Genomic DNA, 57,288 nt, shown 5'->3' on the forward strand with positions numbered 1-57,288 from the left:
CCCGAGGACGCGAAGGTGTACTCCGGGTACGGGGCCACCGAGGCGCTGCCCATGGCCACCATCGAATCGCGGGAGCTGCTGGGCGATCTCGTGGAGCAGGCGCATCAGGGGCAGGGTGTGTGCGTGGGGCGTCCCGCCCTGCATGTGCGGGCGCGCATCATCGCCATCACTGACGATCCGCTGCCCGAATGGTCGGATGCCGAGGCGCGTGATGCGGAGCTGGCGGCCTCGCGCGGGATCGGCGAGCTCGTGGTGTCCGGGCCGAATGTCAGCCCCCGATACTTCTGGCCGCAGGCCGCCAACAAGATCGGCAAGATTCACGACGGCGAGGCGATCTGGCATCGCACCGGGGACCTCGCCTGGATCGACGACGCGGGGCGAATCCGCTTCTGCGGCCGCAAGAGTCAGCGCCTGGAGACCGCGAACGGGCCCATGTTCACCGTGCAGGTCGAACAGGTCTTCAACACCGTCGAGGGCGTGGCTCGGACCGCGCTGGTGGGTATCGGCGAGCGCGGTGCACAGGAGCCCGTGCTGTGCGTGGAGCTGGAGGCGGGGGCCGACCGGGACGCGGTCGAACGCGAATTGCGCGGCCGCCGCGATGAATTCGAGATCACCAAGCCGGTGACCGGCTTTCTCTTCCACCCGAAGTTCCCCGTCGATATCCGCCACAACGCCAAGATCGGGCGCGAGAAGCTGACGGTGTGGGCGGCCAAGCAGTTGGGCGACTAGCCATGGAAACCACCGCGCCGCACGCGGATCCACCGCTGACCCGGCTGCTCCGGCTCGCCACCCCGCTGGTGATGGCGGCCGGGCTGCCGATCGCGATCGCCCGCATGCTGGCCGACGAACTGTCGAGCCGGACCGCGCTGGAGACCTCGACACCGACTCCAGGAAAGGCAGACCCATCGTGAAGGCATTGGTGACGGGAGCCTCGGGCTTCCTGGGCGGGGCGCTGGTGCGCCGGCTGGTGAAGGACACCGATTACGAGGTGTCGATTCTGGTGCGGCGCACCAGCAATCTGCGCGATCTGGAGCCGGTGATCGATCGGGTGGAGCGGGTCGTGGGTGATCTGAGCGATCCGGAATCCCTCGATCGGGCGGTCGCGGGTGTGGATGTCGTCTTCCACAGCGCCGCCCGCGTGGACGAGCGCGGCACCCGCGAGGTGTTCTGGGCCGAGAACACCGCGGCCACCGCCCGGCTGCTGGCCGCGGCCCGGGCCGCGGGCGCGCGGCGATTCGTGTTCATCTCGAGTCCGAGTGCGCTCATGGACCGTGACGGCGGCGACCAGATCGATATCGACGAGTCGGTTCCGTATCCGAGCCGGTATCTCAACTACTACTGCGAGACCAAGGCCGCGGCCGAACGGCTCGTGCTGAAGGCGGACGCACCCGGGTTCACCACCGTGGCGCTGCGGCCGCGGGCCATCTGGGGGGCGGGTGACCGGTCCGGGCCGATCGTACGGCTGCTGGAGCGGGCGGCGGCGGGCACGCTGCCGGATCTGTCGGCCGGGCGCGAGGTGTACGCCTCGCTGTGCCATGTCGACAATATCGTCGAGGCCTCGATTCTGGCCGCTGCCAGCGAGAACGTGGGCGGCAAGCCGTATTTCATCGCCGATGCCGAGCGGACGAACGTGTGGCGGTTTCTCGGTCAGGTCGCCGAAGACCTGGGGTACGCGCGCCCGACCCGCAAGCTGGATCCTCGCGTAGTCGACCTCGTCGTGACGATCATCGAAAACCTCAGGCGGGTACCGTATCTCGCCACCCACTGGACGCCGCCGCTGTCGCGGTACTCGGTGGCGGTGATGACGCGCTCTGGCACCTACGACACCTCCGCCGCCACCCGCGATTTCGAATATCACCCCGTTATGGATCGTGAAACCGGGATGGCCGAACTGAAATCTTGGATCCGGGATTCGGGGGTGATCGCCGGATCCACGCGCTGACCAGCGTTCGGGCGCTCTCCTCGCGACTTGTGTTACCGGGAGTACCGGCTAGCATGGGCACTATCGCAGTGCCGCACCGCTACTCAACGAGGAGAGCGCCCCGATGCCGGAGTTCGACTACCACGGCGTATCCGTCGCCTATGACCACGCCGGGTCGGGTGATCCGATCTTGTTCCTGCACAATATCGGCGGCGACCGGCGGATCTGGGAGAACCAGACCCGCGCGCTGGCCGCCACGCACAGCGTGTACGCGCTGGATCTGTTCGGGTACGGCGACTCCGATTCCCCCACCGGCGGATACACCGTCGAGAACTATGTGCGGATGCTCGCGGAGTTCATCGAGGCGCACGGGCTCACCGATGTGACGCTGGTCGGCAATTGCTTCGGCAGCGCGTTGTCACTGCTCTACGCGCGGCGTAATCCGCAGAATGTGCGGGCGCTGGTGCTGTGCAGCCCGCTGACCGCGGCCACCCTGCGGCCCACACCGACCGGTTGGACCGCTCGGGCGGCGGCGACCGTTCCCCTCCATTCGGTCGCGGGCGCGATCCGGCTGCCGGGTCTGGCCGCCGGTCTGGTGGTGCGCGAACAGCTCGGCCCGCGCGGTCGCGGCATGAGCGCCTCGGCCTTCGCCGGGCTGCGCCACCGCTGGAGTGAGCCGCGACGGCTGCTCCCGCCCGCCGCCATCGCCCGCGATCTGCCGTCGCTGGCGACACTCGACGACTTCCGTCCAACCCCGGGCTTCCCGCCCATCACCACCGTCTGGGGCGCGAAGAACCGCATCCTGTCCGCGGCGGCGGGCGCGCGCTTGAACGCGACCCTGCGACCCACCCGGGCCATCGAGCTGCCCGACTGCGGCCACCTGGTCATGCTGGAGGAACCCGAAACCGTCACCGCCGCAATCCGTTCCGCCACCCGCACCGCGCTGGCGGGCTGAGTTCACGAGCGGATTTCGGCCACCAATACCGGCCGTTCGACACTGGCGAACGATGCGAACGGCCGGTTAATTATTCGAGTCCAATCACGCTGATTCGAATTCCCTTACCTCGCAGCGACCGGCGTCTTTACTACTTCCATACGGTAGTTCTTTCGCGCCGAATGATTATCGCCACGGCAATTACCTGGCAAAACAGCTCTAGCGTCTTCCTCACTCGCCGTTTCCATTCCGAGGAAGAAAGCACGATATGAAGCACACTCCGCGTTCGCTGGGCGCCGCCGCATTCGTCATGGCCGTCGCCGCGTTCACCATCGGACTGAATTCCCCAGCGGCCGTGGCCGATCCCGCCGACGGCTCCCACGCCTCCGACACCGTCGGCTACGGCCCCGAGCTGACCGACGAAACCGCCGCCATCGCCTACGGTTTGGCCAATCCGGACGCCGCACCCCAGGGCACCAACGACTGGTCCTGCAAACCCGATGCCGCCCACCCCCGCCCGGTCGTCCTGGTCCACGGCACCTGGGCCAGCGCCTTCAGCGCGTACTCGTACATGGGCCCCGAACTGGCCAAGGCAGGCTACTGCGTCTTCACCTTCAACTACGGCCGAGCGGACACCCCGGGCGCGGGCCTGGTCCAGCCCACCATCGGAGCCACCGGCTACATCGAGGATTCCGCCGACCAACTCTCCACCTTCGTCGACCGCGTCCTGGCCACCACCGGTGCGCCACAGGTGGACACCATCGGCCATTCCCAGGGCGGCGTGGTCATCCGCGAATACCTGAAATTCAACGGTGGCACCGACCCGAGCAACCCCGCAAATAACAAAGTCGCCCACGTAATCACCTACGGCGCAACCAATCACGGCACCACCCTCGCCGGATTGGGCAACCTCCTCGGCGTCTTCCAATCCGCCCTGAAACTCGACCCCACCGCCCCCACCGAAACCCTGATCGGCCACGCCGGAATTCAGCAATTGGTCGGCTCCCCCGTCCTGACCCGTCTCAATGCCGACGGCGACACTCTCCCCGGCATCGACTACACCATCGTCGCCGACCAATACGACGAGGTTTCCACCCCCTACTCGGCCACTTACCTCACCGCCGGGCCCGGCGCCACGGTCCACAACGTCCTTCTCCAGGACGGTTGCCCCCTGGATACCTCCGATCACAACTCCATGCTCTTCTCGCCCCGCGCCGTCTCCCTGGCCCTCCAGGCCCTCGACCCGGCAGCCCACCCCGCCCCGGTCTGCAGCATGAACCCCTGGCTGCTCTGACCCTCGAGGTCGTCCGAACCCGTCCACGCCGGTCGCCCGGTGGGCGGGTTCGCGGCCGTCAGCTCGCCGCCCGCCCCAGCATCGCGGACAGATCACGAAGACGGGCAACGAGTTCCGGAGGTTCGATGACTCGGAATTCGAAGCCGAAGCGGGCCATGTAGAAGGCGAGAGCGTCGAGCGAATCGGCGCCGGTGTGGAGGATGCAGGTGTTCGCGTCCACGGCTTCGAGGACGCCCACGGTGGGTGCGATCCGTTCGGCGGCTTGTTCGGCGGAGACGAGCAGGGTGATGCGGGCCTGGTAGGGGTAGGGGGCGGAGGTTATGCCGCGCGAGACCTGGGCTGCCGCGTCGGGTGCTTCGCGGGGTGTGAAGCGGGGGCCGGTGGGGATGCGCGGGGTGAGGCGGTCTACTCGGTAGGTGCGCCAGTCCTCGCGGTCCACGTCCCAGCCGGTGAGGTACCAGCGGCGACCGGTGTGGACGAGGCGGTGGGGTTCGGTTGTGCGGCGGGAGGTTTCGCCCTCGTGGGTGCGGTAGTCGAAGCGCAGGCAGTGGTGGTCGCGGATGGCGGCGGCGATGGCGGTCAGGGTGTCGGGGTCCACGCGCGGGCCGCCGGCGGGGACGGCGATAGTCGCCTCCTGGAGGGCGGTCATGCGGTGGCGCAGGCGCGACGGCAGGACCTGTTCGAGTTTGGCCAGCGCCCGCAGCGAGCTCTCCTCGATCCCGGCGATGGTGCCGCCCGCGGCGGTGCGCAGGCCCATGGCCACGGCGATGGCCTCCTCGTCGTCGAGCAGCAGGGGCGGCAGTTTCGCGCCCGCGCCCAGCCGGTATCCGGCGGCACCGGCGACGGCGTGTACGGGATAGCCGAGGGCGCGCAGCTTTTCGATATCGCGGCGCACGGTGCGCACATCCACGTCGAGCTGGGCGGCGAGGTCGGCGCCGGTCCAGTCGCGCGGGGTCTGCAGCAGCGACAGCAGACGCAGCAGGCGGGCCGAGGATTCCAACATTTCTCGATTGTCTCCGAAAGCTAGGGCGGAAGCTGTCCTAGGCGGCTTCTAGCGTGGTTCTCATGAGCGATGAGATCACTCCCTTCCGTATCGATATTTCGCAAGAGCAGCTCGATGACCTGCGGTCGCGGCTCGCCGCCGCCCGCTTTCCCGCGCCGCTGCCGGGTGCCGACTGGGATACCGGCGCGCCCGTCGGCTGGCTGCGCGAGCTCGCCGAGTACTGGCGCACCGAATACGACTGGCGGGCCGCCGAGGCCGAGTTGAATCGCTACCCGCAGTTCACCACCGAGATCGAGGGTCAGCGCATCCATTTCCTGCACGTCCGTTCCCAGGAGCCGGGCGCGGTGCCGCTGCTGCTCACCCACGGCTGGCCCGGCTCGGTGGTCGAATTCCTCGACATCATCGGCCCTTTGACCGATCCGGGCGCACACGGCGGCGATCCGCGCGACGCCTTCCACCTGGTCATCCCGTCGCTGCCGGGCTTCGGATTCTCCGGCCCGGTCAGCGAGCCCGGATGGAGCCGCGCCCGCATCGGCCGGGTGTGGGCCGAACTCATGCGGCGCCTCGGCTACGAGCGCTACGGCGTCCAGGGCGGTGACATCGGCGGCGCGGTGAGCCCCGAAGTCGCGCGCCACGCACCGGATCGGGTGATCGGCGTGCACGTCAACGGCGGCCCGAACCTCCCGCCGCCCTCGGCCGCCGACGATATCGACGATCTCACCGAGCTCGAGCGCGACCGGGTCCGGCGCATCCAGGCGTTCATGCGAGAGGAGTTCGGCTACATCTCGATTCAGTCGACCCGCCCGCAAGCGCTGGCCTACGGCCTGGTGGATTCGCCGGTGGGCCAGCTGGCCTGGATCATGGACAAGTTCCGCGAGTGGACCCACCCGCGCAATGTCGACCCCGACAAGATCATCGACCGCGATCGCCTGCTCACCAACGTGATGCTCTACTGGCTCACCGGCACCGCCGGTTCGGCGGCCTACGTCGGCTACGGCCACACCGGCGAATGGGGTTCCACCCCTGCGAATTCCGGTGTTCCCACCGGCGTCATCGCCTTCGCCCACGATGTCTGCATCCGCCGGTACTGCGAGCCCTCCAACACCATCACCCGCTGGACCGATGTCGATCACGGCGGACATTTCGCGGCCCTGGAGGAACCCGAACTGCTGGTCGGCGATATTCGCGAGTTCTTCCGCGACCTGCGCTGACCTCCAGCTCAGGACAGTAGGGGCCTGACCTGCTCGGCGACGAAACGGACGAATCCGGCCGGGTCCGGTTCGTCGCCGGTGGGCTGGAGCACCACGCTGGTGGCTCCGGCCTCGGCCCACTGAATTACCTTGTCGGCGATGGCCTGTGCGTCACCGGCGACGCCGATGTCGGGGATGGTGTCGCGCTCCTGCTCGCGCAGGTCGGCGAGCACCCGGTCGGCGGCATCGGGTCCGGTGGCGGCGAGCAGGTAGACGACGATCGGGAAGGGCTGTGCCGCAACGGCTTCGGGGCGGGCGGCGTGCAGGATTTCGGCGGCGGTGCGGATACCGGCGGCGGGGGTGGAATTGGTGAGGACCACACCGTCGGCGCACTCCCCCACCAGTCGCAGGGTTTTCGGCCCGGTCGCGGCGGCCAGGATCGGCGGTGCGGCGGCCGGGGGCCAGTCCAGGGCGACGTCGTCGAGTTGAACGTAGCGGCCCTTCACCGTGATTCGCTGCCCGTTGAGCAGGCCGCGCAGCGCGTCGAGGTATTCGCGCAGCAGGGTCAGCGGTGAGGCGGCCCGCGCACCCACCTGGCCCATCCAGTCCTGCACGCCGTGCCCGACACCCCAGATCCCCCGGCCCGGGAACATTCGTTCCAGGCTCGAGATCTCCATGGCGGTGATCGCGACATTGCGCAGCGGCACCGGCAGCACGCCGACCCCGACGCGCACCCTTTCGCTCCAGGCCAGTGCCGCGGCGGCGGTGGAGATCCCGCCCTCGAGGAAACAGTCCTCCCACAGCCACAATTCGTCGAGCCCCGACTCATCGGCCGCGCGCACCACATCGCGCAGCCGCTCCGGTGGATTCTGCGGCCGGAACACCGCACCCAGCGTCGTCATACCCCATGCCTACCACGCCGGGCCCGGAAACGGCTCCGCTGCCTCAAAACAGCTGCGGCCCGGCCTCATTGGTGAGGACCGGGCCGCAGCGGGGGGTGAAACTCAGCCGAAGTGACAAACGTAGTGGACGGGCTCGACGACCTCGATCACGAAGCTGGAGTCACCCGGCACGGAGAAGGACTCGCCGCCCTTGTAGGTGACGGCCTCGGACTCGCCGGCGAGGGTGACATTGCAGACGCCCTCGAGCAGTTCCATGATCTCCGGGGCGCCGGTGTTGAAGGTGAGGGTGGCGGGGAGGATGACACCGACGGACTTGCTGGTGCCATCGGCCAGCTCGATATTGTGGCTCACGCACTTGCCATCGAAGTAGACATTGGCGCGCTTGGTGACGGTGACATTCTCGAACTTCATGCGGGAATCGTACCCGCGACCTCCGGGCAACCCAGCGCGCGGTCAGGGTGCGGCCGTGGCCGCCGGACCGGGCTGAGGCAGGGTGTCCAGGGCCGCGGCCGCCAGCGCCCGGCCCTGCTCGATGAGCGGGGCGGCGCGATGGAAATCCATGGTGCCGCAAATGTTCTGGGGCACCGAGATCACCAGGTCGGGCGGGTGGGCGGCCAGATGCTGGCGGGTGATGGCGGCGAGCATGAGGTCGATGGCCCGCTGCGCGACATCGGTGGCGCGCACGCTGCTCAGGGCGGGCGGCTGCTCCTCGAGGTGCTCGGGCGCGCGGCCGAGCCGCTGCGCGGAGGCCCGCCACCATTGGGCGAACCAGTTGGCGCGGGGCTGCGCCCGGTCGTAGATCGGGTCCGGTGGACCGGACAGGTCGACGCCGATGGTCATATCCGCGGGCCCGAGCGCCATGGTCGCCACCACCGGCAGCGGATCGAGGACGCCGCCGTCGACCAGCACATGACCGTCGGCCAGCACCGGGGTGATGAATCCGGGGATGGAGATCGAGGCGCGAATCGCGGCATCGAGCTCGCCGGTCTGGAACCAGACCGAGCGCCCGACCGTCATATCGGTGGCCACCGCGACATACGGGATCGGCAGGTCTTCGATGCGCAGGTCGCCGAGGATCTCGCGAATCCGGTCGAGAATCTTGCCCGCGCGGATCACCCCGGGCTCGCTGAACGCCGGATCCAGCAGCCGCGCCACCTCGAGCTGGCCGAGTCCGGTTACCCACGAGGTGAATTCGTCCAGCCGCCCGGCCGCGAACAGCCCGCCGACCAGCGCGCCCATCGATGATCCGGCCACCCCGACGACCTCGTACCCGCGCTCCTGGAGTTCGGCGATCACCCCGATGTGCGCGTACCCGCGGGCCCCGCCGCTGCCCAGCGCCAGCTTGACCCGCTTGCCCTCGGTGCCCACACCATTGCCAGTGCCCACGACACCGACCCTACGACCGTCTGCGAACAGCCCGCAAATGTGACTCGCATGACGGGCGCGGGATCATCAGACCGACCGGTCCGGCGATTATCGTTTTGGCATGTCTGCTGTAACCCGTGACGTTCGTGTGGACAGTGAATTCGCGCCACTGCGGACGGTGGTGGTCTCGCGGTGCGAGTTCCGCGCCCCCGCCGATCCGGCCATGGTGGGCACGGAGATGCCGGTGGAGCCGTCCGCCGTGGACATCATGGATGCGGTGTGGGGCAAGGACTTCGGCGCGGTGTATCCCGACAAGCAGCAGCGCTTCGAGGCCGAGCGGGAGGAACTCGCCGCCGTCCTGCGCCGTCACGGCGTGGAAGTACTGCGGCCACGGCTGTTCACCGCCGAGGAGAAGGCCGCCGCCGGTCCGGCCGGTTACGCGAACTTCTTCGTCCGCGACCCGTGGTTCACCGTCGGCGAGCACGTGATCGAGGGTGCCCTGCAGTTCCCGCACCGCCGCATGGAGGTGCTGCCCAGCCGCGATCTGCTGCTGGAGCGGGTCATGCCCACTGCCGCACACTATGTTTCGCTGCTCCGGCCGGCCATCGCCGCGCCCGGCGTCGCGGGCCCGGGACCGTTCCTCGAGGGCGGCGATGTCTTGGTACTGAACAAGGAGATCTTCGTCGGCCTGTCCGGTATGGCCAGCGATGAGCTGGGCATCGCGTGGCTCTCGAAGTACCTGCGGCCCTTCGGATTCACCGTCACGCCGGTGCCGCTCCCCCGGCATGTGCTGCACCTGGACTGCGCCATCGGCCTGGTCCGCGAGGGCCTGCTCATCGCCTGCCCCGACCGCCTGCCGGTGGGATTGCCCGCGCGCCTGCATGATTGGGAGCGCATCGACGTCACCGAGGACGAGGCCGCCGCCATGGCCACCAACGGCCTGCCCATCGACGCCGACACCTACATCACCGACCCGGAGTTCGAGCGCGTCGGCAAGCAGCTCGAATCCCGCGGCATCACCGTCGAATACGTCGACTTCTCGGTCTCGCGCCTGTTCGGCGGCGCGTTCCGCTGCTCCACCCAGCCGCTGCTGCGCCACTAGAGTTCGGGGATGCCCGAAAAGATTCTCCGCAACACCTTCACCGTGCGCGCCTCGGCCGCAGCGGTTTACGAGCACCTGGCCCGGCCCGAGAACTACATCGGCCTGTCGCCGCTGGTCGTGGCCGTCGAGGACGTCCAGGCAGACTCTTACGTGGCAGTCGAGCGGTTCCGCTTCCTGGGATTCAAGTACGACAACCGAATTCGCGTCTCACTGCTCGGCACCCCGGGCAAGGCCGTCTGGGGCGAGGTGAACAGCCCGGGCGGAGTCCACATGGCCTACCGCTTCGACCTCACCGAGACGCCCGAGGGCACCCGCATCGACGACGAACTCCGCCTGCGCACCCCGTTCGGCCTGCTCGCCTTCGCCTCGGGCCAGGCCCGCAAGGTGCAGCTGGCCCGCGCGACGATCCTGGCCGAACGTCTCGGCCAGGATCCGCGCTGACTCAGGCCGCGGAGGTCACGCGATAGACGTCGTAGACGCCTTCCACATTGCGGACCACATTGAGCAGATGCCCGAGGTGCTTCGGGTCGCCCATCTCGAAGGTGAACTTGGAGATGGCGACTCGATCACCGGAGGTGGTGACGGCCGCGGACAGGATGTTCACCTTCTCGTCGGCCAGCACCTTGGTGACATCCGACAGCAGGCGGGTCCGGTCGAGGGCCTCGATCTGGATGGCGACCAGGAACACCGACGAAGGCGACGGCGCCCACTTGACCTCGATGATCCGTTCCGGCTCCGAGCGCAGCGAATCCGCGTTGGTGCAGTCGGTGCGGTGCACGCTGACCGCGCCGCCACGGGTCACGAAGCCCATGATCTCGTCGCCGGGCACCGGGGTGCAGCACTTGGCCAGCTTCGACACCGTGCCGGGCGCGCCCGGAATCTCCACGCCCGCATCGCCGGTGGTGCGCTGCCGCGACGGAACGGTGGAAGGCGTTGACCGCTCGGCCAATTCGTTCTCGACGTCGCTGACGCCACCGAGCTGCGCCATGAGCCGCTGCACCACGTGATGCGCGGACACCTGGTTCTCACCGACGGCCGCGTACAGCGCGGAGATGTCGGTGTAGTGCAGTTCGTGCGCGAGCGCGCTCATGGCGTCGACGCTCATCAGGCGCTGCAGCGGCAGGCCCGAGCGACGGACCTCCTTGCTGATCGCGTCCTTACCGGCCTCGAGGGCCTCCTCGCGACGTTCCTTGGCGAACCACTGGCGAATCTTGGCCTTGGCGCGCGGGGACACCACGAAGTTGGACCAGTCCCGCGAGGGTCCGGCGTTCTGCGCCTTGGAGGTGAAGATCTCGACGACCTCACCGTTCTCCAGCTGCCGTTCCAGCGCGACCAGTCGCCCGTTGACACGCGCACCGATGCAGCGGTGACCGACCTCGGTGTGCACGGCGTAGGCGAAGTCAACCGGGGTCGACTTCTGCGGCAGCGTGATCACATCGCCCTTGGGCGTGAACACGAAGATCTCCGGCGACTTCAGGTCGAAGCGCAGCGACTCCAGGAACTCCGCGGGGTCGGCGGCCTCGCGCTGCCAGTCGAGGAGCTGGCGCATCCACGCCATATCGTCGACTTCGTTGTTGTCGTTGGAGTGCTTGCCCTTGGTCTCCTTGTACCGCCAGTGCGCGGCGATGCCGAACTCGGCGGTCCGGTGCATGTCCTGGGTGCGGATCTGCACTTCCAGGGGCTTGCCGTCGGGTCCGACCACGGTGGTGTGCAAGGACTGGTAGACGCCGTAGCGCGGCTGGGCGATGTAGTCCTTGAACCGCCCGGCCATGGGCTGCCACAGCGAGTGCACGACACCGACCGCGGCGTAGCAGTCGCGCACCTCGTCGCAGAGGATGCGGATGCCGACCAGGTCGTGGATGTCGTCGAAGTCCTTACCCTTGACGATCATCTTCTGATAGATCGACCAGTAGTGCTTCGGACGGCCTTCCACGACCGCGTTGATCCGGCTCGCGGCCAAGGTGTTCACGATCTCCGCGCGCACCTTCGCCAGATAGGTGTCACGCGAGGGCGCGCGGTCGGCGACCAGACGCACGATCTCGTCGTACTTCTTGGCGTGCAGAATCGCGAACGCGAGGTCCTCCAGCTCCCATTTGACGGTCGCCATGCCCAGCCGGTGGGCCAGCGGCGCGATCACCTCGAGGGTTTCGCGCGCCTTCTTGGCCTGCTTCTCCGGCGGCAGGAACCGCATGGTCCGCATGTTGTGCAGCCGGTCGGCCACCTTGATCACCAGCACGCGGGGGTCGCGGGCCATGGCGATGATCATCTTGCGGATGGTCTCGGCCTCGGCGGCCGCGCCCAGGTTGACCTTGTCCAGCTTGGTGACGCCGTCCACCAGGTGGGCGACCTCGGTGCCGAATTCGGCGGTCAGCTCGTCGAGCGAGTACCCGGTGTCCTCGACGGTGTCGTGTAGCAGCGCGGCCACCAGCGTGGTGGTGTCCATGCCCAGTTCGGCGAGGATGTTCGCGACGGCCAGCGGGTGGGTGATGTACGGGTCGCCGGACTTGCGGAACTGGTGCTGATGTTTCTCGTCGGCGACGTCGAAAGCCCGTTGCAGCAGAGCCAGATTCGCCTTCGGGTACAGCTCGCGATGCACGGTCGCCAGCGGCTCGAGCACCGGTTTGACGGCGGCGATGCCGCGCTGGCCCGTCATGCGACGGGCCAGGCGCGCCCGCACGCGGCGGGAGGCGGAGGTGGGTACGGCGGTCGAATTGCGAGCGGCGGCGGGCTGACCGGTGGCCGATGGGGTGGCGGCTGCGTTCAATTCACGAGCGCCCTCGGGTTGCCCCGAGTTCGCCTGCTCCATTTGCTGTGTCATGCCACCTCCGCTCGCGGCCTCGATCGGAAAACCCTATCGGACCGTTCAACCACCCAGATCACCCACTTTAGTCCTGGAAACGGTTCCCGACCGGGACGGCCGAAACCGCCGGTAGGAACAGTGAACTGTACCCGGTCAGCTCACTGTTCACCGGCAGACTCCACCAGCCCGTCGCGGGTCAGCTCCAGCCGCCGCGTGACCCCGATTTCGGTGAGGAAGCGCGGATCGTGGCTGACCACGATGAGCGCGCCCTCGAAGCCGGCCAGCGCCTCGGTGAGATGGGCGAGGCTGGGCAGGTCGAGGTTGTTGGTCGGCTCGTCGAGCAGCAGCAGCTTCGGGGCGGGCTCGGCCAGCAGCAGCATGGCCAGGGCCGCCCGCAACCGCTCACCGCCGGAGAGGGCTCCGGCGAGGACGTCGGCGTCGGTGCCGCGGAAGAGGAAGCGGGCCAGTTGCGCCCGGATCTTCTCCGGTACGGCGTGGGGCGCGGTGGCCGCCACGTTCTCGAATACCGATTTCTCCTCGTCGAAGATGTCCAGGCGCTGCGGCAGCATGCGCCAGGGCACCTTCGGAGCCGCGTGCCGGATGCTGTGCAGCAGCGTGGTTTTGCCGATGCCGTTGCGTCCGGTGAGCGCGATGCGTTCGGGGCCGTTGACCTTCAAGGTCACCGTCGGCCCGCACGCCAGCCGCACCTCGGTCAGCTCGAGCACGTCCTGCCCGGGGTAGACCCGGGTATCGGGCAGGTCGACCCGGATCTCCCGGTCGTCGCGCAGCCGCTCCTGCATCTCGCTGAGATGATCCCTGGCCTCCTCGACCTTGCCGATGTGGTTGTTGCGCAGCTTGCCCGCCGACACCTGGGCCTGGCGCTTGCGCTCGGCCATGATGATCTTGGGTTCGCGTTTCTGATCCCACATCTTCTGCCCGTACCGCTGGCGGCGGTCGAGCTTGATGCGCGCCTCCACGAGTTCCCGCGACTGCTTGCGCATATCACTGCGGGCATCGCGGACCGCCGCGCGGGCGGCCACCTGCTCGGCCTCGATGATCCGCTCGTATTCGGTGAAATTGCCGCCGAAGGAACGGATCTCGCCTTGCCGCAGCTCGGCGATGGTGTCGACGCGATCGAGTAGTTCCCGGTCGTGGCTGACGGTCAGCACGGTGCCGGGGAACTGGCCGATGACCTCGTAGAGCCGCTCGCGCGCCACCTGATCGAGGTTGTTGGTCGGTTCGTCCAGCAGCAGGACGTCGGGTTCGCGCAGCAGCTCGGCCACCAGGCCCAGCAGCACGGTCTCGCCACCGGACAGGGTGTCCAGGCGTCGATCCAACTGCGCGACATCCCCTGCGACGTAATGCAATCCGAGCCGCCCGAGCAGCGCCACCGCGCGTTCCTCGATATCCCAGGCATTGCCCACGACGTCGAAGTCGGCCTCGGTGCCGGACCCGGATTCGATGCGGTGCAACGCCTCTCGAATCCCGTCCAGCCCGAGCACCTCGTCGACCCGCTGCCCGGTGGCCAGCCCGAGGTCCTGCCGCATGTACCCGAGCTGCCCCGGCACGCTCACCGAGCCGCGCTGTGCGCGCAATTCCCCGGTGACCAGCCGGAACAGCGTGGATTTTCCGGCGCCATTGCTCCCGACCAGGCCGATATGACCGGGTCCGAGTTGAGCGTCGAGACCGTCGAACACCGGCGTGCCATCAGGCCAGGTGAAGGTCAGATCGGAAATAGAAATAACAGGCATAGACATGCGGGCCTCCGGAGGATGAGCGAATGCGGCGCGCGATTGCGGGCCACTCGGCGATCAACCTCAACGGATCAACTGCATGTCTCCGATCAGACGGCAATAAGACCTGACTACGGTAACGGACACCAAGATGGCAGTGCAAGAAGCAATTCGGTGACGCGGCTCTCAGCGGGGTCCAACCTCGACCCCGCCCTCTCTCCGTTGATCTTCTGAGTTGAGTCCTCCGTCGCCTGACAGCGCGGATTTCCGGCTCATGCTGCCCGAACGCTCTGCGAGCGTCCTGGTCTTCCGCAATCAACACCAGCAGGGGTGAAACCAGCCCTGTTGAGCATCACGTCGTGTGCGGAGTTCTTGTCCCTCGGGGATTCGTGTCCGCATGCCTCGCATCGGTAGGTGCGCTCGGACAGCGGCAGGCGATGCTTGGTTCTCGCTTCGCACTTACTGCAGTCCATCGTCGTGTATTTAGGGTCCACCAGCACTACCTGACGCTGATGCTTACGGCCCATCACGATCAGTGCTGCCTTCGCCGCGCCGACGGCGGCGTCAGCGGCCTTGCGGGCCATCGAAATCTTGGCGAGGAACCGGGGACGGAAGTCCTCGACCGCGATCTGATCGAAGTCTTGCACAATGCGTTTCGCCCATTTCCGAGCATCGTCCTGCCGTTGTCGTGCGACTTTCCTGTGCAGTCGCGCGACACGCTGTTTGGCAGCCTTGTACCCGCGCGAGCCGGGCTTACCTTTCGCCGGACGTCTCCGCGCCATCATCCGTTGATAGCGAGCGAGCTTCGCGGCCGCGTTCCTGCCATGTTGCGCGTGAGGCAGATCGTGCGCGTCACTAGTGGTAGTCGCAGTCTCGGCCACACCCCAATCAATCCCGATAGCACGCCCAGTCGGAGGCAGTGGCTCGGACGGAGCCGCGACAACGAACGAGACGTACCAGTGCCCCAACGGGTCTCGGTAAATTCGTGCGCTCGACGGTGCCGTCGGCAGTTCTCGCGACCACACCACGCTCAGCTCAATTCCGTTGGCCAGCAACAGCTTGCCGTCCACGATGCGAAAGCCACGCAGGGTGTAGTTCAAGCTCGGATCGGCCCGGTCCTTCTTCTTGAACCGTGGCATCCCTGAGCGTCGGCGCATCGGCAGCCGAGATTTGATGTCCTTCAATGCTTTCGCACGCGATTTAGAGAAGTCACGGATGATCTGTTGCTGCGGCACCGATGCGCCCGCGCTGAGCCACTCATGCTCACCCCGCCAACCTGTTAGCTTCTTGTCCAATTGCGCTGGGCCACAACTCTCCCCAGCCTGACGCGCGGCCCTGGATTCGGCAACGCATCGGTTCCATACCCACCGGCAACGGTCCCATTCTGCAAGCAGGGCCACTTCAGCGGTCCTGGAGACACGCAGACGGAACGTAAGACGGGCGTACCCACCTTCCGATGATGCCGCTGAATTCCTCCCCACACCGTGATCGTATCATTTGGTTTGTGGGTTCAGAGTCGAATCATCGCGCAGGTAGAGATGTAGTTTTCGCCATGCATGTGCATTTGGTTTTCGTCACTAAGTACCGGCCTCCTGTCTTTGCTGCCGCACATCTGCAGCGCATGGAAGGGATCATGCGGCAGGTGTGCGAGGACTTCGAGTGCGAGCTAGCCGAGTTCAACGGGGACACCAACCATGTCCACATGTTGGTCAACTTTCCACCGAAAGTCGCAGTATCCAGGCTGGTCAACTCCCTCAAGGGGGTATCGAGCCGGTTGCTACGCAAGGAATTCGAAGACCTGCATTTCGCCTACTGGAACGGCGTTCGATTGTGGTCGGGGTCCTACTTCGCTGGATCGGTAGGCGGTGCTCCACTGACGACACTCCACCAGTACATCGAGAAGCACACACGTGCCGATTTCTAGGCGCTCGTCTGGCTGGTCAGGCCCTCGCGCGCCTTGCGGGCCGTAAGTCGCAGGTATGCCAGGGCCGCCACGGCAAGAGCGGCGGCCACACCATACATAGCGGGAACGCCGTGGCCGATGGTGAGGCCGCCGAGCAGGGTGCCCGCGCCGATGCCGAAGTAGATGCAGGAGGCGTTGAGGGCGACGACCAGGCCGGATTCCTGCGGGGCGGCGGCAATGAGGCGGTGCTGCTGGGCGGGGGTTTGGCACCAGCTGGCCGCGCCCCAGGCCAGGGCCAGGAGGCCGACCAGCACGGGGGCTCGCACGTCGGCCGCGGCCAGTGCACCCATGAGCGCGAGGGAGGCGGCCATGAGGGCGTAGCCGATGGTGAGGACGCGGGGTGCGCCCCAGCGGTCGGTGATGTAGCCGGAGGACAGGTTTCCGGCGACCGCGCCCGCGCCGTAGAGCATGAGCACCCAGGCGGTGGAGGTGGCACCGATTCCCAAGGCGCCCAAGGCCGGAACGGCGTAGGCGTAGACGGTGTAGGCCGCGGCCATGCCGAGGAGGGTCAGTGGGAGGACGGTCGCGACGGAACGGTTGCGGAGGACCGAAAGACGTTTCGCCAGTGGGACATACGGGTTTCCAGGGAGCGTGGGCACCCAGGCCGCGACACCGGCGGCGGCCACGAGGCAGACGAGTGCGACGCCGGTCAGGGCCGCACGCCAGCCGAGCCATTGGCCCAGGACGTCGCCGAGGGGCACGCCCAGCGCGGTCGCGATGGTCAATCCGCCGACGACCACCGACAGTGCGCGGGCCCGGGCCTCGGGGCGGACGAGCGCCGCGGCCACCGCGCCCGCGTTCGGGGTGAAGGCCGCCGCGCCGACGGCCGCCACGATGCGGGTGGCCAGCAGCGTCCAGAAGGTCGGGGACAGCGCCGAACCCAGGTTGCCCAGTGCGAGCACCAGCAGGGCCGACACCAGCAGGGTTCGGCGCGGCAGCCGGGCGGTCAGCGTCGCCAGCACCGGCGATCCGAGTGCGTAGGCCGCGGCGAACACCGTCACCGCCAGCCCCGCCGTCGCGGTCGAAACATGCAGGGACCCGGCCAGATCCGGCAGGAATCCGGCGAGGATGAACGAATCGGTGCCGACGGCGAAGGTGCCCAGCGCCAGAATCAGCGTGCGCCGCAGGCCATTCGACTCGGCGGGCGCCTCGGTCGCCGTCGACCGGGTAATAACCGGGATATTTGCCATCCCGAATCTCCTTCCGAAAAACCCGGCCGGAGGCCGGGTCGATTTTCAGCGAACCGCGCTGTCGCTCAGCCGGTCGCGTGTTCGTAGAAGCTGCGCGTGGACTTCGACGCGTTGTCATGGGCTCCGCCCATCAGGTCGGCGATGGTCTGGCTCGACAGTTCCTGTCGCCAGGCCAGTTCGGCGCGCCCCATGGCCTGTGCGATGCCGCACGGTTTACCGAACTCCGACTTCGCGCGGGCCGCGCCCGCGCCCCGGCGGCGAATCTCGGTGCACCGGAACGCATCCGTGCGTCCCTCGACGGCGGCCACGACATCCATGAGCGTGATGCGCTCGGGTGCGCGCGCGAGCCGGTATCCCCCGCGCGCACCGGGGGTGGATTCGAGGATCCCCTCCCGGACCAGCGGCTGTAGCCGCTTCTTCAGGTATTCCGGCGGCAGCTCGAAGATCTCGGCAAGCCGGGCGGTGGCAATGGGCGCGTGGTCGTCGAGCCAGGCCAGGGCCACGCAGCAGTGCAATCCCCACTCGACGCCTTCACCGATCACCATGATCCGGGACATTACATGTCCCGGATATACTTGCCAACCCCCATTGCGAGGGCCGAATCCGATTCAGCTGCCGATGCGGCGGGCCTTCATACCGTTGGACAGCGGGACCTCGGTGACCTTGCCGCCGGATTCGGCGTGCAGCATGCGGCCGCTGCCGGTGTAGATGCCGACGTCGGAGGGTCCGCGCGGACCGAACGAGCCGAACACGAGATCACCCGGCTTGGCTTGCAGGAGCTGGACTTCCACGCCCTGCTCCCACTGCTGCTCCGCGGTGCGCGGCAGGCTGATGGTGCTGCCGCTGCCGGCGAAGACCGCGGCCGCGGTGAAGCCCGCCTGGTCGAAGCCGCCGTTACTGGGTCCGCCGGGCCCGCCGCCGCCGAAAACGTATGGCGTGCCGAGCCATTGCTGTCCGGCCGCGACGATCTGCGGCCCCAGGTCCGCGTTCGGGTCGGCCTGGAAGCGGCCTTCGCTGCCGAGGCTGCGGAAGCCGGGCTCGGCGGCCAGGATGCGCGCCACGTACGGGCGGGTCTCGGTGTAGTGGCGGGGGATCTGGTTGGGCATGCCGCCGGAGGAGAGCACCGCGCCCTCGCCGGCGTTGTAGGCGGCGATGGTGAGCGCGGTCAGGTCGCCGGAGACCTTGCCCTCGTTCATCCAGCCCTCGATGGTCTTGGCGATGGAACACATATAGCGGCCTTGACCGATGATGGCGTCGGCGGGTTCCAGCGAGCTGGCCACCCCGTCCCCGTCCGCGTCGATGACATACGGCTGTCCGTCGGGGGCCAGGGCTTTGGCGGTACCGGGCATGAACTGCGCGATGCCCTGCGCACCGTCCGGCGATACCGCATCCGAGCGGAATCCGGATTCGGCCTGGGCCTGGGCGGCCAGCAGCGAGGCGCTGATCTCCGGGCACAGCGAGCCGGCGCGGCGGTACCAGATCTCGAGTTCGGCGGGCACCTTGCCGGAGGCGAGATTGCCGCCGGCGGTGCCGAATCCGTTCTCGCAGTAGGGCGTGCTGGGCGCGGGGATGGTGCCGCCCGCCAGCCACGGCATGGGGTCGACCTGATGCCCACCCGTCAACCGTCCGCCCGGTACGAGTTCGAAATGCAGGTGGGCGCCGGAGGATTCGCCATTGCTGCCGACATCGGCGATGTGCTGGCCCATCTGCACGATGTCACCCGTGTGCACGAAGAAGCCGTTGTCGTACATGTGGCCGTATACGGTCGAGTACCGGCGGCCGCTCTCGTCGAGGGAGTCGATGACGACCCAGTCGCCGAAGCCGGAGGCCGCGCCCGCCGCCACCACCAGCCCGTCGGCGGCCGCGTAGATGGGGGTGCCCGCGGGGGCGGCCATGTCCACGCCCAGGTGGGTGCCGCCGCGTGCGCCGAACACGTCGCTGATCGTGAACGATCCTGCGGCCAGCGGGTATTGGTGCCGTCCGGCCCCGATCAGGCTGCCCGCCTCGTTGACGGTGCCGGGCATGGCCGCCATCGAGGCGTTGGCGGGTGCGAGCTCGGTGGAGGTGGCGGCCGCGTCCTTGATGGTGACCTGCACCCGGTCCAGGTGGTTGCGCGCCAGGTCGCCGCGGTCTTCCAGGGGCTTCCAGGCGGCGCCGCCCGCCGCGCCGGGAGTCCAGCTGCGCTGCTTCCAGATCAGGTAGTCGATGCGGAAGGCGCCGGCGTTCTCCTGGAGGAAGGAGACGATGGCGTCGCCCTTGCCCGAGTCGGTGCCGACCACGAATTCGACGGCGCGCCCGGCCTTCAGGTCCGGGGCGGAGGCGTCGTCGGTGACGCCGCGCATGTCCATCATCCCGAAGTGCGCCACGGTGCAGCGCAACACGCGCAACGCGCCCTCCTGCAGCCCGGTCTCGGCGGGCGATCCGGTGGCCGGGCAGTTGGGTTCGGTGCGCGCCGAGGGGGCGGCGGCGACGCTGGGCGCGCCGGGGCCGCAAGAGGTCTCGGTGGCGGGCAGGATGATGACCAGCACCAGTGCCATGAGGCCGATGATCAGGCCGATCGCCCCACCGACGATGTGTTTGGGCTTCACGCCCGAGCGCTCCCGGCCGCCGCGGTCATCACCCGGACATCATGCCATGGCCGACACGCGGTTTCACGGACCTGTACACGCCGATTCGATGGGCTCGGCCGTTTTCGATGGGCACACAGCGGGCATCCCTCCCCTATGCCGTACGTTGCCCGCAACGAAGTCCACGCCGCTCGCATCATCAGCGGCGTCGGCGCGCTGTTCGCCCTCATCGAGGGTTTGTACATCCTGATGCTGATCCTCAACGCGGATCAGTCGAACAAGTTCTTCATCTTCATCAAAGGACTGGCGGAACCACTGGCTTTGTTCTTCCCCGGGCTCTTCCACACAAACAGCCCGAACTTCGACATCATCCTGAATTACGGTCTGGCCGCGATCTTCTGGCTGGTCGTCACCGGCTTCGTGGCCCGGGTCGTTGCCCGATAGAGTCCGCCCACCACCGATCAGAGCTCGGCGGCGGCCAGGTCGAACGCGGTGAGGGCCGCGGCGAAGAGAGGGGTGTGTTCGGAGCGGCCGGGATCGTAGCCGGTGAGGGCGGCGATGCGGTTCAGGCGGTAGTTGAGCGTATTGCGATGGACCACCAGGGACTCGGCGGCCGCGACCCGATTGTGGTCGTGGGCCAGGTAGGCGCGCAGGGCGTCCATGAGGTGCTGGTGGTCGGTCAGGGGTGCCAGCAGGCCGAGCAGCCAGGTGCGGGCGGGGCCGGGGCGGGCGAACTGATATTGCAGGGCGAGGTCGGCCATGCGGTAGACACCGGTCGGGCGGCCCAGTCCCAGTGCGAGGCGGGCGATCTCACCCGCCTCCTCGGCACGTGACGGGACCTCGGAAACCAGTGCCGCGGTAGCGGTTCCGGCTATCACACGGACACCCGCGGCCGAGGCGATCCGTGCCACCGCGGCATCGAGCCGGGCGACCGGTTCGCTCACCGGCAGCAGTACCCAGCCCCCGGCCCGATCCAGCACGGTCAGCGCGTGTGGTGAGAGCGCGTCGATCTCGCCGTGGATCACCCGCATGGCCGGGCGTACTCCGTCGACGGTGGCGGCCGCGTCGGCGGTGCGCAGCGCCACCACGTGGTAGCCGCCGAGCACGATCCCGAACCGCTCGGCCAGCAGTTCGGCGGGCTTGCCCTGCAAGAGGGCTTGCGCCAGCGCGCGTTTGGCCTCCCGCTGCTCCCATCGCAGGTCCTGCCGCTCATTCAGATACGACCCCGCGACCCCGGGAATCACGATGCCCAGATAGCGCAGCAGCTGCGGCACCGCACGCAGCAGTTCATCGCGTTGCTCGCCCGTATTCGCTTGGGCCGCCAGGTAATTCCACGCCGCGAGCGCACCCTGGTGATACACCGACAGCACGGCGTCGAGGGGGATGCCCTCGCGGGCACGACGCACCGCGACGTCGATCATGCCGTCCAGATCGCCCGCCTGCGGCTCGCGCCCCTCCCCCAGCAGCCGCACGAACAGCCGCAGGTTGTCCTCCGCCCGATGGATCAGGTCCCGCTCGATCATGTCGCGCGGCAGCCGCTCGTAGTCCGGGACGCTGCGCACCACCGCGGCCACCATCTCCCGGGCCGCCTCGGGCAGATGGGCCGCCAGGAATTCGGTGACGGGCGCGGGATCCTCCGCTGCGGTACTCACAGCCACATTGTGACCCCGACCGAATCCGTTCGCACGGCACATGATTCCAACAGGGCTGATAGCCGCGACCACATCGGTGATTCCTGTCATTCGAACAAACCCGGCCACCGAACCCTGAGTTCGCGCACAGTGACCACGGCCTGCCTCGTCTGAGACGGTTTAGCCCACAATGTCGTGGCGGAGAAGAGGGATCCGATGACCGGTCAGGGATGGGTAGGGCGCAGGCCGATGGTCGTGGCGGGCATGGCCGCCGCACTGCTGATTTCGGTGGCGCAGGCCACCGCGCTCGCGGAACCGGCCCGCGATATCGCGGTGGAACCACCGCCCGCCGTGACCCTGCCGCCGGAGGTCGACGACTTCTATCAGCCCCCGGCCGGGCAGGTGGCGGCCGCGCAGCCGGGTGAGATCCTGCGGGCGCGGCGGATCAATCCGGCGTACTTCGGGCTGGTGCAGTTGAACATCGACGCCTGGCAGCTGTCGTATCGCACCACCAACAGCTTCGGGGAGGCCATTTCGACGGTCACCACCGTGCTGGTGCCGCGCGGCCCCGCACCCGAGGGCGGGCGGAAGCTGTTGTCATATCAGATCGCCGAGGACAGCGCCGCCCAGTACTGTGCGCCGTCCTATGTGATCCAATCCGGCTCGCTCCCTCTGGATTACGTGAATGCCGCCGAGACGATGATTCCCATCGCGGCGGGGGTCGGCCAGGGCTGGACGGTGGCGCTCCCCGACTACGAGGGACCGCATTCCTCCTACGGCACTTCGAAACTCAATGCCCAGGCCACTCTCGACGGCATTCGGGCCGCCGAGAGCTTCTCCCCCGCACAGCTTTCCGGTGCGGGCACCCCGACGGCTCTGTGGGGCTATTCCGGCGGCACCGTGCCGTCGTCGTTCGCGGCGGAGATCGCGAAAGACTATGCGCCCGAACTGAATATCGTCGGCGTGGCAGCGGGCGGCATCGCCGCCGCGGATTACCCGACGGCATTGCGGCACAACAACCGGGGCCTGTACACCGGCCTGGTCATGGGTGTCTTCGCCGGGATCGCCGGTGAGTATCCGGAGGTCCGCGACATGCTCCGCGACGGTGTGGTGGATCCGGTGAGCAAGCTGCTGCTCGCCTCCAAACAGCTGCTGTGCCACCCGATGGGCACCGCGCTCGTCCCGTTCTACGACTACTTGGGCGCCTTCGGATTCCAGGGCGATCCGTTGCAACATCCCGCAGTACAACGCTTTCTGGCCGAGAACTCCCTCGGCCAGCACACGCCGTCCATGCCGGTATACATCTATCACGCCCAATACGACGAGATCCTGCCCAACGCGGGCGTCGACCGCCTGGTGGACAAGTACTGCGCGGAGGGCGCGCCCAGCGTCGTCTACGACCGGGAACTGCTGGCCGAGCACATCTCCGGAGTCGCCGGACAGCTGCCGGGCGCGTTCCACTGGCTGCGCGATCGCCTCAACGGCGTAAGCGCCCCCGACGGCTGCACGATCAGCGATCCGACCTTCGTGATGGCCGAACCGCGGTTCTGGCAGACCCTCGGGGAGATCCTGCCCACCGCCGTGCAGGCGCTGTTCGGTCAGGCCATCGGCGCGGGCAGGTAGCTCACGTGTATTCGGCCGGCGAGCAAAGTGTTCAGAGCTTGACGATCGAGGTCACCGGGTAATCGCCCTGGCGCTCACGGCCGTTGAGGAAACCGAGCTCGAGCACCACCGCGGCCGCGACCACCTCGGCCCCGGCGGCGATGAAGAGCTCGGCCGCCGCGGCCAGGGTGCCACCGGTGGCGAGCACATCGTCGAGCAGCAGCACCTTGCGGCCGCGCAGGTCGATGCCGTCGGCGGGGATCTCCAGTGCGGCCGAACCGTATTCGAGGGTGTACTCGCGGCTGTGCACCGGCGGCGGCAGCTTGCCCGCCTTGCGGACGGCGATCACGCCGGTGCCGAGCACCGCCGCGACACCCGCGCCGAGCAGGAAGCCGCGAGCGTCGACACCGGCCACCAGGTCGGCGTCGGGGGCGCAGGCGGCGAAGCAGTCCAGCACCGAGCGGAAGCCCTCGGAGTCCGCGAACACCGGGGTGAGATCGGCGAATCGCACACCGGGCGTGGGGAAGTCGTCGTGCCAGCGGGTCAGCCGCTGCACCGCCTCACCGGCCTTGGCCGCTCGTTCTCCCGCCACTTCCGCCGTCTCCAACATCTCGTGCTTGCTCATCTACACCCACACTCCTCATCCACCACGCCCATCAGGGCGTTCACCGTTTCAGCACCCAGCGATCCATGTTCCAGCCCGCGCCCGCCCGGGTGGGGCTGGCGATTCCGTTCTCCATGCCGTCCCCGAACGCGACGGTGCGAGGTCCGGCGAACAGCGGAATCGAGGGCATCTCGCTCCAGAGCAGGTTCTCCTGCTCGGTCAGCAGGTTCAGCACGACGCCCGAGTTGTCCTCGGCGGCAAGCTGATCCGCGATGGCATCGTAGCGGCCATTGCCGAAGCGGCCGAAATTCAGGCCCGCGCCGGTGCGCAGCGACGCGATGGCGTCGGTCGCGGTCAGGGTGCCGGAGGGTCCCGGCATGCCCGCGGTGCCGCCCAGGACGGCGTCCACTTTGCCCTCGGTGAGCTGCGACGCGGTGAAATCCGGTGCGCCCGCGTCGATCACCGTGATGCCCGCGGGCTTGCAGGCGGCGGCGATGGCGGCGACCGTGGCCGCGCGCCGCTCATCGGGCTTCACATAGCCGATGCGCACGGTCTGGTTGGCCAGCGGGCCCGCGGCGGCCGGCGACGCGTCGCCACCGCCCTTGTACTTGTCGCCCGCGCCCGCGATCGACGGGTAGTAGATCGAATCCTGTTGCACGGTCCGCGAATTCAGCAATCCGGCGCCGAGCCCGAGCTTGACGTCGTAGTCGGGATGCCCGAACTTGTCGAACAGCGCCTGGCGCGGCACGCACGACGCGAACGCCCGGCGCGCGCCGGGCGAATCGAAGACGCCGCCGGTGGCCAGCACCAGCTGCTCGACGCCGCGGCCGGGCAGGTTCTGCTTGTGGAACCCGCCCAGGCCGACCTCGCCCAGCGAGCCCGCGCCCACGTCGAGCACGCCGACGGAGTTGTCGGCCACCTTCGACTTCAGATCGGAATGCCGGTCCCACACCACGATTCGCGGCGTGCGGGGCTGATTGCCCCACCACTTCTCGTTCTTCACCAGCACCAGACCGTCCTTGTCGCCGAAGGAGTCGATCCGGTACGGGCCCGAGGAGGGCAGCACCGTCAGGTCCAGCTTGCCGGGGGTGAGCTTCCAGCCGTTGTTCCAGAAGTCGGCCATTCGCTCGAGCGTGGGCTGATCACCGGTCTGCACCGGGGTCACCACGTTCGGGATCTTCACCTGGGTGGCGATCACGTGCGCGGGCATCATCTCGGCGGCGTTGAACAGCGTCTTCCACGCCGAATAGTGCTTGCCCGGACGGAACACCACGGTGGCGTCCTTGGATCCGGGCTGGCAGTCGACCCGCTCGATATCGCGGTAGCCGTCGGTGCCCGCGGCGTCGAACATCGGAATCGGCCCGCCCGGACCGGCCTTGGTGAACCGTCCGCTGCGCGCCGCCCAGGTCAGCACCAGATCGTCACACGAGGTGGTGATGCCGTCGGAGTAGGTGCCCTCCGGATTGAGCCGGTACTGGATGGTCTGCGTCTCGCCCGGCACCTCTTTCGCGGTGCCGGTGTCGGTGTCGGCCACCGGCTGCCCGTCGGGGCCGGTGTAGAAGAACCCGGTCAGCACCCGCGAGAACACCGCGGCCGCACCGCTGTTCGCGCCGAGGGTGCTGGAGCCGTTGTAGCTGGCGATGACCGCGTCCACGCCGTACCCGATGGAGGGCACCTGGTTCTTGGAGGAACATCCGGCCAGCGCGCCGGCGGCGAGGGCTCCCGCCACCAGCGCGACAGCGGTCCGGCGCACTGCCGGGTGATTGCGAACTACCTTGTCCTGCTTCACCGTCGCGAACCCCCGCCCGTCAGTGCCGTCGATTCTGTCGTTTCCCGGTCGGCCGGGCGCCGGGCCGCGGCGCTCCCGTGTTCTGACGGCGCGGCCCGCTGTCGCGCACGGTGGCAACCGCATCCGACCCCCGCGTGGCCGCGCCCGCGCGCGACGCCGCGGCGGAACCGACGCGCTCCTTGCCCGCGCCCGAGCGCCGGGCCAGCACCTTCTTGGTGTGCGCGGCCACCGGGCCCCACTTCTCCTTGATCGACACCAGGATCGGCACCGCGAAGAAGATCGACGAGTAGCCACCCACGATCATGCCGACCAGCTGCACCAGCGCCAGGTCCTTGAGGGTGCCGACACCCAGCAGCCACACCGCGATCACCAGCATGCCGATGATCGGCAGGATGCCGATGACGGTGGTGTTGATCGAGCGCATCAGGGTCTGGTTGGCCGCCAGGTTCGCCTTCTCCGCGTAGGTGTGCTTGTTCAGGTGCAGCACGCCGCGCGTGTTCTCCTCCACCTTGTCGAACACGACCACGTTGTCGTAGAGGACGTAACCCAGAATCGTGAGCAGACCGATGACCGCCGCCGGCGTCACCTCGAAGCCGACCAGCGAGTAGATGCCCGCGGTCACGACGAGGTTGAAGAACAGCGAGCCGATGGCCGCGATCGACATATCGCGTTCGAAGCGGATCGCGATGTAGATCATGGTCAGCACCACGAACACCACCAGCGCCAGCAACGCCTTGTGAGTGACCTGGCTACCCCAGGTCTCACTGATCTGCGCGACGCTGATGGCATTGCGGCTGGGCTGGCCGCTCGAATCCTTCGGGTGGAAGGCCTCGAACAGCGCGTTCTGCAGCTTGTCGGCCTGCTCGGCGGACAGCGAATCCGAGCGGACCTGGATGGTGGCCGAGGAACCCGAGCCCACCTTCTGGGTGGTCACCGGATCGTGGCCGAGGGTGGCCCGGTAGATGTCGTCCACCTTCGAGGTGGTGACATCGGCGGCGGCGGGCAGCTGGATGCGGGAGCCACCGGCGAAGTCGATGCCCAGGGTGAAACCCTTGATACCCATGCTCAACGCGGCGATCGCGATGAGCGCCGCCGCGATGGCGTAGTACACCTTGCGCTTGCCGACGATCTCGAAACCGCCGGTGCCGGTGTACAGCCGCTCGAACAGGCTGTGCTTCTTGCCCGAAACCGCGGCCTCGTAATCGAGTTCGCTCTCGGAATCCACCGCGGTGGGAGAGGACTTCGCCATGATCACGCCTCCTTCACCAGGACACCGGCCGCGGCCTTGCGTTCCTGTGCAAGCTCTGCAATAGCGCCCAGACCGTTCACCGACGGCTTCGCCCAGAACGGCGAGCGCGAAACCAGCATCATCAGCGGCGCGGTCACCAGGTACAGCACGATGACGTCGAGCACGGTGGTCAGACCGAGGGTGAAGGCGAAGCCCTTCACCTGACCGGCGGCCAGCACGTAGAGCACCGCGGAGGCGATGAGCGACACCGTCTTACCCGAGAGGTTGGTGCGCTGGGCGCGCTGCCAGCCGCGCGGGACGGCCGAGCGGAAACTGCGGCCCTCGCGCATCTGGTCCTTGATGCGTTCGAAGAAGACCACGAAGGAGTCGGCCGTCATACCGATACCGATGATCAGACCCGCGATACCGGCCAGGTCGAGGGTGAAGTTGATCCACCTGCCCAGCAACACGATCAGCGCGTACACCGCCACACCGGCCGCGAGCAGCGAGAATCCGGCCAGGAAGCCCAGCATGCGGTAGTAGAGCAGGCAGTAGAGCAGCACCGCCGCCAGGCCGATCGCGCCGGCGATCAGACCCGCGCGCAGCGAGGACAGGCCCAGGGTGGCCGACACCGTCTCGGCCTCGGAAGTGGCGAACGACAGCGGCAGCGAACCGTACTTCAGCGAGTTCGCGAGTTCCTTGGCGCTGGTGCCGTTGAAGTTGCCGGAGATCTGGGTGCTGCCGCCGAACTGGCCGCCGGACTCGACCCGCGGGGCGCTGACCACCTTGGTGTCCAGGGCGAAGGCCAGCTGCTTGCCGACGTACTGGTTGGTCAGGTTGCCCCAGGCATCCGAACCACTCGACTTGAACTCGACATTCACGACCCAGCGGCCCTGGCGGGTGTCCAGGGTGCCCTGCGCGTCCTTGATCTCCTGGCCGTCCAGCTTGGACTTGTCCAGCAGGTAGACCTCGGTGCCGTCGGTGTTGCAGGTGACCAGCGGCAGGTTCGGATCGTCATTGCCCTGCAACGGATCCGGCTTGCTGCAGTCCATGGTCGCCATGGCCTGCAACTGCGCGCTCTGATCGGTGCTCTGCCGCAACGCCTTCGCGGCCGCGATCTCGGCCTGGGCCTGCTGCTGAGGCGATCCGCCCGGAGCAGGGGCCGGAGTCGGCGACGGGGACGTCGGAGCCTGCGCCGGGAACACCCGGTTCTGCGGCGCCGGGGCCTCACTGGTCGGCGCCTCGGTGGTCGGCGTCGGCGTGGGCGTCGCGGTGTCGGTGGCGGGCGGGGTGGTGGGCTGGCCGGCCGCGGGCTGCTGCGGGGCCTGCTTGCCGACCTGCGGCGCGGTCACGTTCAACACCGGGCGCACGTACAGCTTGGCGGTGGTCGCCAGCGACTTCGCCTGCGCGCCATCGTCACCCGGGACCGTGATCACCAGGTTGTCGCCGTCGATGACGACCTCCGACCCGGCGACGCCGAGACCGTTGACGCGCTTCTCGATAATGCTCTGTGCCTGCTTGAGGCTGTCCTGGCTCGGCTTCCCGCCGTCGGGAGTGCGCGGCGTCAGGGTGACGCGGGTTCCGCCCTGCAGATCGATGCCGAGCTTCGGGGTGTGGTGCTTGTCGCCGGTGAGGAAGATCAGGCCGAACAACAAAGCCACCAGCGCGGCGTAGACGCCGAGCAGGCGCAGTGGATGCGCCGTTCCCTGAGAAGGTGGCACGTTACTTATCTCCTAGGCGGGGTCGGTGGTGGAACGGGTGTGGGTACACACCGCAGCGCCATCGGCCGCCGGATGCTCTTCGTTCATGACAGCGAGCGGGCGGCCGATGGCGCTGGGAGTGATCAGTCCTTGGTCAGCTTCGGCGCGTCATCGGCGGCGTCGACATGATTGTCGGAACCCGCCTCGGCGGTCTCGGCGGTCACGGCCGAGGTCTCCTCGGTGGCGTCGCCCTCGGTCTGCACGTCGTCGTCGTTGCGCACCTCGCGGATCGACTGCCGCAGCCAGGTGGTGACGATCTCCTCGGCGATCTCGAGATCGACGGTGGTGTCATCGAGTTCGACCACGGTGCCGAAGAGCCCCGACGTGGTGACGACGCGGTCACCGACCTTCAGGTCGTTCTGCATATCGGTCACCTTGGCCATCTCGCGCTTCTGGCGGCGGACGCCCAGGAACATCGGGATGAGCAGAGCAACCAGCAGCAGCGGCAGCAGAAGGTCCATCGTCGAAGTCAGCCCCTAGTCAATGGTCGGATGGGTGCAGTTCCCACACAGTCTGCCAGTACACCCTGAGAGACGGCGCGCCGACCTGTAATCGAATGCCCTGGGTTTCGCGCAGGGCTGATTCATTTGAATATTCCGGTCGATGTTCCCCGCCGGGCTCGTTCAATCAGCCGGGCTGCGCGGTCGGCCGCCGACCATGCCGACCGCGCAGTCCCACTCAGGCGGACTGGACTCCGTAGGAGTAGTCGTCGAGCGGGAAGTTGGCCGCCTCGCGATGGGCGTTCAGGGTGCTGGTCGGGCGCAGCAGCGCGGCCTCGCCGTGCTGGTTGAAGTAGTAGCTGCGCGCGGTCGCGCACTGGCCGCCGTAGAACACCGACGCGCCGAGCTTCTCGGTGACGCGGTCGAGGAATTCGGCATTGGCCTCCTCGGTCACCTCGAAGACCCGCTCGCCGCGGCGGAACATCTCACCGAACAGGCGCGCCATGTGCTTCATCTGCGCCTCGATGGTGGTGAAGTAGGACAGGCCGCTGTAGGAGTAGGGGCTGTTGAGGCTGACGAAGTTGGGGAACTTCGGCACGGTGATGCCCTCGTAGGCCTGGAAGCGGTTGTCGCGCCAGAACTTTCCGAGATTGCGGCCGTCGCGGCCGATGATCTCGATGGCCGGGAAGTTGACGTCCCACAGGTTGAAGCCGGTGGCCAGGATCAGGGTGTCGATCTCGGTCTTGTGGCCGTCGGCGGTGACGATGCCGTCGGGTTCGATGTGGTCGATGGAGTTGGTCTCCAGGCGGACGTGGTCCTCGTTGAACGTCTTGAAGTAGAGGTTCGAGAAGGTGGGGCGCTTGCAGCCGAAGTCGTAGTCCGGGGTCAGCTTCTTGCGAGTCTCCTTGTCGCGCACCGACGCTCGCAGGTGCGCCTTGGCGAGAATGCCCGCGGCCTTGTTCAGCGGCTTGGCCTGCTTGAAATGCAGCACGCCGACGACCATGAGCGCCTCCAGCATGGAGGTGTTGACCAGGCGGGCGGCCTTCTGCGTCAAGGGGACTCGCGCGAACAGGTTCTGCACGGCGGGCGGGATCGGCGCGTCGACCTTCGGCACCACCCAGATCGGGGTGCGCTGGAAGACCGTGAGCGCCTGCGCCTTCTTGGCGACCTCCGGGATCAGCTGCACGGCGGTGGCACCGGTGCCGATGATGGCGGCCTTCTTACCGGTGAGGTCGAAGTCGTCCTCCCACGCCGTGGTGTGGATGATCTTGCCCGCGAAGGTGTCGATGCCCGGGAACGGCGGGGTGTAGGGCTGCGACAGGAAGCCGGTGGCGGCCATCAGATAGCGCGCGGTGAGCGATTCGCCGTTCTCGATGGCGACGACCCAGTGCTGGTGTTCCTCATCCCAGCGCGCGCCCCCGACGACGGTGTCGAAGCGCATGCGCCGGCGCAGGTCGTACTTGTCGGCGACGTGCTCGGCGTACTTCTTCAGCTCCGAACCCGGCGCGAACAGCCGCGACCAGTACGGGTTGGGCTCGAAGGAATAGGAGTAGGTGACCGAGGCGATGTCCACCGCCAGGCCCGGATAGTGGTTCACATGCCAGGTGCCGCCCAGGTCGTCCTCACGCTCGAGGATGACGAAATTGCTCAGGCCGAGCCGATCCAGCTCGATGCCCGCGCCCATCCCGCCGAAACCGGCACCGACCACGATGGCGTCGTACTGAGGTGCCACGCCGAACCTCCTGCAGAGAGAGTCTTCAACAACTGAAGTGATGCACATGTCACGGAATGACATCTCATTCCGTTTGTGATCACCGTATCATCGGGCCTGTGACGAAGCCATCCTCGAGAATCGAACGGCGCCCATCTTCGAGAATCGAACAGCGCAAGGCCGAACTCCGGCAGGAGATCATCGACACCGCGTTCGCGTGTTTCGCCGAGAAGGGCTATCACGCCACCGGGATCGCCGATATCGCCGGTGAGCTGGGCATCGGGCACGGGACGTTCTACCGGTACTTCGAGAACAAGCGCGACATCATCGACCACGTCATCGACGATCTGGCCGCGCGCATCATCGAATCGCTGGGCACCGACAATGCGCCGGACGCGGCCGACAGCCTGGAGGAGTACCGGGCACAGGTGGACCGGATCGGTGACGCGCTGAACCGGATCTTCCTCGAGGATCAGCGGGTGGCGCAGATGCTGCTGTTCCAGGCCACCGGGATCGACACCGAGCTGACCATGCGGTTGTACGGGCTGCTGGACACCGCGGACTCGCTGACGGCCGGGTACCTCGAGCACGGGGTCGAACGGGGTTATCTGCGTGCGGATCTCGACACCGTGAACACCGCGCGGGCGGTGACGGGCATGCTTCTGGCCGCGATCCTGCACGGGATTCGCAACCCCGACGCGCAGGCGGTCGACGATCTCAGCCATGCCATCCGGCATCTGCTCATCGACGGAGTCCGCAAGCATTAGATACAGACCCGTTTGTCCGATGCGGCCGGATCCGCAAGGGGCGGAAGTAATTCGGACATGAGCCCATTGGCACAATGACGCGGTGACCCCCGACGACGTCCGCCGCACCCGCTTCGGCCAAGCGCCGTCCGGGCATCACGGATACCACCCCGAGCAGGTGGACGCCTTCCGCGCGCGCATCGCCGACACCATGCTCGGCCGCGACCATCTCACCATCGCCGACATCCGCCTGGTGGAATTCGACGCTCCCCCGCCGGGCCGCCGCGGCTACGACATCGAGCAGGTCGACGACTTCCTCGATCACTTATGCGTCGAACTGGAATACCTACGCAGGGGCCGTGGCCGACTCCCGGCGGGCCGCACCCACGAACCCCTCACCCACGACGACGTCCTGCGCATCCAATTCTCCGCACCCCCTTACGGTCTTCCCGGATACCTGGCCGCCGAGGTCGGCGCCTTCCTCGACCGCCTCGCCGCCACCCTGGCCCATCACGGCCCGAACGGGCTGACCGCCAAGGACATCCAGGACACCACCTTCCATCTGGCCCCCGAAGGGGTCGCGGCCTATCACCGCGAAGAGGTCGACGCCTTCCTCGACCTGGTGGTCCATCAGCTCGAACGTTCCGAGGTGACCCCGCACTAGCTGCGGACGGGTCCCGGATCGCCTTTACTGAATCCGGGGGCAGAAGTACCACCGCCGGGGGCGGACGCACGTGAGGAGTGGCCATGGCGCTGACACCCGAGGAAGCGGTCGTCGGGCTGTTCGAGCGGACGGCGACGACGGTGCCCGCGTATCGGAAGTTCCTGGGCGAGCACGGTATCGATGCGGCGGCGATCGTCTCGTTCGCGGATTTCACCAAGCTGCCGCTGATGGACAAACCCGGATATCTGCGCCGGTATCCGCTGCCGGAGTTGTGCCGGGACGGGCGGATCGGGGATGTGATCGCCATGTCGTCGGGGTCCACCGGGGAACCGACACCGTGGCCGCGGTCGATGGCGGACGAGCGGCGTACGGCGGCGCGGTTCGAGCAGATCTTCCGGGACGCCTTCCGCGCCGAGGAGCGGAGGACGCTGGCGGTGGTGTGTTTCGCGCTCGGGACGTGGGTGGGCGGGCTGTTCACCCTCGGGTGTGTGCGGGAGCTCGCCACGCGCGGGTATCCGGTGACAGCCGTCGCCCCCGGCAACGACAAGACCGAGATTCTGCGGGTGATCCGCACGCTCGCACCGCATTTCGATCAGGTGGTGCTGCTGGGATATCCGCCGTTCCTCAAGGACGTGATCGACACCGGCCGCGCCGAGGAGGTGCCGTGGGCGGACTACGCCATCAAACTCGTCACCGCCGGTGAGGTTTTCAGCGAGGAGTGGCGAACGCTGGTCGCACAGCGGGCCGGAGACATCGACCCGGGCACCGACATCGCCTCGCTGTACGGCACGGCCGATGGCGGGGTGCTGGCCAATGAGACGCCGCTGTCGGTGGAGATCCGGCGGATGCTGGCGGGCCGTCCCGAGGTGGCGCAGGCGCTTTTCGGCGAATCCAGGCTGCCGACCCTGGCCCAGTACGATCCCTATCATCGCTTCTTCGAGACCGTCGACGGTACGCTCGTGGTCTCCGGTGACAGCGGAGTTCCCTTGATCCGCTACCACATCGCCGATGAGGGCGGCCTCATCGGCTACCCGCGCATGCTGGAGTTTCTTGCCGCCCACGACCTCCGGCCCTCGGTACCCGGATTCGAGCAGCCGTTCGTATTCGTGTTCGGCCGCAGCCATTTCACGGTGTCCTGCTACGGCGCCAACGTGTATCCGGAGAACATCACCGTCGGATTGGAACAGCCCGGCATCAGCGACCACATCACGGGCAAGTTCGTGCTCGAGGTCGTGGAGACCGCCGACCGGAACCGCACCCTGCGGGTGACCGTCGAACTCGCACCCGCGGCCACGCCTCCTGTGGATCTCGACGACCGGATCGCGGAGTCGGTGCGCACCGAATTGCGGCGGCTCAACAGCGAATTCGCGCACTATGTGCCGTTGGAGCGCCAGCGGCCCCGAATAGTGCTGCTTCCGCACGGCGATCCAAGCTATTTCCCGCTCGGCGTCAAACACCGCTATACGCGACCGAACGGCCCCGCCGCATAAGGCCCCGCCCTGCCGTACGGAGGAGAGCAAGCTCCATCGGACGTCCGGCGGGTGGGGACCTTGTGCCCTGATTCCGGGGCGGTCTCCGAGAACAGACTGGTCGTCATGCGTAGACGATTCGAATTGCTCTTCAACATGTCGTATCTGGCGATCATCTGGGGACTGGTGATCGCCATGCGCCGCAATCGCGACCGGGTTCCGGTGGAGCAGAAGCAGACCGCCGCGCGGTTCGAGGAGGCGTTCACCCTGCTGGCGACCGGCGACACCGCGCATCTGGCGCTGCGTGCGGTCGCGATGTCGCGCGGCGAGGACCGCGGCACGCTGACCTGGCGCGGGCGGCGCGCGAGTCTGATCGGGCTCGGCGAGATGGCCACCTCCATCACGATCACCATGTTCTACGTGCTGTCGCTGGACGCGTGGCGGCTGCGTTTCCAGCGTTCGTGGGACGGCTTCACCAAGGCGCTGCTGGGTTTGTCGTTCGTGCGGTTGATCCTGCTGGCCACGCCGTTCAACAACTGGGACCGCGCCGAGACCCCCGCCGGATACGGTGTGGACCGCAATGTTCCGCTGCTGGCGGTGGGGGCGAGCGAGATCTATCTCATGCGCCGCGGGGCCGAGCGCACCGGTGACCGCACGTTCGGCTTCCTGTCCAATGCCATGGCCGCCTCCTTCGCCTGCTATCTGCCGGTTGTCCTGTGGGCCCGGCGCATCCCGCAGCTGGGGCTGCTGATGATTCCCAAGACCCTCGCCTACCTGGCGATGGCCGCGCGGGTCTATCGCGACTTCTACCGGGGCACAACGGATTCGGCGCCCCTCGCGGACAAGGCCGACGTCACCGCGACACCGGTGCCGGCGCGGAGCTGAGCGCCCGCACCGGTGGTCGCCGATGTGCCCAGGGCGCGACGCGTTCGATGGCGGCGGCCAGGCGGAGGACCGTTTCGTCGGCCAGGTGGCGGCCGATGATCTGCAGGCCCACCGGGAGTCCGGTGTCGGTCCAGCCCGCCGGGATGCTGGCGGCGGGCTGGCCGGTCAGGTTGGCCGGGTAGTTGAAGCCGATCCAGGTGGAGTCGGAGACGGGGGTGCCGTCGATGTGGTCGGGGCCGTGGAGGTCTACGGCGAAGGCCGGGACGGCGGTGGTGGGGGTGATGAGGACGTCGTGGTCGCGCATGAGGCGGGCCATAGCGTTGACCAGGGTCTTGCGGGTGATGTTGGCGTCGGTGAAATGCTGTGCGGTCCAAGGCTGTCGCAGCCAGGCGACCAGGTGCGGGGACATGCGCTCGGCGTGCGCGTCGGCCATGGCACGCATGCCGGTCAGGTCGGTTTCGGCCATGATGAGCGCGGAGAAGGCGTCGGCCGGGTCCGGCCAGCCGGGGTCGACCGTTTCGATGTGGCAGCCCAGTTGCTTGCCCACGACCTCGCGCACCGCCCGTTCCACCACGCCGCGGACCTGTGGGTCGACGGGCAGGTAGCCGAGATCGAGGCTGAGGCCGACACGGAGCCCGGCGACGGTTTCGGGTCGCTCGGTGCCGTCGCGGGCGGCCCCGATCCAGTCCACGTCCGTGCAGGGAATGGAGTGCCGATCGCGGGGATCGGGTCCGGCGAGCACGGACAGCAGCAGGGCCGCGTCGGCGACGGTGCGGGTGATCGGGCCGATGTGTTCGATGCTCTCCCAACCGGATACGCCCGGCAGGCGCTCATCGCGGCAGCCGGGATACACCGGCACCCGGCCCATGGAGGGTTTGACCCCCACCAGCCCGCACAGGGCCGCGGGTGCGCGCACCGAGCAGCCGCCGTCGCTGCCCAGCGCCACCGGGCCGAGTCCGGCCGCGACCGCGGCGGCCGAGCCCGCGCTGGAGCCGCCGGGGCTCAGCGCGAGGTCCCACGGATTGCGGGTCGCGGGGAACAACGGGTTGAGACCGGTTGCGCTGTAGCCGAATTCGGAGGCGTTGGTCTTGCCCAGGCAGATCGCGCCCGCCGCGAGTGCGCGTTCGACGACGATGTCGTCCTCGTCGGGGATGTGATCGCGGTAGACCCACGATCCGGACGTGGTGCGGATCCCCTTGGTCGACAACAGGTCCTTGATCCCCAGGGGTACGCCGCCGAGCGGCCCGGGGTCGATGCCGCGCGCCAGGTCGTCGGCGAGGCGGCGAGCCTGCCGCCGGGCGAGATCGGGGGTGGGCGTGCAGAACGCGTGCAGCTGCGGATCCAGCTCCTGCATGCGATCCAGCACGGCGTCGGTGATCTCGACCGGTGACAGCTCCCCGGAGCGGACGCGCGCGGTGAGCTCGGTGGCGGACAGGAAGCAGAGTTCCTCTCGCTCAGCGGAATTCACCGTGCGCCCCTCATCCGCTCACGGTGGCCGCGGCGACGGCCGACCTGGGCGCGGCCGCGGGCAGCAGCGCCGTGAGTCCGGCCTGCACCGCCGCCGCGGTGACGAATCCGATGACCGCGTCCACCGAGCCCGGCAGGTGATAGTGCGCGAGCCCGGCGGCCACCGCCCCTATCCCCCACGCCGCGAACGCGACCGGCCGCACCGGCGCGGGCACCGCACCCCGGCTGCGGGCCAGGACGTAGTCGACGATGAGCACCGCGCCGATGGGCGGCACCACCACACCCAGCAGCACCAGCCAGTTGGTGATGTGCGCCCACACGCCGGTGAGCGCCACCACGGTGCCGAGCGCGCCCAGCGCGATCGCGAGCGGCCGCATGCGCAACGGCGTGATCCCGGCCCAGCCGACCGCGCCGTTGTAGAGGCAGTGCGCCGCAACCGATCCCAGGTTCGCGAAGACGAACACGACCGACAGTGCGGTGATGATCGCCCCGTGCCCGGCCAGCAGGCCCAGGAACGCCCCGCCGTTGTTCGCCGGATCGCTGGCACCGCCGATCGCCACCACCAGGCCGCCGATCAGGAAGGCGACGGAGTTGGCGAACGGGAAGGCCGAGGCCGCCGCGAGCACGCCCGCGCGGCCGTCGCGGGCCCAGCGGGTGAAGTCGGCGGTCATGGTGCCGGAATCGGCGAAGCCGCCGACCACGATGCTCACGCACGCCCAGAAACCCAGCGGGCCACCGCCACCGGTGTAGTCGAAGGCGTCGGAGAGCGAATGCCCGTGCCCCAGACCGTAATACAGTGCGAGCCCGGCCATGATCAGGAACAACGGCGTGCCGATGAGCCCGATCAGCGACAGCGCGCGGATTCCGGCCAGGGTGAGCAGGACGAAGAACACCCCGCCGATCAGACCGCCCCACAGCGGATTCCACCCGTACATGCCCTCGAGCGTGGTGCCGGTCAATCCGACCTGGTAGGAGAACCAGCCGATCACGACGGTGGCCAGGAACGCGACCACCGCGGCGCGACCGCGGTCGCCGAACGCGCGCCCCGCCTGCAACGAGAAGTTACGGCCGGTCCGCCCGCCGATCCAGCTCAGCGTGCCGACATAGGCGAACAGCAGCAGATTGCCCAGCAGGATCGCGACCAGCCCGCGGCTCATGCCCAGGCTGTAGACGATCAGCCCGCCGAAGACCGCATTGCCCAGGCACATCGGGAATCCGGCCCAGACCGCGGCCACCGACAGCAGGCCGCGGCGGGCCTGCACGGGGACCGGTTCATGCTCGTACTCGTGGTTCGACATGGTTCTTCCACCTAGCCCTGCTGCTTGAGACCCTTTGCGGGATCGATGAATTCATTGGTGACCAGGTCGTTCGGGCCGAGGTTGTCGGGGACCTGCTGGCCGCGGGCCTTCAGCAGCGGGGTCACCTGGGCGATGGCGCGGGCCACGCGGTCGGGGTCGAAGTTGCCCAGGGTGGCGTCGGGGCCGTTGCCGACGATCTTCTCCTTCAATTGCACGGCAACCGAACTGGTGTTGCCCGCGGCGGAGATGGGCGGGCCGTCCGGGATGGTCTGGGCGATGCGCAGTAGCGCCTGGTTGGTGGGTTCGGGGTTGGTGACGTAGTCGATTTCGGCCTGCTGCAGCATGGGGACGAGCTTCTGCAGGCAGGGGCGCAGCTTGTCGAGTTCACCGCTGCGGATCGACCAGGCGTGCGGGTAGCTCTCGTAGCCGGCGTCGGCGACCAGCAGATGGCCGGTCGGCTTCTGCCAGCCCTTCACATCGTGTTCCCAGCGGTAGGGCTCATTGGAGACGTAGCCCTGCTGCATGACTCGGCCGTGTTCAGCCACGAAGCGGCTGGGTGTGCCGTCGTAGGAGGCGTCGAGCTGCTCCTTCTTCACGTCCCCGTTGGCGACCAGGTAGTCCATGTAGATCTTGCCCTCGGAGTACAGGATCGGGGCGTTGGTGGCGGCCACGTCCTTCCACGAATTGACGGTGTAGGTGGCCGGATCCCACATGACGATCTGCGGGTTCTTCTCGAGCGAGGCGAACACGCCGGTGAGCGGGAACTTGGACTTGGCGCGCACCTGCTCGTCGGTCGGCACCAGGCCCAGGGTGATGGAGTTGTCCTGATACATCTGCGCGGGCACCGGCTGGCCGCCGAGGAACGGACCGCCCAGGCGCACTTCGACATTCACGCCGGTATCGCCGAGCGGGCCGCTGTACGCGCCCTTCTTCACATCGACGGTGCCGTTGGGCCCGACCAGCTGATAGGCGGCCGCGCGTTCCGGGGTGGCATACCAGTCCGTCTGGATGACGACGGTGGCGGGACAGACACCGGCCAGCACACCCTGTCCGGTCGGTTTCGGGGTGGAGGCGCCGCCACCGCAGGCGGCGGTGAGCAGGACGCTGCCGGTGACGGCGGCAGCAGCGAGGACACGTTTGTTCACGGGAGTTCCTAGAGAGTTGAAACAGACTGCGGGAGAGCGGGTTCGGTTACCGGTCGGCACGCTTGCCGTGGGCGCGATCGACCCGGCCGGCGAGGAAGTCGAAGATCCAGAACAGGATCAGGCCGACCAGTGAGGACAGCAGCAGGGCGGTCAGCAGTTCCTCGGTGGCGAGGCGCTGACGGTAGACATCGATCATGCGGCCGATGCCGGGTTCACCCTGGCGGAAGAAGAAGTCGGCGACGATGGAGCCGATCACGGCCATGCCCGCCGAGATCTTGAAGCCGGAGATCATGGCCGGAAGCGCCGCGGGCAACTGCAGTTTCAGCAGCCGCTGCCAGCGGTTCGCGCCGTGCAGCGTGAACAGGTCGTGTTCGGAGGCCTGCACGGATTTGAGGCCGAAGAGGGTATTGGTGATGACCGGGAACAGCGACACCATGACGCATACGATGACGCGGCTGCCGAACTCGTAACCGAACCAGAAGCCGAACAGCGGGACCACGGCCAGCACCGGAATCGTCTGCAGGATAACGGCATACGGGTAAAGCGAGTATTCGGCCCAGCGGGCCTGGCTCATGATCACCGCGAACGCGACACCGGCGACGATGGCGATGGTGAGGCCGACGAGTGCGATCTGTACCGTCGCGCCGAGGGCCGAGAGGATCTCGGTGCGGGTGGCGGCGTCGAGCAGGCCCTTGGAGATCACCGATTCCGGTGGTGGGAGCAGGAATCGGGATTGCTGCGGGATGAGGAAGTGGCTGGCGATCGTCCAGGCGGCCATGACCAGGAGGAAGACGAGCGCGGGGGCGAAGACTCGGACGGGGGCGATCGCGAAGGGCCAGCGGGGTTTCCAAGGAGTGCGCGGTGGTCGCGCGGTCGCCTCGGAGGTCCCGGAAGCATCGGACGCAGCGGCGGTGCGCTCGCTCGCGGCGGCGATGGCGTTGTTGACGGCGGCGGCGGTCATGCGGCCCTCCCTCGGGTCTGTACGGTTCCGCGTTCGGCGTCGTGCAGTGCTGCCGAGACCTCCGCGGCGATGGCCCCGAATTCGGGCGTGTATCGCGATTCCGGTTTCCGCGGAAAGTCCAGTGGTACAGCGATATCCGCCGCCACCCGGCCCGGCCTCCCGGTGAGCACGACCACGCGGGTGGACATGAACACCGCCTCGGCCACCGAGTGCGTGACGAACACGCCGGTGAAACCCGAACGCCGGTAGAGCCCGCTCACCTCCTCGTTGAGCCGCTGCCGGGTGATCTCGTCGAGCGCGCCGAACGGCTCGTCGAAGAGGAACAGTTCCGGCGCCCCGGTCAGCGCCCGCGCGATGGAGGTGCGCATGCGCATACCGCCGGAAAGCTGTGCGGGCTTGTGGTTCTCGAACCCGGTCAGCCCGACCAGCTCCAGCGCCTCACGCGCCGCCGCCCGCCGCGTCGCCTTGTCGGTGCCCGCGAGTTCGGCGGGCAGTTCGATATTGCGCAGTACCGAGCGCCACGGCAGCAGGGTCGCCTCCTGGAACACGTAGCCGACCTTGCGGGTGGCGACGGAAACCGTTCCGCCGGTGGGCTTCTCGAACCCGGCCGCCAGGCGCAGCAGGGTGGACTTGCCGCACCCGGAGGGCCCGACCAGGGAGACGAACTCGCCCGGCCGGATGTCGATGTCGATGCCCTCGAGCGCGTGGGTGCCGTTCTCGAAGGTCAGGCCGACATCGCGGAAGCCCAGGGCCGTATCGCTATCACTCGAGGTGTCGGCGCCGGTGTATACATTGCCGCTCCCGGCGGCCACTGCGTTCCGGTCCGGGATCCCGTCCGGAAGCCCGTCCGAGCCTTGGCCTTTGGCGGCGTTTGAAGCGGTGGTGCGCATGTCCACAGTTCTATCGGCGGATCATTGCCGGGTGCGGTCCGCGCGATTACGCGTGTGTTTCGTATACGATCAGTTGGCGAGCAGGCGGCCGTCACGGGCCACCACCCGGCCGCGCTTGACCACCAGTGCGCGCGGCGGCACGGACACCACTGCGGCAGCGGGTGTTTCGGCGTGCACGGTGAACAGGTCGGCGCTCTTACCCACCGCGAGTCCGTAGTCGGCGATCCCCAGAACCGATGCGCCGCCGTAGGTTCCGGCAGCCAGTGCCAGCTCTATCTCCTCGTCCGCGACCAGCCGATCCCGGAAGGACACCTGCATGATCCGGCGCAGCATGTCGCCGTCACCGTAGGGGGTCCACAGGTCGCGGATGCCGTCATTGCCGAACGCCAGTCCGGCTCCGGCCGCGTGCATGGTGCGGACCGGGACGACGGGTGCGTCACCCACGGCGCAGGTGACCATGGAAACGCCTGCTTCCGCGAGGCTTTCGGCGATCCGCCGCTGCTCGTCGGGCGCCAGCTCGCCCATGGCGTACGCGTGGCTGATGGTCACCCGCCCGGCCAGCCCGGTCGCCTTGGTGCGGGCCACGATCAGGTCGTACTGCCAGGCGCCGAGCGCGCCCCGGTCGTGCAGATGGATATCGATGCGCGCGCCGTACTTCTCGGCGAGACCGAAGATCAAATCCAGCTGACCGACCGGATCACCGTCGTAGCCGGCGGGATCCAGGCCGCCGATGGCCTCGACGCCCTCGGCCAGCGCGGCTTCCAGGAGTTTGTCCGTGCCGGGGCGGGTCAGCAGGCCGCCCTGGGGGAAGGCCACGAGTTGCACGTCCACCCGGTCCGCGTGCCGGGCCGCGGCCGCCCGGACGGCCTCGACGCCGCGCAGGCCCACCTCGGGATCGATGTCGATGTGGCTGCGGACGTGCGCGGTACCGCCGGAAACCATGGCCGCCAGCAGGTTCGACGCGTAGTCGGCGCTGGGCAGTCCCAGCTCGTCGCGGCGGCCCTCGCCGTTGGCGATGCGGCCGGACAGGGTGCGGCCGCCGGTATTGGGGACCCAGGGTCCGCCGAACATGGTCTTGTCGAGGTGGCAGTGGGAGTCGACCAGGCCCGGAAGCACCAGCGCCCCGGCCAGATCCACGGTTTCGACGCCGTCGGCGGCCAGGTCGGGGCCGATGGCGGCGATGCGGCCGTCACGAATGAGGATGTCGGCCACCGCGAGCGGGGCTCCGGGAGTCCACGGCCGTCCGCCGCGCAGCAAGAGATCGTTCATGGGTACACCACCTGTGTCGGAGAAGAGAGCTGTGTCAAAGAGATAGAGAGCGCTAGGACAGCAACATCGCGGTTCCGGCGCCGACGCCGAACACGATCACCACGGCCCGGAAGGCACCCGGCCGCAGCCGATCCGCCAAGCGCGCACCGGCCACGCCACCGAGCAGGCAGGCCGGTGCCAGGACGGCGACCGCCCACCACTGCACCGGCCCGAACAGCGCGACCGCCACCACCGCCGTGGTCGAGACCGTGAGCGTGAGCAGGCTTTTCAGTCCGTTGAGCCGGGTGATCGAGGCATCGATGCCCAGGGCCAGCGCGGTCAGCAGCACGATTCCCATGCCGCCGTTGAAGTACGCGCCGTACGCCGCGCCGAGGAACACCCCCGCGAACAACCGCAGCCGCGAATCCCCGCCGTGCGCCGCGAGCTTGCGCGAGACCGCGGGCTGTGCCGCGAAAAGGGCGGTGGCCGCCAGGATCAGGTACGGCACCAGGGCCGCGAACACCTTGGGCGGTGCGGCCAGCAGCGCGATCACGCCGCCGGTCGCACCCGCCACCCCGGTGATCACCAATCCGGGTACCAGCGGCCGATGTTCGTCGAGACGTTTGCGCAGTGCGGCGGCCCCACCGAGATAGCCGGGCCAGACGGACACCGAGTTGGTGACGGTCGCCGTCACCGGCGGCAGGCCCGTGGCGAGCAGGGCCGGGAACGACAGCAGACTGCCGCCCCCGGCGATGGCATTGCACACGCCCGCCCCGAAACCGGCGGCGAACAAGAGCACTAGATGTGCGGGATCCATGGATTCCTTCCGGACAGAATGGCCGCATCGTATACAAACCCCCGCAGATCAGCGACCTGAAGACGTTGCACCACAGCCGGACCCGCGAATGGGGTGGCTGTGCAGTAGATTTGCGGCATCCCGTCGGCCGAGGCCACGATGGATCGTATGCAAACCAGTCCCGTGTTTTCCCAGATCCGCAGATGAGGCAGCAGTGACCAGCACCGCCGGCCGCATGACACCGCAACAGCTGTGTCGCGCCATTCGTGAAGACATCATTCGCGGCGCGTACGCCCCCGGGCAGCGTCTCACCGAGGATGCGCTCGCGGAGAGCTACGGGGTATCCCGGGTTCCCGTCCGGGAGGCACTGCGCACCTTGGAAGCCGAGGGTTTCGCCTCGTCACGCCCGTACGCCGGGGTCTTCGTGGCCGAACTCACCGAGGAGGAGGCGGCCGATCTGCTCGAGATCCGCGCCCGCCTGGAACCCCTGTGCGCGTCCCGCGCCGCGGCCCGCCGCACCCCCGAACAACTCGGCCGCCTCAAGGAACTCACCGCCCTCGGCCAGGACGCCGTCCGCGCCGGCCGCCTCGACGAACTGGCCCGCCTCAACAGCCGCTTCCACGAGGTACTCGCCGAGGCGTCGGGCAGCACCCTGCTCGCCCAACTGATCATGCAGCTGAGCTGGAAGATCGCCTGGGTCTACTCGGTCGAACTCCCCCGCCGCGCCGGTGATTCCTGGCGCGAACACGAAGAGATCTGCGCCGCACTGGAAGCAGGCAACCCCGACCGCGCCGCCGAGGTGGTGAGCACCCACATCGCCCACGCCGCGTCGGCCTACCGCTTCCGCCAGCGCACGGAAGACCCTGCGCGACAGCCAGGTTCGGCCTCCCGCGCTTCGTAACATCCGCGCAGCAATTGCGGTTCGGCGACGAAACATCTCCCTCGTATACAAACGGAATCACTTCGTGTCGGGGAGGTAGCCATGACGGATTTGTTGCCGGAGACGGTCGACCCGGAGTCACCGGAAATACCGGAGCCACCGCAAACGGTCGATCTGGTGCTGCGCGCCGCCCGGATCGCGGATAACGCGGAACTGGTGGACATCGCGATCACCAACGGCGTCATCACCGCAATCAGATCCAACGTCGCCACACCCGGCACCGAGGAGATCGACTGCGCCGGACGCGTAGTCATCCCCGGCCTGATCGAATCCCACGTCCACCTGGACAAGGCACTCCTAGACGCCGAGAAATCCAATCCGGACGGCACCCTGGCCGGCGCCATCAGCGTCACCGCCGAACTCAAACGAGGCTTCACCGTAGCCTCCATCCGCGACCGAGCCCGCCGCGTCCTCGACATGGCGATCAGCAACGGCACCACCGTGATCCGGGCACACCCCGACGTCGATCCGATCGTCGGACTGCGCGGGGTGACAGCCCTACTCGACCTCCGCGAGGAATACCGCGAACGGCTCGATCTGCAGATCGTCGCGTTTCCCCAGGAAGGCATCCTCCAAGCCCCCGGCACCATCGACCTCCTCCGCGAAAGCCTGTACGCGGGAGCCGATGTACTCGGCGGCTGCGCCTACAACGAACGCACCATCGAAGACTGCCACCGCCACGTCGACCTGATCTTCGACCTGGCCGCAGAGTTCAACGTCCCCCTGGACATCCACGCCGACTTCGCCGACGACGCCAGCGATCCCCGATACGCCATGGCGGATTACATCGCCGCGGTCACCGAACGCACCGGACGCCAGGGCCGAGTCACACTCGGGCACATGACTTCCCTGGCCGGGCGGGCACCCGCCGACCGTGCGCGGACAATCGAACGACTGGCCGCGGCCGGGATCTCCGTGGTGCCGTTGCCTGCTACCGATATGCACCTCGGCGGACGATCCGACAGCACCAACGTGCGGCGGGGCATCGCACCGATCCGGGAGCTGTGGGAGGCGGGAATCACGACCGCGTACTCGTCCAACAACATTCGGAATGCATTCACGCCGTATGGGAATGCGGACATGTTGGATGTCGGGTTGTTCCTTGCTCAGACCGCGCATTTGTCGGGCCCGGAGGACATGAACCGGGTGCTGGCGATGGCCACGACCGAGGCGGCGCGAACCATCGGGATTGCTGATCGGTACGGAATCCGGGTCGGAGCTGCCGCGGACCTCGTGGTCCTGTCGACATATCGGCTCGCGGACGCATTACTGGACCGCCCCGATCGGAACTATGTGTTCAAAGCAGGCCGTCTCGCCGCTCGAACTATCCGCACCCATGAAGTCGTAAAGACGAAAAGATAAAAAGACGCCTGGAGAAGGGAGAGGAGGGGGCTGGGTTGGGCACCTTGGTGGCGGCACCAGCCTCCTCGAGGCTCGGGCGCGCAGCGGCCCGGGGAAGAACACTCAAAGACGCCGCTAGGTGTCCGATTCGCCCGGTTCCTGTCATCGAGAGGCACATTTTGGAGGCGAGATTAGGGAGGAACCAGACAAAAGCCCTCAAGGATGTGCCGCTCGACGAACAGACGGGGTGGGAGGGGGCGGGCGGGGGGCTTGGAGGCCTGTGGAGTTGTCAATGAGCGCTGGTTCTCGACCCCTTTGGGTCTTGGTTCTTGTTGTTTTTTCCTAGAAGGTGATCCGTGCGGTCCGTGGGCTGGGATCGGCGGGTGGCGGCTCCCAACCCGGCGTCAGCCCAAGTCCGGCAGGGCAGGCGACGCAACCACACTTCCCCGTCCCTGCGCACGCCAGCGCGACAAGAGCAGCGGGGTCTCACGCAGCCGTTTGACCCCACTCCCGACAACTGGATTCGACAGCGTTGGCGACCAACTGCCCAACGTGATGCCTCTCGTTGACTCGAGCAACACCGTTCGGGTCCAACGCCTTCGGGGCAATCCAACCGATGCGTCCCCGATTCGGCGAACCCTTACCGAGCATCACCGTCCGCCACCCGTTGACGCTGTCGTTCACCAGCGCGTGGTGGTGATCGCAAACAAGAGCGAGGTTGTCCAGATCCGTCGGCCCACCCTTCACCCAGTCGGTGACGTGGTGCGCGGCGCACATATCCGCCGGAACGTCGCAGCCGGGGAAGGTGCAACCCCGGTCGCGCGCCAGCAACCCGAGCCGCTGTCCCGAGCTGGCCAACCGCTGCCCGTAGCTCAGGTACAACGGAATTCCCTTGTCGTCCAGGACCACAAGCACCGGCCGGGTCCCGCCCGCCATCTTCAGAGCCTCGTTGATCGACATCTGAACGCCGGAGGCGGTTGTCGCAAGACCCGAGCCCCGCTCCAGATCGTTGAGGCTCATCGAGAGCGTGACCTGCACCGGCATCCCGCGATGCGAACCGAGCTTGCGCAAATCCAGCCCCGGCTGCAGCAAGGCGATGAACGCATCGTGCACCCGCTGCCCCGCATCACGACGATCCCGACGCGCGGCCGCATCCAACACCGATGACTCGATCGGCTTGTCGCTCACACCCGGGCTGTCGACATCCTCGGTGTTGCACATACCCGGCCGGGCGTACTTGGCCAGGAACGCATCCAACAGCGCCCGCAGCTGCGGGGTCAGCCAGCCCTCGATCCAGCTCATCCCGTCAACTCCCGGACGCCCCACCAGGATTCCCCGGCGACGGCGGCGATCATCATCACTGATCACCGTCCCCTCGGGATCGAGGCGCGCCAGGATCTCGCGCCCCATCCGCGGCAGGTCATCGGGCCAGCCCTTCAGGCAGTAGTCCACCAGAATCCGCTCGGTCTCGACGCGCGCCTCGGCGGGAACATCGGTCGGCAGATGGGTCATGACGTCCACGATGTTGCGGACGTGATCACGTGAGATATCCCCCGCCTCAAAGGCTTCGGCGGTGGCTTCGAGCACCGGCGGGGCCACATGCCCCGTCAGCTGCCGGAACTCGCCCACCTGCTTGGCAATCTTGATCCGCGTAGCGGCGTCATACCGCGACAGGTTCAGCGTGTGACGCAAGAACGCCACCGGCGAACCGGCCCCGGAGGTTTCAGGCAGGGAACGATCCGACGCCTCGATGATCAGCTTGGACCCCAACGCCGAAAGCTGACGCTGGCACGTCTCCAACCGCTGCATCAACGCCACGACATCCTGATCGAAGAACAGCGTCAGATCACCATGACCAACACGGTCCACAATGGCCGCGACCGCGGCCTCCAATTCAGCGAGACCGCAGCTTTCGAATGTTTCCCCCTTCGAATTCATGCACCAATTTTACCGCCGCAAATTCATCCAGGGAACCCGAATTGTCCAGTATCCGAATCTATTTCGGAAATGGTATCGAGAATAGCACGATCCATACCGGGTGCCCCAATCAAACACAGACCACTCGGAATTCCCTCAACACTCGGAAGCGGAATATTGACTGCAGGCGCACCGGCTATCGACGCCAAACACGTCAAATACAAAGTGCGCGTTCGGCCGGACTCCAGCGTTCCCAGCAATGCCATTCGAGGCGGCGGAGGCGTGGCTGTGGTCGGCAATACAAGAATCCGATCGCGCAACGCGGCGCGAAGAAGGTCGGCGGCCGTCCGCAGGACCTCCCGAGCCGCAAGCGCCTGCTCCTCCGTGATCATCGAGGCAGCTTGAAAGCGCTGCGCCACTTCGGGTTCCAACGCGTCGGGGTGCGCGCGTATCCACTCGCCGTGATTACTCCACGCTTCGAAGCCCTGGACTGTACGGAAGGCCGCGAACCAGGTTTCAGGTTCGGCGTCCACTATCGCTTCGGCGGCACCCATTCGCTTCGCCGCACCGAGGCTCGCTGCCGCGAGATCGTCGTCAGCCAGTTCGCACAACGCGGGATCGACAATGAGTCGCGCCGGAGTCGAAACCTGCTCGGGCAGCAGACAATCGGCCACCGCCTTCAAGGTCTCCAAGTCTCGCGTCATCCATCCCACGGCGTCGAAGGATTGAGCCAGCGGGAGCACTCCGGCTCTGGACAGACATCCGTGCGTAGTCCGAATCCCCCACAGACCCTGATATGCCGCCGGTACCCGAATGGATCCCGCCGTGTCCGTACCCAGCCCGATGCTGACCTCGCCCCGAGCCACGGCCACCGCGGACCCACTCGACGATCCACCCGGAATCCGCTGCGGTGCAACCGGATTCACAGGCATGCCGTAACGCCCGTTGCCACCGGTGATGCTGTACGCGAATTCATCGGTCTGCGCGATGCCGGTGATGTCCGCGCCGGCGGCGAGCAGCCGGGCAACGACATCCGCGTGCGCCGTAGACGGTTCGCCGAGAAAGTCCGCGACTCCCCCACCGAGTGGAAATCCGGCGACAGCATAGAGATCCTTCACCGCCACCGTATGCCCGCTCAACGCGCCCGCTCCGGTGGCAGGGACCAACGGCGTTCCCCGCTCACGCCACACAGTGGAGTCGAATTCGCTTTCCAGCGCGTGACTCCCCCGGTCGAGATCTGTCCGCACCATTCTCATCAGGCCCGCTCGAGGACGCGCTTGGCCAGTTCGGTGGCGGCATGATGGGTGAAGTCCGCGATCCGCACCTCACCGTGCACACCCCGCACCTGATCCACGGCCTGCGAGATATTGAAATCGGCTGCGGCGCTCAAATATAGATATGCCTGCTGCGGGTCGGCGTCGAACAGTGAGACGACCAGTTCGATGGCGTTGCGGACGCAGACTTCGAGCGCCCGATTCAAGTTCTCGTCGAGGCCCGTCGGTATGAGCAGTCCGTGCGCGGCGGCGAACGGGCCGACGGTTCGTCCCAACCCGGCGGTGACGTCCGCCGCGGGAATCACGTCCACCGTAAGCCGCGCCCGCAGTGGGGCTTCCAGCGCGGTCAGCGCCACCTCACCATTGCCCTGGGCGAAATGCGGGTCGCCGATGTAGAACAGCGCGTCGGGAACCTGCACCGGCAGGAACAGGGTCGCGCCCGCGGTGAGTCGGCGGATATCGATATTCCCGCCGTGCAGTCCCGGCGGCACCGAGGACACGCGGGATTCCGTATCGGTCGCGACACCGATGATCCCCAGGAACGGATGCAGCGGAAAACTGGCCCGCTGCAGACGATCCGGATGCAGCGGCATGGTCCCGAACCACTCCCCCTCCCGTGACTCCACCGTGCAGAACTGCCCGTAATTGCCGTCGAAGCCCAGCCGGTTCGCCAGGACCCCGCGCGCGTGCCGGGTGGACACCACCCCGTAGGGCGCACGCATGGTCAGCTCGTCGATGCGAATGGCGAGCAGATCTCCGGGCTGTGCCCCGGGCACGGCGATCGGGCCGGTGATGATGTGCGGCCCGGCCAGCGAATCGCGATTCCGTGTGGCGGCCACCTCGATCGCGTCCGCCAGCACCTGGTCTCGTTCCACCCCGTGACGCCCGAAGTACGCCACCGGGTCCGAGCCCTGATCCTCGAGAATCCCCTCGTGGCTGACGGTGTCGACGACGATGCTGCGTCCGGGCTCGACGGTCGCCACGGGCCGGTCTCCGGTGCGGGGCAGTCGCCCCCACAGCACCGCCGACGGGTCTACCGCCAGATATTCGGCGCCCCCGCCGATGCCCTCACCCGTCTGCAGCACCGGAAACGCCTGGGTGAATCCCCGCACGATCGACGTCACGCTAATTACCTCTCCTACCGACCAACATTGGTCGGACCATCCGATATGCCGACCATAAGCCAGGCGAACAACCGACGTCGGGGCGTGAAACCGAACGTAACTGGCGTTTAACGCAGCCGAAATGGCCTGTATGCGAACGGATTTAAACTCGGGTCGATGACGGCATCGATTCCGCCGCTCCGGCGGCGCGCATACAGCGTGAGCGCGGAGGTCGCGGCGCACCTGGAGGGGTTGATCACCAGCGGCGAGTTGCGGGCTGGGGATCGGCTGCCGCCCGAGCGGGAGCTGGCGGCGAACATGAACGTGTCGCGATCGTCGCTGCGGCAGGCCATGTTCGAGCTGGAATCCAAGAAGCTCATCGAACGCCGGCAGGGCAAGGGCAGCACGGTCAGCGAAACACCGCGGCAGGCGGGCGATCTGGCCGACGGGCTCGGCGAGCTGGATATCGAGCTCGGCTACGCGCTGGAATTACGTGATCTGGTGGAGCCGCGCATTGCCGAGCTTGCGGCGGTGCGGGCCGTGGAATCGAATCTGCTGGCGCTCGACGAGGTGCTCACCCGCTCCAACGAAACCCTCTCCCCCGCGGAATCGCTCAGGCTCGACATCGAATTCCATACCCTGCTCGCGCATGCCGCGCAGAACCCGCTCCTGATCACGCTGTGCACCATGACGACGGACTGGACGCGACGCACTCGCACCCTGTCCCACCGGTCACGTCACGGCCGACGCCTCTCACTCGACGGGCACCACCGCATCTACGATGCCGTCGCCGCCCACGACAGCGCGGCCGCTGCGGCCGCTATGGCACAGCACCTGCGCGAGGTTCGCGAGGTCAGCTCGCCGCACTGACCCAACGCGGTTTGCAAGGTCAGCCCGCCCCGACCGCTACCCCGGTCCGAAACGTCCGCCGATACGCCAGCGGCGACACCCCGATCGCCTCGTGCAGGTGCTGCCGCAGCGAGGCTCCGGTGGCGAACCCCACCTCGCCCGCGATCCGGTCCACGGAAAGCTCGGTGGTCTCCAGTAATTCGCGAGCCCGGAACACCCGCTGTTGAATCAGCCAGCGCCCCGGGCTCATTCCAACCTCGTCACGGAACCGGCGGGCGAAAGTACGGCCGCTCATGCGGGCTCGAGCGGCGAGGTCGGACATGGTCAGCGGCTGGTGGAGGTTTTCGAGCGCCCACTGGCGAGCGGTCGCCGTCCCCGCGGCGGTGGGCGGCGGCACCGGCTGTTCGATGAATTGTGCTTGGCCGCCCTCTCTCCAGGGCGGGACCACGCAGCGACGCGCGACCATATTCGCGATCTCGCTGCCGTGGTCGTTGCGAATCAGGTGCAGACACAGGTCGACTCCGGCGGTCGCGCCCGCGGAGGTGAGGATGTCGCCGTCATCGACGTAGAGGACATTCGGGTCGACGCGGACCTTCGGGAAGCGCGCGCCGAAGCGGTCGGCGAAGTTCCAGTGGGTGGTGGCGGGCCGGTCGTCGAGGAGGCCCGCGGCGGCCACCACGATCGCGCCGGTGCAGATGGAGACCAGGCGGACACCGGGGCGGATCAGGGCCAGGGCTTCCGAAACCGCTTGTGGCAGGCCATTTTCGAGAATCGGGATCACATCGCAGGGCGGGATGACCACGGTGTCGGCTGTTTTCAGGACGCCCGCATCGTGCGCCACGGCGACATCGAAGTCGGAATTGCTACGCACCGGACGACCGTCGATCGAGCAGGTGATCACCTCGTAGCGTCCGTCGGCCGTGCCGAAGACCCGGTTCGCGATGCCGAGCTCGAACGGGTAGACGCCCTCGAGCGCGAGAACGACGACTCGGTGTGGCTCATTCCTCCCGGACCGCATGGCACGATCCTATCGAATAATGGCGATCGTGCCATTTTCTGGTGCGGCAGCCGACGGCAAGCTGACTGTCATGAGCGAACCGGACAATACGATCCCCACCACCATGAAGGCCATTGGACAGGACATCCTCGGCGGCCCGGAGGTACTGCACGAGCTGGAGCTGCCCGTCCCGCAACCGGGACCGAGCGAGATCCTCGTCAAGGTGCACGCCACCGCCCTCAATCCGACCGACTGGAAGCACCGGCGACTGTCGGGCCTGTTCCTGCCCCCGCCGCCGTTCGTGCTCGGCTGGGATGTGTCCGGCGTGGTGGTGTCGACCGGTGTCGGCGTCACCCTGTTCGAGCCCGGCGACGAAGTGTTCGGCATGCTGCCCTATCCGCACGGCCACGGCGCGGCCGCGGAATATGTCACCGTCACCGCCCGCGCCTTCGCCCGCAAGCCCGCCAATCTGGACCATGCGCAGGCGGCGGCGATCCCGCTGGCCGCGCTCACCGCGTATCAGGCGCTGGTCGACACCGCGAATGTGCAAGCCGGACAGCGGGTTCTGATTCACGCGGCGGCGGGTGGCGTCGGGCATTTCGCGGTGCAGATCGCGAAGTCGCGGGGCGCGTACGTGATCGGCACGGCCAGCGCGGCCAATCACGACTTCCTGCGGTCGATCGGTGTCGACGAGGTGATCGACTACCACTCGACCGATGTCTTCGAGACGGTCCGCGACGTCGACATGGCGCTGGATCCGATCGACGAAGCGCACGCGATCCGTTCATTGCGCACGCTGCGACCGGGCGGGATCGTGGTCGCGATTCGCGGCGGCGTGGGTGGCGAATTGCGTGCCGCCGCCGCGCAACTCGGCGTCCGCGGGGTCTCGCTGCTGGTCGAAGCCGATCACGCCGGTATGGAAGCCCTGCGCGAACTCGCCGAGTCCGGCGCCCTGCGCCCCACCATCGCGGGCACCTTCCCGCTGGCCGATGCCGCCAAGGCCCACGCGCTCGGCGACACCAACCGCACCGTCGGCAAACTCGTGCTCACCGTCGACTGAAACAGCTACGGCTCGAACAGATCCAGATCCAGTTGCGGTTCGCGGGGGCGGACCTCGATGGAACCGAAGACCAGGTCCGGCGGGGGCACCAAGCCCAGGTGCTCCCACGCGGCCGCGGTAGCGACGCGACCGCGCGGGGTGCGGGCCACCAAACCGGCTCGGACGAGGAAAGGTTCGCAGACTTCCTCGACGGTCGCGGCTTCTTCGCCCACGGCGACAGCAAGAGTCGAGACGCCGACCGGGCCGCCGTTGAAACTGCGGATCAAGGCTCCGAGGACCGCGCGGTCGAGGCGGTCCAGGCCGAGGACATCCACGTCGTAGACGGCCAAAGCAGCATGGGCGATTTCGACCGTCACCAGGCCGTCGGCCTTGACTTCGGCGTAGTCGCGGACGCGGCGCAGCAGACGGTTGGCGATACGCGGCGTGCCTCGGGAGCGGCCGGCGATTTCGGCGGCGGCGTCGGATTCCAGGCGGACGCCCAGGATTCGGGCCGAGCGTTCGAGGATCTGCTGGAGTTCGCCGGGCTCGTAGAAGTCCATGTGGCCGGTGAAGCCGAAGCGGTCGCGCAGCGGGCCGGTCAGCGCGCCGGAGCGAGTTGTCGCGCCCACCAGGGTGAATGGGGCGATGTCGAGGGGGATCGAGGTCGCGCCCGGGCCCTTGCCAACCACCACGTCGACGCGGAAGTCCTCCATGGCGAGATACAGCATTTCCTCGGCGGGCCGGGCCATGCGGTGGATCTCGTCGATGAACAGGACATCGCCCTCGACGAGATTGCTGAGCATGGCGGCGAGGTCGCCCGCGCGTTCCAGGGCGGGGCCGGAGGTGAGGCGCAGGGCGGTGCCGAGCTCACCGGCGATGATCATGGCCATACTCGTCTTGCCCAGACCCGGTGGGCCCGAGAGCAATACGTGGTCGGGCGTGCCGCCGCGCAGTTTCGCGCCGCGCAGCACCAGCGCCAGCTGTTCGCGCACGCGCGGCTGGCCGATGAAGTCGTCGAGGGACTTCGGGCGCAGGCTGGCCTCGATCTCCCCGTCGGATTGCAGATAGCTTGCGCTGACGGCGGATTCGGTGTCGTCGAAGTCCTCGAGATCGTCGCTCATGCCGGCCTAGCGATTCTTGCCGAGCAGCCCGAGCGCCGTGCGCAGCGCCTGCGAGGTTCCGATGCCGGGCTCGTCGGCGAGCACCGCGTCCACCGCGCCCTCGGCCTGGCGGGCCGGGAATCCGAGTCCGATGAGCGCCTCGACCACCTGCTCGCGCACCGGCGTGACCGCGGGCGCCGAACCGGATCCGGGCGGACCGGACTGGACGGGAACAAGATTCACCTTGTCGCGCAGCTCGACCACCATGCGCTCGGCCCCGCGCTTGCCGACACCGGGCACCCGGGTCAGCGCCGCCACATTCGATTCGGCCAGGGCCTTGCGCAGCGCCTCGGGTTCGAGCACCGCGAGCACCGCCATGGCCAGCTTCGGGCCGACACCGGACACGGTCTGCAGCAACACGAACAGCTCCCGCGCCTCGGTGTCGGCGAAGCCGAACAGCGTCATGGAGTCCTCGCGCACGATCATGGTCGTGTAGAGCCGCGAATCCTCGCCGCGAGTCAGTCCGGCCAGCGTGGAGGGCGTCGCATTGAGCCGATACCCGACGCCTGCGGCTTCGATCACCACATGGTCGAGTCCGATCTCGAGCACTTCGCCGCGTACCGACGCGATCACCGCGTTACCGCCTTCCGTTGCTGGGCAAGCCTTTCCTCGTACATGCGCCGCTGCCGTTCAGCCAGTGCCTCCGCTTTGGCCATGCGTTCGAGCATGGGCGCGCGCCAACAATGGCAGATGGCCAGAGCGAGCGCGTCGGCGGCATCGGCGGGCTTGGGTGCGACGGCCAGCCCGAGGATACGGGTCACCATGGCGGTCACTTGCGCCTTGTCCGCCGAACCGTTGCCGGTGACGGCCGCCTTCACCTGGGACGGGGTGTGGAAATGCACCGCGATCCCCCGCCGCGCGGCGGCCAGCGCGATCACGCCGCCCGCCTGCGCGGTGGCCATGGCGGTGCGCACATTGTGCTGGGAGAAGACGCGTTCGATGGCAACGACTTCCGGCTTGTGCGTGTCCATCCACGCCTCGGCGGCATCGGCGACGAGCAGAAGTCGTTGCGCCAGCTCCATTTCCGGCGGCGTGCGCACCACATCGACCTGCACCATGGACACCTGGCGCCCCATGCTGCCGATGACCATGCTGAGCCCACACCGGGTGAGCCCGGGGTCGACGCCCATCACCCGCACCGAAACCCCTCTCACCGTGAACGAACAACTGTTCGAGAGTCTAACGGAACCTCGCGGCGACATTGTCCATCGACACGGGCTGGGCCGGGTGCGGAATCAAGAACCGCTACCGCTGGGCGCGGGCGCCGGGCGGTTGTTGTCGACTGTGGCGCTGAGATATTCGATACCGGTCACGAAGCCCGGCTTGAATTCATCGGGGCCGTCCTTCCAGCTGGGCGAGCTCCAGGTGCCGTCGGGCTTCATCTGCGGGGGATCCATTTGCCTCGGTCCCTGCTCCCAGTGGCCGGGGCAGTTGGCCGGTACTCGCGCGGTGGAGTGGGCGGCGACCCAGACCGACGAGTCGTAGCCGTCGATGAACCGCTGGCAGGACACCCGGATCCGGACGCGGTAGGCGTCGTCGGTGTCGTTGCGGCAGGTGCTGCCGTTGCAGGACACCCCGTCGGCGAGGTCCTTGGCGAAGGCCGCCGGGGCGAGCATCCCCGTGCCGGTGGCGATCAGGGCGGCAGCGCCCAGACCGATCAGCAACCGTTGAGCCATGCGTGAATCAACTCCCATCCATCGTGACCCGACCCGATAGTGATCTTGTCGCACAGGAGGTTTGGGGCGCATCGGGGAAGACCCCGAGGGGACCCCGGAATCTCGGTGGCGCACACCCGATTACGCGTGAACGCGACGCGGGCCGCATCCCTGGGGAATGCGGCCCGCGGAGTCGTTCTCGCGTTTACGCGTCGAGCTCGGCCAGCACCTCGTCGGAAATGTCGACATTGGTGTAGACGTTCTGCACGTCGTCGCTGTCCTCGAGCGCGTCGACCAGCTTGAACACCTTGCGCGCGCCCTCGGCGTCGAGCGACACCGACATCGACGGCTGGAAGCCCGACTCGGCGGAGTCGTAGTCGATACCCGCCGCCTGCAGCGCCTTGCGGACCTCGACCAGATCGCCGGGCTCGGAGATGACCTCGAACTGCTCGCCCAGGTCGTTGACCTCCTCGGCGCCCGCGTCCAGCACCGCCATCAGCACGTCGTCCTCGGACAGGCCGTTCTTGTCCAGGGTCACGATGCCCTTGCGGTGGAACAGGTACGACACCGAACCCGGGTCGGCCATATTGCCGCCGTTGCGGGTCATGGCCACGCGCACCTCACCGGCGGCGCGGTTGCGGTTGTCGGTGAGGCACTCGATCAGGATGGCGACGCCATTGGGGCCGTAGCCCTCGTACATGATGGTCTGCCAGTCGGCGCCGCCGGCCTCTTCACCGCCGCCGCGCTTGCGCGCGCGCTCGATGTTGTCGTTGGGCACCGACGACTTCTTCGCCTTCTGGATGGCGTCGTACAGGGTCGGGTTGCCGTCCGGGTCACTACCACCGGTGCGGGCCGCCACCTCGATGTTCTTGATCAACTTGGCGAAGAGCTTGCCGCGCTTCGCGTCGATCCCGGCCTTCTTGTGCTTGGTGGTGGCCCATTTGGAGTGGCCGCTCATTCCCTACTTCCTCGTTTCAGGGGGCTTCGTTCGTCAATCGCAACGTACCCGCCCCGGCGGACGGACAGCCGCACCAGTCTACTCGAGTGGCCGCTCAGACCCCGGCGCGTGCCCGATCAGACCCCTGCGCGCGGGCGGACCACGGTGTCGACGAACAGCTTGTGCACGCGCAGATCACCGGTCACCTCGGGATGGAAGGAGGTGGCGATGACATTGCCCTGCCGCACGGCGACGATGCGCCCGGCGGCGGGACCGGAGGGGACGGTCGCCAGCACCTCGACGCCGTCACCCGCTTTCTCGACCCAGGGAGCGCGGATGAAGACCGCGCGCACCGGGCCGTCGGACAGGCCCGCAAAATCGATATCGGCCTCGAAGGAATCGACCTGACGGCCGAAGGCATTGCGGCGCACGGTCATATCGATGCCGTGCAGCGGCTTCATGTCCGGGCGGGTGTCGAGCACCTCCGACGCCAGCAGGATCATGCCCGCGCAGGAGCCGTAGGCGGGCAGACCGTCGCGCAGGCGCTGCTTCAAAGGCTCGAGCAGTTCGAAGACTTCCAGCAGTTTGCTGATCGCCGTGGATTCGCCGCCCGGGATAACCAGACCGTCAATGGCGGCCAGCTCGGATTCGCGGCGCACGGGCACCGCGGTCGCTCCGCAAGCCTCGAGCGCGTGCACATGTTCGCGCACGTCTCCCTGCAGTGCCAGCACGCCAATTGTCGGTTTCACGCCGTCGAGCATACGTTTGCCGGTGGTTGTGGCCCTGCTCACCCAGGGTGTCAGGGTTTCGTTAGGACCAGTGTCCAATTCGGTTGCGCGGGGAACACTCGCGCAGGTGACTGATCTGCTACCGCAAACCTCGCCCGGGCCGCGTGGTGGTGTCGACGCGCCGCCGCCGCAACGGCACGGGCTGACCGTTTCGACCGGCCTGGCCGGACTCTCCCTCGACGCCATGGCCTCGGTCGCCTACGGTCCCGAGGCGATCGTGCTGGTGCTGGCCGCGGCCGGAGCCGCCGGGCTGGGCTTCACGCTGCCGGTGACGCTGGCCATCGTGGTGCTGCTGGCCGTGCTCATCGCGTCCTACCGGCAGGTGATCGCGGCGTTCCCGAACGGTGGCGGCGCGTACGCGGTGGCGAAGGAACGGCTGGGGCATCGCACGAGCCTGGTGGCGGCCGCGTCACTGATCGTGGATTACGTGCTCAATGTGGCGGTGTCGATCGCGGCGGGTGTCGCGGCGCTGACGTCGGCGTTCCCGGGGCTGTTGCCCTATACGGTCTGGATCTGCCTGGCTATCCTGGTCGGCATCACGGTTCTGAACCTCTACGGCATTCGGGAGAGCGCGCGGGCCTTCATGGCTCCGACCGTGGTGTTCGTCCTCGGCATTCTCACGGTGATCGTCGCCGGTCTGCTGCGGGCCGAACCCGCGACCGTCGCCACCGGGGCGGCGGTGTCCGAGGATGCCCGCACCATCGGAATCCTGTTGCTGCTCAAGGCCTTCTCCAGCGGATGCGCGGCCCTGACCGGTGTCGAGGCGATCGCCAACGCGGTGCCCAGCTTCGCGCAGCCGCGGGTGCGGCGGGCGCAGCGGGCCGAGGTGGCGCTGGGGGTGCTGCTGGGCATCATGCTGATCGGGCTGGCGACCCTCATCGAGAAATTCTCCATCCATCCGATCGAGGGCACGACCGTGCTGTCGCAGCTGACCGAGGCGGCGCTGGGGCACGGAACCGGTTACTACATCGTGCAATTCGCGACCGTCAT

General features: G+C 67.7%; 54 protein-coding genes (2 of these 54 running past the window's edge). 20 read left to right on the forward strand and 34 right to left on the reverse strand.

Translation table 11 applies throughout. The features are described from left to right. The 5 genes from ON43_RS20055 to ON43_RS20075 form a co-directional block, all read left to right on the forward strand. Positions 1 to 729, forward strand: the end of a protein-coding gene (locus tag ON43_RS20055) for a fatty acid CoA ligase family protein (protein ID WP_051178776.1). The gene continues 933 nt to the left of window position 1, outside the view; the window shows 729 of its 1,662 coding nt (coding positions 934-1,662); its start codon lies beyond the left edge, outside the window; it ends in the stop codon at positions 727 to 729. Between the two features lie 2 nt (positions 730 to 731). Continuing rightward, positions 732 to 911: a hypothetical protein gene (locus tag ON43_RS20060; protein ID WP_040809653.1), complete on the forward strand. Its 180-nt coding sequence runs from the start codon at positions 732 to 734 to the stop codon at positions 909 to 911. After that, positions 908 to 1,942 (forward strand): NAD-dependent epimerase/dehydratase family protein, encoded by a 1,035-nt coding sequence (locus ON43_RS20065; protein ID WP_040809655.1) that lies wholly within the window; start codon positions 908 to 910, stop codon positions 1,940 to 1,942. Before ON43_RS20060 ends, ON43_RS20065 begins: the two co-directional genes overlap by 4 nt. A gap of 103 nt (positions 1,943 to 2,045) precedes the next feature. Further along, positions 2,046 to 2,876: an alpha/beta fold hydrolase gene (locus ON43_RS20070; RefSeq protein WP_040809656.1), complete on the forward strand. Its 831-nt coding sequence runs from the start codon at positions 2,046 to 2,048 to the stop codon at positions 2,874 to 2,876. Between the two features lie 247 nt (positions 2,877 to 3,123). After that, positions 3,124 to 4,149: an esterase/lipase family protein gene (locus ON43_RS20075; RefSeq protein WP_040809657.1), complete on the forward strand. Its 1,026-nt coding sequence runs from the start codon at positions 3,124 to 3,126 to the stop codon at positions 4,147 to 4,149. A gap of 58 nt (positions 4,150 to 4,207) precedes the next feature. Here the strand turns inward: ON43_RS20075 and ON43_RS20080 are convergent, their stop codons facing one another. Beyond that, the gene (locus ON43_RS20080) at positions 4,208 to 5,152 is read right to left on the reverse strand and encodes a helix-turn-helix transcriptional regulator (RefSeq protein ID WP_040809659.1); all 945 of its coding nucleotides are present in this window, start codon (positions 5,150 to 5,152) and stop codon (positions 4,208 to 4,210) included. A 62-nt stretch (positions 5,153 to 5,214) separates the two neighbouring features. On the opposite strand from ON43_RS20080, the gene ON43_RS20085 reads away from it, so the two are divergent. Beyond that, positions 5,215 to 6,363, forward strand: coding sequence for an epoxide hydrolase family protein (locus ON43_RS20085; protein WP_040809661.1), 1,149 nt, complete (start codon positions 5,215 to 5,217; stop codon positions 6,361 to 6,363). 8 nt (positions 6,364 to 6,371) lie between these two features. Here the strand turns inward: ON43_RS20085 and ON43_RS20090 are convergent, their stop codons facing one another. From ON43_RS20090 to ON43_RS20100, 3 genes are all read right to left on the reverse strand, one after another. Further along, on the reverse strand, positions 6,372 to 7,244 hold the full coding sequence (locus ON43_RS20090) for an LLM class flavin-dependent oxidoreductase (RefSeq protein ID WP_040809662.1): 873 nt from the start codon (positions 7,242 to 7,244) through the stop codon (positions 6,372 to 6,374). Positions 7,245 to 7,346: 102 nt separating this feature from the next. Further along, positions 7,347 to 7,655, reverse strand: a complete 309-nt coding sequence (ppnP, locus tag ON43_RS20095) for a pyrimidine/purine nucleoside phosphorylase (protein ID WP_040809663.1) — start codon at positions 7,653 to 7,655, stop codon at positions 7,347 to 7,349. A gap of 42 nt (positions 7,656 to 7,697) precedes the next feature. Beyond that, positions 7,698 to 8,630, reverse strand: coding sequence for a patatin-like phospholipase family protein (locus tag ON43_RS20100; protein ID WP_245568670.1), 933 nt, complete (start codon positions 8,628 to 8,630; stop codon positions 7,698 to 7,700). Between the two features lie 100 nt (positions 8,631 to 8,730). Between ON43_RS20100 and ON43_RS20105 the strand changes: the two genes are divergently transcribed. Further along, entirely contained in the window at positions 8,731 to 9,711 is a 981-nt protein-coding gene (locus ON43_RS20105) for a dimethylarginine dimethylaminohydrolase family protein (RefSeq protein ID WP_040809665.1), read from the forward strand. Between the two features lie 9 nt (positions 9,712 to 9,720). Next, positions 9,721 to 10,152 (forward strand): SRPBCC family protein, encoded by a 432-nt coding sequence (locus tag ON43_RS20110; RefSeq protein ID WP_040809666.1) that lies wholly within the window; start codon positions 9,721 to 9,723, stop codon positions 10,150 to 10,152. 1 nt (position 10,153) lies between these two features. Here ON43_RS20110 and ON43_RS20115 read toward each other — a convergent pair whose 3' ends face one another. The 3 genes from ON43_RS20115 to ON43_RS43815 form a co-directional block, all read right to left on the reverse strand. Then, the gene (locus tag ON43_RS20115; protein ID WP_040809667.1) at positions 10,154 to 12,529 is read right to left on the reverse strand and encodes a RelA/SpoT family protein; all 2,376 of its coding nucleotides are present in this window, start codon (positions 12,527 to 12,529) and stop codon (positions 10,154 to 10,156) included. A gap of 140 nt (positions 12,530 to 12,669) precedes the next feature. Next, positions 12,670 to 14,268, reverse strand: a complete 1,599-nt coding sequence (locus ON43_RS20120) for an ABC-F family ATP-binding cassette domain-containing protein (protein WP_040809668.1) — start codon at positions 14,266 to 14,268, stop codon at positions 12,670 to 12,672. A gap of 248 nt (positions 14,269 to 14,516) precedes the next feature. Then, positions 14,517 to 15,725: an RNA-guided endonuclease InsQ/TnpB family protein gene (locus tag ON43_RS43815; protein ID WP_083913554.1), complete on the reverse strand. Its 1,209-nt coding sequence runs from the start codon at positions 15,723 to 15,725 to the stop codon at positions 14,517 to 14,519. 23 nt (positions 15,726 to 15,748) lie between these two features. Between ON43_RS43815 and tnpA the strand changes: the two genes are divergently transcribed. Next, on the forward strand, positions 15,749 to 16,168 hold the full coding sequence (gene tnpA / locus ON43_RS20125) for an IS200/IS605 family transposase (protein WP_040809669.1): 420 nt from the start codon (positions 15,749 to 15,751) through the stop codon (positions 16,166 to 16,168). Here tnpA and ON43_RS20130 read toward each other — a convergent pair. The 3 genes from ON43_RS20130 to ON43_RS20140 all read right to left on the reverse strand — a co-directional run bounded on the left by ON43_RS20130 (position 16,165) and on the right by ON43_RS20140 (position 19,985). Next, positions 16,165 to 17,397, reverse strand: coding sequence for an MFS transporter (locus ON43_RS20130; protein ID WP_051178749.1), 1,233 nt, complete (start codon positions 17,395 to 17,397; stop codon positions 16,165 to 16,167). The genes tnpA and ON43_RS20130 overlap by 4 nt on opposite strands. A 65-nt stretch (positions 17,398 to 17,462) precedes the next feature. Next, the gene (locus ON43_RS20135) at positions 17,463 to 17,942 is read right to left on the reverse strand and encodes an RrF2 family transcriptional regulator (RefSeq protein ID WP_040809769.1); all 480 of its coding nucleotides are present in this window, start codon (positions 17,940 to 17,942) and stop codon (positions 17,463 to 17,465) included. Between the two features lie 63 nt (positions 17,943 to 18,005). Beyond that, positions 18,006 to 19,985, reverse strand: a complete 1,980-nt coding sequence (locus ON43_RS20140) for a peptidoglycan DD-metalloendopeptidase family protein (protein WP_051178751.1) — start codon at positions 19,983 to 19,985, stop codon at positions 18,006 to 18,008. 135 nt (positions 19,986 to 20,120) lie between these two features. On the opposite strand from ON43_RS20140, the gene ON43_RS20145 reads away from it, so the two are divergent. Further along, entirely contained in the window at positions 20,121 to 20,408 is a 288-nt protein-coding gene (locus ON43_RS20145) for a hypothetical protein (RefSeq protein WP_051178753.1), read from the forward strand. 17 nt (positions 20,409 to 20,425) lie between these two features. Here ON43_RS20145 and ON43_RS20150 read toward each other — a convergent pair whose 3' ends face one another. Continuing rightward, positions 20,426 to 21,616 (reverse strand): PucR family transcriptional regulator, encoded by a 1,191-nt coding sequence (locus ON43_RS20150; RefSeq protein ID WP_051178754.1) that lies wholly within the window; start codon positions 21,614 to 21,616, stop codon positions 20,426 to 20,428. Positions 21,617 to 21,811: 195 nt separating this feature from the next. Here ON43_RS20150 and ON43_RS20155 point away from each other — a divergent pair, with 195 nt between their 5' ends. After that, entirely contained in the window at positions 21,812 to 23,218 is a 1,407-nt protein-coding gene (locus tag ON43_RS20155; protein WP_063712580.1) for a lipase family protein, read from the forward strand. Between the two features lie 31 nt (positions 23,219 to 23,249). On the opposite strand, the gene ON43_RS20160 is transcribed toward ON43_RS20155, so the two are convergent. From ON43_RS20160 to ON43_RS20185, 6 genes are all read right to left on the reverse strand, one after another. Further along, positions 23,250 to 23,822: an adenine phosphoribosyltransferase gene (locus ON43_RS20160; RefSeq protein ID WP_040809671.1), complete on the reverse strand. Its 573-nt coding sequence runs from the start codon at positions 23,820 to 23,822 to the stop codon at positions 23,250 to 23,252. Between the two features lie 40 nt (positions 23,823 to 23,862). Then, the gene (locus ON43_RS20165) at positions 23,863 to 25,590 is read right to left on the reverse strand and encodes an ABC transporter substrate-binding protein (protein ID WP_051178756.1); all 1,728 of its coding nucleotides are present in this window, start codon (positions 25,588 to 25,590) and stop codon (positions 23,863 to 23,865) included. 19 nt (positions 25,591 to 25,609) lie between these two features. After that, on the reverse strand, positions 25,610 to 26,839 hold the full coding sequence (secF, locus tag ON43_RS20170) for a protein translocase subunit SecF (protein ID WP_040809776.1): 1,230 nt from the start codon (positions 26,837 to 26,839) through the stop codon (positions 25,610 to 25,612). 2 nt (positions 26,840 to 26,841) lie between these two features. After that, complete coding sequence (gene secD / locus ON43_RS20175) at positions 26,842 to 28,539, reverse strand: protein translocase subunit SecD (protein ID WP_040809673.1); 1,698 nt, start codon at positions 28,537 to 28,539, stop codon at positions 26,842 to 26,844. 122 nt (positions 28,540 to 28,661) lie between these two features. Further along, positions 28,662 to 29,039 carry a preprotein translocase subunit YajC gene (gene yajC / locus ON43_RS20180; protein ID WP_040809675.1) on the reverse strand — a complete coding sequence of 126 codons (378 nt, stop codon included), beginning with the start codon at positions 29,037 to 29,039 and terminating at the stop codon, positions 28,662 to 28,664. Between the two features lie 217 nt (positions 29,040 to 29,256). Continuing rightward, a complete protein-coding gene (locus tag ON43_RS20185) occupies positions 29,257 to 30,750 on the reverse strand; it encodes a flavin-containing monooxygenase (RefSeq protein WP_040809677.1) in 1,494 nt (497 codons plus the stop codon). Between the two features lie 56 nt (positions 30,751 to 30,806). On the opposite strand from ON43_RS20185, the gene ON43_RS20190 reads away from it, so the two are divergent. From ON43_RS20190 to ON43_RS20205, 4 genes are all read left to right on the forward strand, one after another. Then, complete coding sequence (locus ON43_RS20190) at positions 30,807 to 31,496, forward strand: TetR/AcrR family transcriptional regulator (protein WP_083913557.1); 690 nt, start codon at positions 30,807 to 30,809, stop codon at positions 31,494 to 31,496. An 82-nt stretch (positions 31,497 to 31,578) separates the two neighbouring features. Further along, on the forward strand, positions 31,579 to 32,139 hold the full coding sequence (locus ON43_RS20195) for a DivIVA domain-containing protein (protein ID WP_040809679.1): 561 nt from the start codon (positions 31,579 to 31,581) through the stop codon (positions 32,137 to 32,139). Positions 32,140 to 32,222: 83 nt separating this feature from the next. Next, entirely contained in the window at positions 32,223 to 33,629 is a 1,407-nt protein-coding gene (locus ON43_RS20200) for a phenylacetate--CoA ligase family protein (RefSeq protein ID WP_051178758.1), read from the forward strand. Positions 33,630 to 33,734: 105 nt separating this feature from the next. Further along, entirely contained in the window at positions 33,735 to 34,493 is a 759-nt protein-coding gene (locus tag ON43_RS20205; RefSeq protein ID WP_157514117.1) for a hypothetical protein, read from the forward strand. On the opposite strand, the gene ON43_RS20210 is transcribed toward ON43_RS20205, so the two are convergent. From ON43_RS20210 to ON43_RS20240, 7 genes are all read right to left on the reverse strand, one after another. After that, positions 34,462 to 35,961: an amidase gene (locus tag ON43_RS20210; RefSeq protein WP_083913558.1), complete on the reverse strand. Its 1,500-nt coding sequence runs from the start codon at positions 35,959 to 35,961 to the stop codon at positions 34,462 to 34,464. The genes ON43_RS20205 and ON43_RS20210 overlap by 32 nt on opposite strands. 10 nt (positions 35,962 to 35,971) lie before the next feature. Further along, positions 35,972 to 37,258, reverse strand: coding sequence for a purine-cytosine permease family protein (locus tag ON43_RS20215; protein WP_051178762.1), 1,287 nt, complete (start codon positions 37,256 to 37,258; stop codon positions 35,972 to 35,974). Between the two features lie 11 nt (positions 37,259 to 37,269). Beyond that, positions 37,270 to 38,403 carry a hypothetical protein gene (locus tag ON43_RS20220; protein ID WP_040809681.1) on the reverse strand — a complete coding sequence of 378 codons (1,134 nt, stop codon included), beginning with the start codon at positions 38,401 to 38,403 and terminating at the stop codon, positions 37,270 to 37,272. A gap of 46 nt (positions 38,404 to 38,449) precedes the next feature. Further along, a complete protein-coding gene (locus ON43_RS20225) occupies positions 38,450 to 39,364 on the reverse strand; it encodes an ABC transporter permease (RefSeq protein ID WP_218003310.1) in 915 nt (304 codons plus the stop codon). After that, positions 39,361 to 40,254, reverse strand: coding sequence for an ABC transporter ATP-binding protein (locus ON43_RS20230; RefSeq protein WP_083913559.1), 894 nt, complete (start codon positions 40,252 to 40,254; stop codon positions 39,361 to 39,363). The genes ON43_RS20225 and ON43_RS20230 overlap by 4 nt, the downstream gene beginning before the upstream one ends. A gap of 69 nt (positions 40,255 to 40,323) precedes the next feature. Next, positions 40,324 to 41,523, reverse strand: coding sequence for an amidohydrolase (locus ON43_RS20235; protein WP_040809682.1), 1,200 nt, complete (start codon positions 41,521 to 41,523; stop codon positions 40,324 to 40,326). A gap of 52 nt (positions 41,524 to 41,575) precedes the next feature. Beyond that, a complete protein-coding gene (locus tag ON43_RS20240) occupies positions 41,576 to 42,319 on the reverse strand; it encodes a sulfite exporter TauE/SafE family protein (protein WP_040809684.1) in 744 nt (247 codons plus the stop codon). Between the two features lie 193 nt (positions 42,320 to 42,512). Here ON43_RS20240 and ON43_RS20245 point away from each other — a divergent pair, with 193 nt between their 5' ends. Beyond that, positions 42,513 to 43,199 carry a GntR family transcriptional regulator gene (locus ON43_RS20245; RefSeq protein ID WP_218003311.1) on the forward strand — a complete coding sequence of 229 codons (687 nt, stop codon included), beginning with the start codon at positions 42,513 to 42,515 and terminating at the stop codon, positions 43,197 to 43,199. Between the two features lie 81 nt (positions 43,200 to 43,280). Beyond that, entirely contained in the window at positions 43,281 to 44,600 is a 1,320-nt protein-coding gene (locus ON43_RS20250; RefSeq protein WP_083913560.1) for an amidohydrolase family protein, read from the forward strand. A gap of 465 nt (positions 44,601 to 45,065) precedes the next feature. On the opposite strand, the gene ON43_RS20255 is transcribed toward ON43_RS20250, so the two are convergent. The 3 genes from ON43_RS20255 to ON43_RS20265 are packed head-to-tail and all read right to left on the reverse strand — an operon-like array spanning position 45,066 to position 48,894. Beyond that, positions 45,066 to 46,517, reverse strand: coding sequence for an HNH endonuclease signature motif containing protein (locus ON43_RS20255; RefSeq protein ID WP_063712581.1), 1,452 nt, complete (start codon positions 46,515 to 46,517; stop codon positions 45,066 to 45,068). Positions 46,518 to 46,540: 23 nt separating this feature from the next. Continuing rightward, a complete protein-coding gene (locus ON43_RS20260; RefSeq protein WP_086007985.1) occupies positions 46,541 to 47,746 on the reverse strand; it encodes an amidase family protein in 1,206 nt (401 codons plus the stop codon). A 5-nt stretch (positions 47,747 to 47,751) separates the two neighbouring features. Beyond that, positions 47,752 to 48,894 (reverse strand): acetamidase/formamidase family protein, encoded by a 1,143-nt coding sequence (locus ON43_RS20265; protein ID WP_157514118.1) that lies wholly within the window; start codon positions 48,892 to 48,894, stop codon positions 47,752 to 47,754. A gap of 156 nt (positions 48,895 to 49,050) precedes the next feature. Here ON43_RS20265 and ON43_RS20270 point away from each other — a divergent pair, with 156 nt between their 5' ends. Beyond that, entirely contained in the window at positions 49,051 to 49,743 is a 693-nt protein-coding gene (locus ON43_RS20270) for a FadR/GntR family transcriptional regulator (protein ID WP_040809686.1), read from the forward strand. Between the two features lie 19 nt (positions 49,744 to 49,762). Here ON43_RS20270 and ON43_RS20275 read toward each other — a convergent pair whose 3' ends face one another. Then, positions 49,763 to 50,740 (reverse strand): GlxA family transcriptional regulator, encoded by a 978-nt coding sequence (locus ON43_RS20275; protein WP_040809688.1) that lies wholly within the window; start codon positions 50,738 to 50,740, stop codon positions 49,763 to 49,765. A gap of 28 nt (positions 50,741 to 50,768) precedes the next feature. Here ON43_RS20275 and ON43_RS20280 point away from each other — a divergent pair, with 28 nt between their 5' ends. Then, a complete protein-coding gene (locus tag ON43_RS20280) occupies positions 50,769 to 51,779 on the forward strand; it encodes an NADP-dependent oxidoreductase (RefSeq protein ID WP_306304977.1) in 1,011 nt (336 codons plus the stop codon). 5 nt (positions 51,780 to 51,784) lie between these two features. Here ON43_RS20280 and ruvB read toward each other — a convergent pair whose 3' ends face one another. The 6 genes from ruvB to pdxT form a co-directional block, all read right to left on the reverse strand. Then, positions 51,785 to 52,879: a Holliday junction branch migration DNA helicase RuvB gene (gene ruvB / locus ON43_RS20285; protein WP_040809689.1), complete on the reverse strand. Its 1,095-nt coding sequence runs from the start codon at positions 52,877 to 52,879 to the stop codon at positions 51,785 to 51,787. Between the two features lie 6 nt (positions 52,880 to 52,885). Then, on the reverse strand, positions 52,886 to 53,491 hold the full coding sequence (gene ruvA, locus ON43_RS20290) for a Holliday junction branch migration protein RuvA (protein WP_040809690.1): 606 nt from the start codon (positions 53,489 to 53,491) through the stop codon (positions 52,886 to 52,888). Continuing rightward, positions 53,488 to 54,057 carry a crossover junction endodeoxyribonuclease RuvC gene (gene ruvC / locus ON43_RS20295; protein WP_040809691.1) on the reverse strand — a complete coding sequence of 190 codons (570 nt, stop codon included), beginning with the start codon at positions 54,055 to 54,057 and terminating at the stop codon, positions 53,488 to 53,490. Before ruvC ends, ruvA begins: the two co-directional genes overlap by 4 nt. Before the next feature lie 96 nt (positions 54,058 to 54,153). Next, on the reverse strand, positions 54,154 to 54,594 hold the full coding sequence (locus ON43_RS20300; RefSeq protein WP_040809692.1) for a hypothetical protein: 441 nt from the start codon (positions 54,592 to 54,594) through the stop codon (positions 54,154 to 54,156). A 184-nt stretch (positions 54,595 to 54,778) separates the two neighbouring features. Continuing rightward, the gene (locus ON43_RS20305; RefSeq protein WP_040809693.1) at positions 54,779 to 55,531 is read right to left on the reverse strand and encodes a YebC/PmpR family DNA-binding transcriptional regulator; all 753 of its coding nucleotides are present in this window, start codon (positions 55,529 to 55,531) and stop codon (positions 54,779 to 54,781) included. Positions 55,532 to 55,647: 116 nt separating this feature from the next. Next, positions 55,648 to 56,271, reverse strand: a complete 624-nt coding sequence (gene pdxT, locus ON43_RS20310) for a pyridoxal 5'-phosphate synthase glutaminase subunit PdxT (protein ID WP_040809694.1) — start codon at positions 56,269 to 56,271, stop codon at positions 55,648 to 55,650. 211 nt (positions 56,272 to 56,482) lie between these two features. Between pdxT and ON43_RS20315 the strand changes: the two genes are divergently transcribed. Continuing rightward, positions 56,483 to 57,288: the beginning of an APC family permease gene (locus ON43_RS20315; protein WP_040809798.1), read on the forward strand. 886 nt of this gene lie beyond the right edge of the window; the window shows 806 of its 1,692 coding nt (coding positions 1-806); the start codon lies at positions 56,483 to 56,485; its stop codon lies off the right edge, out of view.

It is taken from the genome of Nocardia concava NBRC 100430 (assembly GCF_000308815.1).
In the GTDB taxonomy this organism is placed as follows: domain Bacteria; phylum Actinomycetota; class Actinomycetes; order Mycobacteriales; family Mycobacteriaceae; genus Nocardia; species Nocardia concava.

Excerpts from the sequence above, each read along its gene's own strand:
- ON43_RS20060 (WP_040809653.1), top strand. The coding sequence starts at position 732 with ATGGAAACCACCGCGCCGCACGCGGATCCACCGCTGACCCGGCTGCTC.
- ON43_RS20070 (WP_040809656.1), top strand. The coding sequence starts at position 2,046 with ATGCCGGAGTTCGACTACCACGGCGTATCCGTCGCCTATGACCACGCC.
- ON43_RS20075 (WP_040809657.1), top strand. The coding sequence starts at position 3,124 with ATGAAGCACACTCCGCGTTCGCTGGGCGCCGCCGCATTCGTCATGGCC.
- ON43_RS20080 (WP_040809659.1), bottom strand. The coding sequence starts at position 5,152 with ATGTTGGAATCCTCGGCCCGCCTGCTGCGTCTGCTGTCGCTGCTGCAG.
- ON43_RS20085 (WP_040809661.1), top strand. The coding sequence starts at position 5,215 with ATGAGCGATGAGATCACTCCCTTCCGTATCGATATTTCGCAAGAGCAG.
- ON43_RS20090 (WP_040809662.1), bottom strand. The coding sequence starts at position 7,244 with ATGACGACGCTGGGTGCGGTGTTCCGGCCGCAGAATCCACCGGAGCGG.
- ppnP (WP_040809663.1), bottom strand. The coding sequence starts at position 7,655 with ATGAAGTTCGAGAATGTCACCGTCACCAAGCGCGCCAATGTCTACTTC.
- ON43_RS20105 (WP_040809665.1), top strand. The coding sequence starts at position 8,731 with ATGTCTGCTGTAACCCGTGACGTTCGTGTGGACAGTGAATTCGCGCCA.
- ON43_RS20110 (WP_040809666.1), top strand. The coding sequence starts at position 9,721 with ATGCCCGAAAAGATTCTCCGCAACACCTTCACCGTGCGCGCCTCGGCC.
- ON43_RS20115 (WP_040809667.1), bottom strand. The coding sequence starts at position 12,529 with ATGACACAGCAAATGGAGCAGGCGAACTCGGGGCAACCCGAGGGCGCT.
- ON43_RS20120 (WP_040809668.1), bottom strand. The coding sequence starts at position 14,268 with ATGTCTATGCCTGTTATTTCTATTTCCGATCTGACCTTCACCTGGCCT.
- ON43_RS20130 (WP_051178749.1), bottom strand. The coding sequence starts at position 17,397 with ATGGCAAATATCCCGGTTATTACCCGGTCGACGGCGACCGAGGCGCCC.
- ON43_RS20135 (WP_040809769.1), bottom strand. The coding sequence starts at position 17,942 with ATGGTGATCGGTGAAGGCGTCGAGTGGGGATTGCACTGCTGCGTGGCC.
- ON43_RS20145 (WP_051178753.1), top strand. The coding sequence starts at position 20,121 with ATGCCGTACGTTGCCCGCAACGAAGTCCACGCCGCTCGCATCATCAGC.
- ON43_RS20155 (WP_063712580.1), top strand. The coding sequence starts at position 21,812 with ATGACCGGTCAGGGATGGGTAGGGCGCAGGCCGATGGTCGTGGCGGGC.
- ON43_RS20160 (WP_040809671.1), bottom strand. The coding sequence starts at position 23,822 with ATGAGCAAGCACGAGATGTTGGAGACGGCGGAAGTGGCGGGAGAACGA.
- secF (WP_040809776.1), bottom strand. The coding sequence starts at position 26,839 with ATGGCGAAGTCCTCTCCCACCGCGGTGGATTCCGAGAGCGAACTCGAT.
- yajC (WP_040809675.1), bottom strand. The coding sequence starts at position 29,039 with ATGGACCTTCTGCTGCCGCTGCTGCTGGTTGCTCTGCTCATCCCGATG.
- ON43_RS20190 (WP_083913557.1), top strand. The coding sequence starts at position 30,807 with ATGACATCTCATTCCGTTTGTGATCACCGTATCATCGGGCCTGTGACG.
- ON43_RS20200 (WP_051178758.1), top strand. The coding sequence starts at position 32,223 with ATGGCGCTGACACCCGAGGAAGCGGTCGTCGGGCTGTTCGAGCGGACG.
- ON43_RS20205 (WP_157514117.1), top strand. The coding sequence starts at position 33,735 with ATGCGTAGACGATTCGAATTGCTCTTCAACATGTCGTATCTGGCGATC.
- ON43_RS20215 (WP_051178762.1), bottom strand. The coding sequence starts at position 37,258 with ATGTCGAACCACGAGTACGAGCATGAACCGGTCCCCGTGCAGGCCCGC.
- ON43_RS20225 (WP_218003310.1), bottom strand. The coding sequence starts at position 39,364 with ATGACCGCCGCCGCCGTCAACAACGCCATCGCCGCCGCGAGCGAGCGC.
- ON43_RS20230 (WP_083913559.1), bottom strand. The coding sequence starts at position 40,254 with ATGCGCACCACCGCTTCAAACGCCGCCAAAGGCCAAGGCTCGGACGGG.
- ON43_RS20235 (WP_040809682.1), bottom strand. The coding sequence starts at position 41,523 with ATGAACGATCTCTTGCTGCGCGGCGGACGGCCGTGGACTCCCGGAGCC.
- ON43_RS20240 (WP_040809684.1), bottom strand. The coding sequence starts at position 42,319 with ATGGATCCCGCACATCTAGTGCTCTTGTTCGCCGCCGGTTTCGGGGCG.
- ON43_RS20250 (WP_083913560.1), top strand. The coding sequence starts at position 43,281 with ATGACGGATTTGTTGCCGGAGACGGTCGACCCGGAGTCACCGGAAATA.
- ON43_RS20255 (WP_063712581.1), bottom strand. The coding sequence starts at position 46,517 with ATGAATTCGAAGGGGGAAACATTCGAAAGCTGCGGTCTCGCTGAATTG.
- ON43_RS20260 (WP_086007985.1), bottom strand. The coding sequence starts at position 47,746 with ATGGTGCGGACAGATCTCGACCGGGGGAGTCACGCGCTGGAAAGCGAA.
- ON43_RS20270 (WP_040809686.1), top strand. The coding sequence starts at position 49,051 with ATGACGGCATCGATTCCGCCGCTCCGGCGGCGCGCATACAGCGTGAGC.
- ON43_RS20275 (WP_040809688.1), bottom strand. The coding sequence starts at position 50,740 with ATGCGGTCCGGGAGGAATGAGCCACACCGAGTCGTCGTTCTCGCGCTC.
- ruvB (WP_040809689.1), bottom strand. The coding sequence starts at position 52,879 with ATGAGCGACGATCTCGAGGACTTCGACGACACCGAATCCGCCGTCAGC.
- ON43_RS20300 (WP_040809692.1), bottom strand. The coding sequence starts at position 54,594 with ATGGCTCAACGGTTGCTGATCGGTCTGGGCGCTGCCGCCCTGATCGCC.
- ON43_RS20305 (WP_040809693.1), bottom strand. The coding sequence starts at position 55,531 with ATGAGCGGCCACTCCAAATGGGCCACCACCAAGCACAAGAAGGCCGGG.
- pdxT (WP_040809694.1), bottom strand. The coding sequence starts at position 56,271 with ATGCTCGACGGCGTGAAACCGACAATTGGCGTGCTGGCACTGCAGGGA.